Raw genomic sequence first — 56915 nt, 5'->3', positions numbered from 1 at the left:
CCGCTGAGGTGAGCCGACGCCCCGTCGGGCGGCGTTGTCAGACCCCTGGTCCAGGATGGACCCATGAGTGAACTGACCAGGATTCCCGCCCCCGACGGGGTCTTCCCCGCCGCGCAGTACACGCACGTCGTCACGGGCACCGGCCGGCTGGTCGCGGTCTCCGGTCAGCTTCCGCTGGACGGGACCGGCACGCTGGTCGGCGAGGGCGATCCGGCGGCGCAGGCCCGCCAGGTCTTCGAGAACCTCCACCGCTGTCTGCGCGCGGCGGGCGCCACCTTCGACGACGTCGTCAAACTCACCTTCTTCGTCACGGACATGGCGCACCTGCCCGCGATCCGCGCGGCCCGCGCCGCCCATCTCCCGGACGACCGTCTCCCCGCCATCTCGGCGGTGCAGGTCGCCGCGCTGGTCCGGCCCGAATTCCTGATGGAGATAGAGGCGTTGGCGCTGGTCGCCCCGGCCTGACGGACCGAGCGGGGAGCGCCCCGGCCCACCTCCTCACCTCTGCCGGGGGATGCGGGCCAGCGCCCGTACCGCCGCCTCCGCGAGGTTGGGGTGGGCGAGGGCGTCGTTCAGGACCGGTCGGGCCCGGGTGTCCCGCAGCGCGCCCAGCCCTTCGACGCAGGCCAGGGCCACCCGGCGGTACGGGTCATGGGGGTGCAGGCGGCGGCGCAGGGTGGTGATGAGGGCCGGGACGGACTCGGGGGCGGCCAGTTCGGTCAGCAGGCGGACCGGGTGCAGGGCGTAGGCGACGCGGAGTTCGTTGGTGGCGAGGGCGGCCGCCGCGCGGGCGGTACGCGGGTCGCCGAGGCGGGCGAGGGCGTAGGCGGCGGAGGCGCAGCGCGGCGGATCACGGTGGTTGAGGAGCAGGACCAGCGCCTCGAAGGCCCGCCGGTCCCCCGCGCACCCCAGCCGGAACGCCGCCAACTCCCGTGCCCACAGCGGCTGTCCGGCCTCGGTGAGCACATCCGCCAGTGCGTCGAGACCCTCGATCGCCACGAGACGCTCGAAGCGGGCGCCCCCTCCCGACTCGGCCCGTAAACGCTCCGTGAGCGATCGCGACTCTTCGTCCATGGCGTCGAGCCTAGAACGCCCGCGACCTCCACGGACCTACATCACCAAGACAGTCAAGGACGAGGGGTGGCGCGCTCGTTACCCGCCGGTTAAGCTCAGACGAGCGAGTTACCCACTCGCGTTTCCCTCACGACGGCCTGGTGACGCAGCCGTCGTGGACGCACCGCGCGACCCGGCCTGGGACAGGGCCGGTCGACTCCACCGTTCTCCCGTTCTCCGCCCGGCGCGCGCGCCGCGCGGCACGGCAACGAGCGCGCACGCCGGCAGCCCGGCACCACCCCGCACCTCTCTTCCGCACGCACCCGTGTACGCCCGCGGCCTCGGCCGTGCCCTCGGCGTCCGGGCGCGGTCCCCGTCGTCACCCTTTCCTGGAGTCCCGCGATGGCCTCTCCCCTGTCCCCGCTGTCCCCCTTGTCTCCCGCCCCTGATCGCACCCCGCACACCGTCGCCGTGGTCGGCCTCGGCACCATGGGCACCGGCATCGCCGAGGTCCTCGCCCGGGCCGGCCGTGAGGTCGTCGGCATCGACATCAGCGAGGCCGCCGCCGTCCGCGCCGTCGCCGCCCTGGAGGCCACCACCGCCCGCGCCGTGGCCCGGGGCCGGCTGACCGAGCCGGAGCGGGCGGACCTGCTGGCCCGCGTCCGCACCTCCACCGACCTGCGGGCGGCGGCCGACGCCGACCTCGTCATCGAGGTGGCCCCGGAGTCGTACGAGATCAAGCAGCGGATCTTCCGTGAACTCGACGCCGTCGTGCGCCCGGACACCATCCTCGCCACCGGCACCAACGCCCTCTCCGTCACCCGTCTCGCCGCCGAATCCGGGCGCCCCGAGCGGGTGTTGGGGCTGCACTTCTTCAACCCGGCGCCCGCCATGAAGCTCGTCGAGGTGGTCTCCTCGGTGCTGACCGCGCCGGCCGCCGTCACCGCCGTCACCCGCCTCGCGCTCGACCTGGGCAAGGAGCCCGTCGCGGTCGGCGACCGGCCCGGGTTCGTGGCGGACGGGCTGCTGTTCGGGTACCTCAACCAGGCCGCCGCGATGTACGAGGCGCGGTACGCCTCCCGGGAGGACATCGACGCGGCGATGCGGCTGGGCTGCGGGCTGCCGATGGGGCCGCTGGCGCTGCTCGACCTGATCGGCGTGGACACCGCGCGAACGGTCCTGGAGGCCATGTACGCCGAGTCCCGCGACCGGCTGCACGCGCCCGCGCCGATCCTGGGGCAGCTCAGCGAGGCGGGCCTGACGGGACGTAAGGCGGGGCGCGGCTTCTACACGTACGCGACGGCGGGCAGCGCCACCGTGGTGCCGGACGCGCTCACCCCGCTCACCGGCAGCGGCCCGGCCCCGGGACGTGCGGTCCGCTCGGTCGGCGTGGCCGGTTCGGGCACCATGGCGTCCGGGATCGCCGAGGTCTTCGCCAAGGCCGGGTACGACGTCGTGCTCGCCGCGCGGGGCGACGAGAAGGCGCGGGCCGCCAAGGCCAGGATCGGCGCGTCGCTGGCCCGCTCGGTCGACCGGGGCCGACTGAGCGCGGAGGCCGCGGCGCGGGTCCTGGACCGGATCACCCCGGCGGGTACGTACGACGCGTTCGCCGACGTCGATCTCGCGGTGGAGGCGGTGGCCGAGGACCTGGACGTCAAACGGCAGCTGTTCGGCACCCTGGACAAGGTGTGCAAGCCGGGTGCGGTGCTGGCGACCACCACCTCGTCGTTGCCCGTCGTCGCGTGCGCCCGCGCGACCTCGCGCCCGCAGGACGTGATCGGCATGCACTTCTTCAACCCGGCGCCCGCGATGAAACTCGTCGAGGTCGTCCGCACGGTCCTGACGTCGGACCAGACCCACGCGACCGTCCGCGACCTCTGCGCCGGCGTCAAGAAGCACCCGGTGGACTGCGGCGACCGGGCGGGCTTCATCGTGAACGCCCTGCTCTTCCCGTACCTCAACAACGCGATCAAGATGGTGCAGGAGCACTACGCGTCCCTCGACGACATCGACGCCGCGATGAAGCTGGGGGGCGGGTACCCGATGGGCCCGTTCGAACTCCTCGACGTCGTCGGCCTGGACGTCTCCCTGGCCATCGAAAAGGTCCTGCACCAAGCCTTCCGCGACCCCGGCCTGGCCCCGGCCCCCCTCCTGGAACACCTGGTGGCAGCAGGCTGCCTGGGCCAAAAATCCGGCCGAGGCTTCAGAGAACACCCCAAAAACTAACCACCCCGGCCCCCCTGACATCCCCCAGGGGGGCGCGAGCCCACGAGGACACGGCGGGCGCGTGTCGTTCACCCGGGGGACGCGAGCCCCTGAAGGCATGGGACGGGCGACGCCCTGCTTGTGCTTGTAAGGGGCGCGGGGCTGTATCGATATGCGGCTCCGCCGCGCGGGCGCGACCAGCCACAACAGCGCCGCACCCACCCACACACCCCACCCCACGCGGACACCCACACGAATGCAGTACGTTCACCTCATGCCCCAGCCCGCCAGGACCCCCCGCCCCACCCCCGACACCCCGGAAAGCACAGCCACACCCCCCGGCACGGGTGCCGGCCCCGGCGTCGGCGTCGGCGTCGGCGTCGGCCCCGGAACCGCCCCCAGCGCCGCAGGCACCCGCGCTGCCGCTCAACGCCTCAAGATGCGCCGAGAACTGGCCGCAGCGGCGATGGAGCTGTTCTCCACCAAGGGCTACGAGGCAACCACCGTCGACGAGATCGCCGCCGCGGCCGGAGTAGCCCGCCGCACGTTCTTCCGACACTTCCGCTCCAAGGAAGAGGCGATCTTCCCGGACCACGACGACACCCTGGTCCGCGCGGAGGCCGTCCTCAACGCGGCGCCACCGCACGAGCACCCGCTCGACACCGTGTGCCGGGGCATCAAGGAAGTCATGCGGATGTACGCGGCGCAGCCGGAGATCTCGGTCGCCCGCTACAAGCTGACGCGCGAGGTACCCACCCTGCGCGAGGCGGAGATCGCGTCGGTGGCCCGCTACGAACGCCTCTTCACCCGTTACCTGCTGGGCCACTTCGACGAGCACGCGCACGACGACGACGCCAACGACGACCCGCTGCTGGCCGAGGTCGCCGCGTCGGCCGTCGTCACCGCCCACAACCACGTGCTGCGGCGCTGGCTGCGGGCGGGCGGACAGGGCGATGTGGAGGCGCAGTTGGACCACGCCTTCGGGATCGTGCGGAAGACCTTCGGGACGGGCATCGGCGCCGGCCGCTCGGCGCCACCGAGGACGGCGACGTCCGCGGCGGTCTCCACGCAGGGCGAGGTCCTGGTGACGGTCGCCCGCACGGACGCCCCGCTGGACGAGGTCATGCGGACGATCGAAGAGGCGCTCAGGGACCGCTGAATCCCCCGTGCAATCCCTGCGCGCACGCGTTGACGGCCATCCTTCGGGGTGGCCGTTCTGCCATGTCAGGGCGGGTTTTCCGAGGGATGCCCGACCCTGTTCGATCGATCATCGCTCATTTGTTGCGTAAAGATTTCACATGAGAGCGATTGATGGCACTCAGTGCCTTGCAGGCTGACACGGCGTGTCATACGTTGAGGGTGTCCGGGCGGCCGGCGCACCAGAACCTCGCGTACGCCGACTGTCCCCGGCGGCCCTCGGCCGTCGCGCCCGGACGCCTGCGTCACAGGCGAACCTCCCGCGCCACCAAGCGCCGCCGCACCCCCGTACCGCCCCACCGACGGCACCGCCACACCCTCACCGCCGCACCGAAGGCGTACCCGCACCCCCTTCCCTCAGCTTCGCCGTAGTCCCCGCGTCCTCCTCAAGGGCGCCGTTTCGCCGGAGGCCATACCGTGACCGTGAAGGACATCCTGGACGCGATCCAGTCGCCGGACTCGACCCCGGACGACTTCGCCGCACTGCCGCTGCCCGAGTCGTACCGCGCGATCACCGTGCACAAGGACGAGACGGACATGTTCGCGGGCATCGAGACCCGCGAGAAGGACCCCCGCAAGTCGCTCCACCTGGACGAGGTGCCGGTGCCCCGACTGGGCCCGGGCGAGGCCCTGGTGGCCGTGATGGCCTCCTCCGTCAACTACAACTCCGTCTGGACGTCGATCTTCGAGCCGCTGTCGACGTTCGGATTCCTCGAACGGTACGGCAGGGTCAGCGAGTTGACCCGGCGTCACGACCTGCCGTACCACGTGATCGGCTCCGACCTCGCGGGCGTCGTGCTGCGCACCGGACCCGGCGTCAACGCCTGGCACCCCGGCGACGAGGTCGTCGCGCACTGTCTCTCCGTCGAACTGGAGTCGTCGGACGGGCACAACGACACGATGCTCGACCCGGAGCAGCGCATCTGGGGCTTCGAGACCAACTTCGGCGGCCTCGCGGAGATCGCGCTGGTCAAGTCGAACCAGCTGATGCCGAAGCCGCAGCACCTCAGCTGGGAGGAGGCCGCCTCCCCCGGGCTGGTCAACTCCACCGCCTACCGGCAGCTGGTGTCGCGCAACGGCGCCGGGATGAAGCAGGGCGACAACGTGCTGATCTGGGGCGCGAGCGGCGGACTCGGCTCGTACGCCACGCAGTTCGCGCTGGCGGGCGGCGCCACGCCGATCTGTGTGGTCAGCAGCCCCCGGAAGGCGGAGATCTGCCGGGCGATGGGCGCCGAGGCGGTGATCGACAGGACCGCCGAGGACTTCCGGTTCTGGCAGGACGAGCACCGTCAGGACCCGCGTGAGTGGAAGCGGTTCGGCACGTGCATCCGTGAGCTGACCGGCGGCGAGGACGTCGACATCGTCTTCGAGCACCCGGGCCGGGAGACCTTCGGCGCCTCCGTCTACGTCACCCGCAAGGGCGGCACGATCGTCACCTGCGCCTCCACCTCGGGCTACACCCACGAGTACGACAACCGGTACCTGTGGATGTCCCTGAAGCGGATCGTCGGCTCGCACTTCGCCAACTACCGCGAGGCGTGGGAGGCCAACCGGCTGATCGCCAAGGGCAAGATCCACCCGACGCTCTCCAAGGTCTACCCCCTCACCGACACCGGCCAGGCCGCCCACGACGTGCACCGCAACGTCCATCAGGGCAAGGTCGGCGTGCTGTGCCTGGCCCCCGAGGAGGGGCTCGGAGTGCGGGACGCGGAGCTGCGCGCGACGCACCTCGACGCCATCAACCGTTTCCGCGACATCTGAGGACACCGGGGGCATCGATGAGTGAGCGTCAGACAGCGCCCGCGCAGCGGGAAAAAGAGCCGAAGCAGAAGGACCGGCCGTGGCTCATGCGCACCTACGCCGGGCACTCCACCGCCGAGGCGTCCAACGCGCTGTACCGGCGCAACCTCGCCAAGGGGCAGACGGGTCTGTCGGTGGCGTTCGACCTGCCGACCCAGACCGGCTACGACGCGGACCACGTCCTGGCGCGCGGCGAGGTCGGCCGGGTCGGAGTGCCGGTGGCCCATCTCGGCGACATGCGGCGGCTGTTCGAGGACATCCCGCTGGAGCGGATGAACACCTCGATGACGATCAACGCCACCGCGATGTGGCTCCTCGCGCTCTACCAGGTCGTCGCGGAGGAGCAGGGCGCGGACCTCGCCGAGCTCCAGGGCACCACCCAGAACGACATCGTGAAGGAGTATCTGTCGCGGGGCACCCATGTGTTCCCGCCGGGGCCCTCGTTGCGGCTGACGACCGACATGATCTGTTACACCGTCCACCACCTGCCGAAGTGGAACCCGATCAACATCTGTAGCTACCACCTCCAGGAGGCGGGAGCCACGCCGGTCCAGGAGATCGCGTACGCGATGTCCACCGCGATCGCCGTGCTGGACGCGGTGTTCGCGTCCGGGCAGATCCCCGAGGACCGCAGGGGTGATGTGGTCGGGCGGATCTCGTTCTTCGTCAACGCCGGGGTGCGGTTCGTCGAGGAGATGTGCAAGATGCGGGCGTTCGGCCGCATCTGGGAGCAGGTCACCCGGGACCGCTACGGCATCGGCGACCCGCGCCGACGCCGGTTCCGCTACGGCGTCCAGGTCAACTCCCTCGGTCTGACGGAGGCGCAGCCGGAGAACAACGTCCAGCGGATCGTGCTGGAGATGCTGGCGGTGACCCTGTCGAAGGACGCCCGCGCGCGTGCCGTTCAACTCCCGGCGTGGAACGAGGCGTTGGGGCTGCCCCGGCCGTGGGACCAGCAGTGGTCGCTGCGTATCCAGCAGGTGCTGGCGCACGAGAGCGACCTGCTGGAGTACGAGGACATCTTCGCGGGCTCGCATGTGATCGAGGCGAAGGTGAGCGCGCTGGTCGAGGAGTCGCTCGCGGAGATGGCGCGGATCGAGGAGATGGGCGGCGCGATGGCCGCCGTCGAATCCGGCTATCTCAAGGCGCAGTTGGTGTCCTCGCACGCCGAGCGCCGGGCCCGTATCGAGTCGGGTCAGGAGAAGATCGTCGGCGTCAACGTCTTCGAGACGACCGAGCCGAACCCGCTGACCGCCGATCTCGACACCGCCGTCCAGACGGTCGACCCGGCGGTGGAGGCGACGGTCGTCGCGTCGCTCGGCACCTGGCGGGACACGCGCTACCAGCCGCCGTTCAACCATCCGCGTCCCTGCAAGGCGCTGGAGCGGCTCAAGGAGGCCGCGCAGGGCACCGGGAATCTGATGGCGGCCACCCTGGAGTGCGCCCGCGCCGGGGTCACGACCGGCGAGTGGGCGGGGGCGCTGCGCGAGGTGTTCGGCGAGTTCCGGGCGCCGACCGGGGTGTCGTCCGCGCCGGTGGCGGTCCCGGCCGAGGAGGGCTCGGCGCTGGCGGTGGTGCGCCGGCGGGTCGACCACACCGCGAAGGACCTGGGCGTCGGCAAGCTGCGGTTCCTGGTCGGCAAGCCGGGCCTGGACGGGCATTCCAACGGCGCCGAGCAGATCGCGGTACGCGCGCGTGACGCCGGGTTCGAGGTGGTCTACCAGGGCATCCGGCTGACGCCCGAGCAGATCGTGGACGCCGCCCTCGCCGAGGACGTGCACGCGGTCGGCCTGTCCATCCTGTCCGGCTCGCACGCCCGCCTGGTGCCGGACGTGCTGGAACGGCTGCGCGAGGCCGGCGCGCACGACATCCCGGTGATCGCCGGCGGGATCATCCCGAACGGCGACGCCGAGCGGCTGAGGGCCGCCGGGGTGGCCGCGGTGTTCACCCCGAAGGACTTCGACATCACCGCGATCATCGGCCGTATCGTCGACGAGATCCGCACAGCGAACCAGCTCGACCCCTTGGAGGTCCTCGCATGACCCTCGACCGTCTGCGCCCGCGCCGCTCGTGTCTCGCGGTGCCGGGAAGCAATCCGCGCTTCCTGGAGAAGGCCCAGGGCCTGCCGGCGGACCAGGTCTTCCTCGACCTGGAGGACGCGTGCGCGCCGCTCGCCAAGCCGCAGGCGCGCCACACCATCGTCACGTTCCTCAACGAAGGTGACTGGACGGGCAAGACGCGGGTCGTGCGCGTCAACGACTGGACGACCGAGTGGACGTACCGGGACGTCGTGACGGTGGTGGAAGGCGCGGGCCACAACCTTGACTGCGTCATGTTGCCGAAGGTGCAGAACGCCCAGCAGATCGTCGCCCTGGACCTGCTGTTGACGCAGATCGAGAAGACGATGGGGTTCGAGGTCGGCCGGATCGGCATTGAGGCGCAGATCGAGAATGCACAGGGCCTCAACAACGTCAATGAGATCGCTCAAGCCAGTCAACGTATCGAGACGATCATCTTCGGTCCTGCCGACTTCATGGCGTCGATCAACATGAAGACGCTCGTCGTGGGCGAACAGCCGCCCGGCTACCCGGCGGACGCCTACCACTACATCCTGATGAAGATCCTGATGGCCGCCCGCGCCCACAACCTCCAGGCGATCGACGGCCCCTACCTCCAGATCCGCAACGTGGACGGCTACCGCGAGGTCGCCGGACGGGCCGCCGCGCTCGGCTTCGACGGCAAGTGGGTGCTGCACCCGGGCCAGGTGGAGGCGTCGAACGAGATCTTCTCGCCGTCCCAGGAGGACTACGACCACGCCGAGTTGATCCTCGACGCGTACGACTACTACACGTCCGAGGCGGGCGGGAAGAAGGGGTCCGCGATGCTCGGCGACGAGATGATCGACGAGGCCAGCCGCAAGATGGCGCTGGTGATCTCGGGCAAGGGCCGGGCGGCCGGCCTGAAGCGCACCGGTTCCTTCGAGATCCCGGAGGCGTGAGCATGCGGTTCGGGCGCACCTACGAGGAGTTCGAGGTCGGGGCCGTCTACAAGCACTGGCCAGGCAAGACGGTCACGGAGTACGACGACCACCTGTTCTGCCTGCTCACCATGAACCACCACCCGCTCCATCTGGACGCCCACTACGCCGAGAACACCACCGACTTCGGCAAGAACGTCGTGGTGGGCAACTACGTCTACTCGCTGCTGCTCGGCATGTCGGTGCCGGACGTGTCGGGCAAGGCGATCGCCAACCTGGAGGTCGAGTCGCTCCGGCACGTGGCGCCGACCTTCCACGGCGACACGATCTACGGCGAGACGACGGTCCTCGACAAGACGCCGTCGCGGTCGAAGAGCGACCGCGGGATCGTCCACGTCGAGACCCGGGGCTACAAGCAGGACGGCACGGTGGTCTGCGTGTTCCGCCGCAAGGTGATGGTGCCGACCGAGACGTACATCAAGGAGCGCGGCGGCGAGCAGCCCGGCCGCCCGGAGCCGAAGCAGACGGAGAAGTAGCCATGGCGCGACTCGCCCAGACCGCCGGTCTCACCGATGTCCAGCGGGAGATCCTCGCCACCGTCCGGGACTTCGTGGAGAAGGAGATCATCCCGGTCGCCACCGACCTCGAACACCGCGACGAGTATCCGCAGCACATCGTCGACGGGCTGCGGGAGTTGGGCCTGTTCGGCCTGATGATCCCGGAGGAGTACGGGGGTCTGGGCGAGTCGCTGCTCACCTACGCGCTGTGTGTGGAGGAGATCGCGCGCGGCTGGATGTCCGTGTCCGGGATCGTCAACACCCACTTCATCGTGGCCTACATGCTCAAGCAGCACGGCACCCAGGAGCAGAAGGACCACTTCCTGCCGCGCATGGCGGCCGGTGACATCCGGGGCGCGTTCTCGATGTCGGAGCCGGGGCTCGGCTCGGACGTGTCGGCCATCACCTCGAAGGCGGTCAGGGACGGTGACGACTACGTCCTGAACGGTCAGAAGATGTGGCTGACGAACGGCGGAACGTCAAGTCTGGTCGCCGTTCTCGTCCGAAGTGATGAAGGACACCCCGAGGGCACGGCTCCGCACAAGTCGATGACGACGTTCCTCGTGGAGAAGGAGCCCGGTTTCGGCGAGGTCCGCCCCGGCCTCACGATCCCCGGGAAGATCGACAAGATGGGCTACAAGGGCGTCGACACCACCGAGTTGATCATGGACGACCTGCGGGTTCCGGGCGATCGGGTGCTCGGCGGCGTCACCGGGCGAGGTTTTTACCAAATGATGGACGGCGTTGAAGTGGGCCGCGTCAATGTCGCCGCGCGTGGCTGCGGGGTCGCTCACCGTGCCTTCGAACTGGGCGTCCGATACGCACAGCAACGGCACACTTTCGGCAAGGCCATCGCTCAGCACCAGGCCATCCAGTTCAAGCTGGCGGAGATGGCCACCAAGGTCGAGGCGGCCCATGCGATGATGGTGAACGCTGCACGCAAAAAGGACTCCGGGCAGCGAAACGACCTCGAAGCGGGGATGGCGAAGTACCTCGCCTCCGAATACTGCAAAGAGGTCGTCGAGGACGCCTTCCGGATTCACGGCGGCTACGGCTTCTCCAAGGAGTACGAGATCGAGCGCCTCTACCGCGAGGCGCCGATGCTGCTGATCGGTGAAGGTACCGCCGAGATCCAGAAAATGATCATCGGTCGCAGGCTGCTCGAAGAGTATCGATTCCAGGGCTGATTGCCCGGATACGGGGTGTTTTCTTGGAGAAGAGAATCACACCCCGTCAACGCCGTTCAGGCGCCGACTCGGCTTCCTGGCTTGCCCAGTTGTGGCTCACGCCCGGTACGATCCCGGGAAAGCCGCCGTCCCCCGTCACAGCGCGGCATCATCCGCTACGAAGGTCATCCATGCCCCACAGCCAAACCTCTGCACCTCGCGACAGCCTGGTCGGCGTACGCCTCGCGCGCGGAGCATCGCCGTGGCTTCTTCCGACCGTCGCCACCGCAGCCCTCAGCCTGGTCCGCGCCCGACGCAGTGGCGCTGCCAAGGCCGTGGCCGTGCCCGCCACCGCGCTCGCGGCGGGCATGCTGTGGTTCTTCCGCGACCCCGAGCGCGAGATCGCGCAGGGCCGGGTCATCTCGCCCGCCGACGGTGTGGTGCAGAGCATCATGCCGTGGAAGGACGGACGGACCCGCGTCGCGATCTTCATGAGCCCGCTCAATGTCCACGTCAATCGCGCACCTCTCGCCGGCACCGTGACCTCGGTCGAACACATCCCTGGCGGGTTCGTTCCGGCGTTCAACAAGGAGAGCGAGAACAACGAGCGCGTAGTCTGGCATTTCGACACCGAACTCGGCGACATCGAAATGATCCAGATCGCCGGCGCCGTCGCTCGACGCATCGTCCCCTACGTGCCGCAGGGCACCAAGGTCGAGCAGGGTGACCGCATCGGCCTGATCCGCTTCGGCTCGCGCGTCGACATCTACCTGCCCGAGGGCGTGGAGGTCGCGGTCGAGGTCGGTCAGAAGACGGTGGCTGGGGTGACTCGCATTGACCGTGATTGATCCGGAGACACAGGCGGGCTGGGTGCCCGAGGCCGATGAGGCCGACGACGAGGCGGAGATGCCCCTCTCTCTGCGCCTGTCGATAGCGGACACCCTGACCCTCGGTAACGCCACGTGCGGCTTCATGGCGGTGTACTTCACCACCACGGGCATCCTCATCCCGCACCTGGTCGGCAGCCAGGAGTCCGGCATGGCCCGCCACAGCGCGGCCACGGCGGTCATCCTGATGCTCTGCGCGGCGGTGTTCGACCTCTTCGACGGGCTGGTGGCGCGCAAGCTGCGCTCCTCCCCCATGGGCGCCGAGCTGGACAACCTCTCGGACCTGATCAGCTTCGGGCTGGCCCCCGCGTACTTCGTGCTCGTCTACGGCATGGTCGCCGACGACGCTCACCAGAGAATGGCGGCGCTCGGGGCAATCGTGGTGCTCCTGGCCGTCGTCCTGCGGCTGGCCCGCTTCTCGTGTGTGACGCCGCGTGACGGGGTGTTCCAGGGGATGCCGAGCCCGTTCGGCGCGCTGACGGTCGTCTCGATCGTGCTCCTGGAGCTGCCCTTCGTGGCGACGCTCCTGGCCATCCTGGGCACCGCCTGGCTGATGGTGAGCCGGGTCGAGTACCCGAAGCCGCGCGGCCGCCTCGCCGTGGCGATGCTGTCGTGGATCGTGCTGTCGATGGGCCTGCTCGCCGGATGGGCGTTCGACGCGCCCAGCGGTCAGCTGCTGCTCCAGACCGGCTGCGCGCTCCAGCTGGTGATGGGTGCGGTGATCCCGCTGTTCGCCACGGCCCGCCGGGTGAACAACTTCCGCGGCAACCGCCGCGAGGCACGCGCCGCCCAGCTCCCGTAGCGACCGCGCAACGACGGTGAAGGGCCCCGGGTCATCTCGACCCGGGGCCCTTTCGCGTGCGTACCTGGGCTGCCGTCGCCCTCAGACCAGGAAGTCCCGGGCGATCTGCTCGGCGACCCGCTCCAGGAGGGGCCCGGCGTCCGAGAGGCAGACGGCGAGGTCGGGTTCGACGTCGGTCAGCGGGTAGGCGCGGCGGATGCCGGCCCCGCCGAGCGCCGCCGGTTGCAGGGCGAGCCGTCCGCAGACCGCGACGACCTCCTTGCCGGCCGCCCGGGCCGCCGCCGCGACGCCCGCCGGGGCCTTGCCGTGCAGGGTCTGCTCGTCGAGGGACCCCTCCCCGGTGATCACCAGGTCGGCACGGTCCAGGGCAGGTCCAAAACCGAGGACGTCCAGCATGACGTCGATCCCGGGACGGAACCGGGCGCCGATCAGCAGGGCCCCGTACCCGATGCCGCCCGCCGCGCCCGCACCCGGCGCCGTGGCCTGCTCGGCGGCGCGAGCACCGACCGCGCTCTCCAGGACCTTGGCGTAATGGGCGAGGGCCTCGTCCAGGGCCTGCACGTCGTCCGGCGAGGCGCCCTTCTGCGGCCCGTACACGGCGGGCGCGCCCTTCGGTCCGGTGAGGGGGTTGTCGACGTCGCTGGCGAGCACCAGTTCGACGGAGCCGAGCCGTGGGTCGAGTCCCGACAGGTCGGCGGTGGCCAGGTCGGCGAGGGCACCGCCGCCGGGCGGCACCGGCTCCCCGTCGGCGTCGAGGAAGCGTGCGCCCAGCGCGGACAGCATCCCGGCGCCGCCGTCGGTGGTGGCGCTGCCGCCGACGCCGAACACGATCGTGCGGGCGCCCGCGTCCAGAGCGGCCCGCAGCAGCTCGCCCGAGCCGTAGGTGGACGCCGTGAGCGGGGCGAAGACGCCGGCGGGCAGCCGTTGCAGACCGCTCGCCTCGGCCATCTCGACGACGGCCGTGTCCTCGCGCAGCGCGAACGCGGCCGTCACCTCCTGCCCGAGCGGCCCCGCGACCCGCACCTCACGCCGTTCGAAACCGGCCGCGACCGCCGCGTCCACGGTGCCGTCGCCGCCGTCGGCCACCGGCAGGGAGGCCACCTCGACGTGCGGCGCGACCCGGTGCAGCCCGGCCGTCACCCGCTGGGCGACCTGCACGGCCGTCAGCGACCCCTTGAACTTGTCCGCGGCGACCAGCACCCGCTGCTCGCCCGCCCGGCCATCCGCCACCTTGTGTTCCCCTTGCTCTCCGGGCCCGACACGTGTCGGGCCGGTCGCGCCGCTGCGACCTTAACCGGACCCGGGCCGCACCGCCATGCCCCACCCCGATCTTGAGAACCCCCGAAGGACGAGCTGTGCGCCCGCCCCCCCCGTTATGTTTTTCGCGGTCCTGCAAGAGGGCCGCTGGCCTCCGGGCCCGGTATGACTGTGTCCCCCTGTCGAAGGCATGACCTGGGGGGTGGTGTCACCGGGCTCGTGAGGTGTCGTCGGAGACGCTGATGAGAGGTCCGGCCACCACCCGGTCCGGCGCAATGCCGGACAGCTCGCGGGCGGCAGGTCTGCATAACGTGGATGCGCGCGTACGACACCTCCGCCAAGGCCGGCACGCTCAACACCCCGGAAAGGGCGCGATGTTCGACACCGAAGACGTGGGCGTGTTCCTCGGCCTGGACGTCGGCAAGAGCGCCCATCACGGACACGGGCTGACTCCGGCCGGCAAGAAGGTCTTCGACAAGCAGCTGCCCAACAGCGAGCCGAAACTGCGGGCGGTGTTCGACAAGCTGGCCGCGAAGTTCGGCACCGTCCTGGTCATCGTGGACCAGCCCGCATCCATCGGAGCCCTCCCGCTCACGGTCGCCCGGGACGCGGGCTGCAAGGTCGCCTACCTGCCCGGACTCGCGATGCGGCGGATCGCCGACCTGTATCCGGGCGAGGCCAAGACCGACGCGAAGGACGCCGCGGTCATCGCGGACGCAGCCCGCACCATCCCGCACACCCTGCGCTCACTGGAGCTCACCGACGAGATCACCGCCGAACTCACGGTCCTCGTCGGCTTCGACCAGGACCTCGCCGCCGAGGCCACCCGCACCAGCAACCGGATACGCGGCCTGCTCACCCAGTTCCACCCGTCGCTGGAACGCGTCCTGGGCCCCCGCCTCGACCACCAGGCCGTCACCTGGCTGCTGGAACGCCACGGCTCCCCGCAGTCGTTGCGGAAAGCCGGCCGCCGCAGACTCGTCGAGCTCATCCGGCCCAAGGCCCCGCGCATGGCCCAGCGGCTGATCGACGACGTCTTCGACGCGCTCGACGAGCAGACCGTCGTGGTCCCCGGGACCGGCACCCTCGACATCGTCGTGCCCTCCCTGGCCGCCTCGCTCGCCGCCGTCCACACCCAGCGCCGGGCCCTGGAAGCCCAGATCAACGCCCTGCTGGAGGCCCACCCTCTTTCCCCGGTCCTGACGTCGATGCCCGGCGTCGGCGTCAGGACCGCCGCCGTCCTGCTGGTCACCGTCGGCGACGGCACCAGCTTCCCCACCGCCGCCCACCTCGCCTCCTACGCCGGCCTCGCCCCGACCACGAAGTCGTCCGGCACCTCGATCCACGGCGAACACGCCCCACGAGGCGGAAACCGCCAGCTCAAACGCGCCATGTTCCTCTCCGCCTTCGCCTGCATGAACGCCGACCCCGCCTCCCGCACCTACTACGACCGCCAGCGAACCCGCGGCAAAACCCACACCCAGGCCCTCCTCCGCCTCGCCCGCCAACGCATCAGCGTCCTGTTCGCCATGCTCCGCGACGGCACCTTCTACGAACCCCGCACCCCCGCGGACGTCGAACTCGCCGCATGACCCCAGCAAGCCCCAATCACCCCAAACCCGACAGGGGCGCCTTGACGAAGGACATAGAGGCACCCCCCCCGAACCGCCTTGCGGACCAGGCCCGTTGCCCAACGCCGAGCGGCGAGGTCGGCGGGGCTGGCTACCCTTCCCCCATGGCCACCACCCAAGACTTCGCCACGTACATCGCGGGGCTGCCCCGCATCCTCGCCGGCGCCGCCGTCCTGTTCCGCGACGAGCAGGGGCGGGTGCTGCTCGTCGAGCCGAACTACCGGGAGGGCTGGGCGTTGCCCGGCGGCACGGTCGAGTCGGACGACGGCGAGACCCCGAGGCAGGGCGCCCGCCGGGAGACGGCGGAGGAGATCGGCCTCGACCGTGAGCCGGGCCGGCTGCTCGCGGTGGACTGGGTGCAGGGTTCGGGCCATCCGCCGGGGGTGGCGTACCTGTACGACGGCGGCGTCCTGACCGACGCCGACCTCAAGGCGATCCGCCTCCAGGAGGAGGAACTCCTCTCCTGGCGCCTGGTCCCCCACGAAGACCTCCCCACCCACCTCTCCGGCTCCCTGGCCGGCCGCGTCCTGACCGCCCTGCACGTCCTCACCACCAACAAGGGCACAGCAGAACTAGAAAACGGCCACCAAGTCCCCTGACACCCCAAAGAGCCAACACCGGTCCCGGCAACGCCGCAAAAGGGGCGCGGGACTGTATCAATCTGCGGCTCCGCCGCGCGGGCGCGACCAGCCGACCCGGCAGAGCCAACACCGGTCCCAGCAACGCCGGAAAGGGGCGCGGGGAACTGCGCGACCAGCCACGATGGCGCCGCACCCGCCCACGGCGAACACCCCCCACCCCCGTAGGCGCCCCCGTCACCTGCCGCCAGGCCCTCGCGGGGAACTGCGCGACCAGCCACAACGGCGCCGCACCCGCCCACGGCGAACACCCCCCACCCCCGTGGGCGCCCCGTCACCTGCCGTCAGAACAACGCCGCCCCGCCCTCGAAATCAAGCAGTCGCCGCTTACGGGCAAGCCCACCCCCATACCCCGTGAGCCCACCCCCCGCCCCGACCACCCGATGACACGGCACGATGATGCTGACCGGATTCTTCCCGTTGGCAAGGCCGACCGCCCGGGACGCCCCGGGATTGCCGAGCGCATCGGCAAGCTGCCCGTAGGACCGCGTCTCGCCATAGGGAATCGCAAGCAGCTGCTCCCACACGGCCCGCTGGAACGGCGTTCCACGCAACCGGAGTTGAAGCGAGAACTCCTTCAACTCCCCGGCGAAATAGGCCGCCAGCTGCTCCAGGGCCTGCCCGAACCCCGAACCGTCGCGCGGCCCGAACGTCTCCAGGGGCGGCAGATGCCGCTGATCGGTCATATAGAGCCCGCACAGAACCCCGTCGTCGGCGACGAGCGTCAGCGGACCGTACGGACTGTCCATCAGGGTGTGCTGCCTAGACATCGAATGCCCCTACTCAGGAAGGAAGTTGATCGGGTGGCTGCCGGTCGCCCACAGGTACTGGACGGCATACGCCCGCCAGGGCCGCCACCCCGCCGCCCGCCCCGTGAGCGCCGCGGGCGTGGACGGCAGCCCCAACTCCCGCGCAGCTTGCCGGACTCCGAGGTCGGTGGGGAGGAATGCGTCGGGGTCACCGAGGGCCCGCATGGCGATGACGTCGACCGTCCAGGGCCCGAACCCGGGCAGCGCCAGGAGCCGGGCACGGGTCTCGGCCCAGTCGCTGTCGGGCCCCAAGTGGAGCGACCCGTCGGCGAGTTGGCTCACCAGGGTGGTGAAGGTGGTGCGACGGGTGCGGGGCATCGCGAGGGACTCGGGGTCGAGCCCGGCCAGCGCCCGCGCCGTCGGGAAGAGATGGGTGAGGCCGCCCTCGGGATCGTCGACGGGCTCACCGTGAGCGGTGACGAGACGGCCCGCGTGGGTGCGCGCGGCCGCCGTGGAGACCTGCTGCCCCAGGACCGCCCGCACGGCGAACTCCTCCTCGTCGACCGTGCGCGGCACCCGCCGCCCGGGCGCCTTGTCGACCAGGGGCGCGAGCACCGGATCGGCACGGAGCTGCTCGTCGATCGCGACCGGATCGGCGTCGAGGTCGAGCATCCGGCGGCAGCGGCTGGTGGCGACGGTCAGATCACGCAGGTCACTGAGGGTGAGGCGGCAGGCGATGTGGTCCGGGCGGGGCGTGAGCGCGACGATGCCGTGGCCGTAGGGCAGGCGGAGGGTGCGGCGGTAGGCACCGGCCCGCCACTCCTCCACGCCGGGGGTGGCGGTGGCGACGAGGTGGCCGAAGAGGTTGTCCGGGGTGAGCGGGGCGCGGAAGGGCAGGCGGAGGGTGAGCGTGCCCGGGGTGGTGGGGGCCGCCGGGTGACTCTTCGCCGTTCGGGTGGCGCGGGTGCGCAGGTCGCTGGGGGTGAGGGCGAAGACCTCGCGGACGGTGTCGTTGAAGGTGCGGATGGAGGCGAAGCCGGACGCGAAGGCGACGTCGGCCATCGGGAGCGGCGTCGTCTCGATCAACACCCGTGCGGTCTGGGCGCGTTGGGCGCGGGCCAGGGCGAGGGGACCGGCACCGAGTTCGGCGAGCAGCTGGCGTTCGGTCTGCCGGGTGCTGTAGCCGAGGCGGGCGGCGAGGCCGGGAACGCCCTCACGGTCCACGACGCCGTCGGCGATCAGCCGCATCGCCCTCGCGACCAGGTCGGCGCGCTGGTTCCACTCCGGGGAACCGGGGCTGGTGTCGGGCCGACAGCGTTTGCAGGCCCGGAACCCGGCGCTCTGGCAGGCCGCCGCGCTCGGGTAGAACGTCAGGTTCTCGGGCTTGGGCGGCACGACGGGGCAGCTGGGCCGGCAGTAGATGCGGGTGGTCAGGACCGCCGTGAAGAACCAGCCGTCGAAGCGGGCGTCCTTGGACCGGACGGCCCGTACGCAGCGCTCGGTGTCGGTGTGCATCCCGTTCTGCATGCGTCCAGCATCGACGATCCGACGGTCCCGGGCTGGCGAGAATCCGACATCGACCTCATGTGCCCTGCACCTGTCCGAATCCGACCGGACACACCCCCTCCGCCGAAACACCGACCACCCACCGGACGTCCCCGCGACGAGACGCCCACGACCAACCGGACAGGGCACCCGCCCGCACACGGCGCCCGGCCTGACATTCCGCCCGCCCGGCCGTGACACCCACCCAACACCCCGGCCGCCCCCGACCTGACCTCAAACCCCACCAGACCTCGCCCACCCCGAGCGAACGTCATGCCCCACCAGCCCTCGGCCACCCCGACCGAACCCGACGTTCAACCAGACCTCGGCCACGTCCACCCCGACACCGCGCCCCCGCCAGCCACACCCCCCGCCCGCACATGGCGGCGCCGGTCGCGCGGCCTGACCTCGGCTCCGCGACCGGCGCCCGCTTCGGACGGCCCTGCCGCCCGGCTCAGACGGCCCTGCGGCCGGCCGATTCCTGCTGGGAGGCGAGTGCCCAGATGACGAACACGTCGATGCCCATCATGACCACCGACCACACCGGCAGATAGGGCAGGAACAGGAACTGCGCGATCAGGCTCAGCGCGACCAGGAAGATGCCGAGGAACCGCGCCCAGGTCGCGCCCTTGAGGACGCCCAGTCCTGTGATGGCGACCAGCGCGCCGAGGACGAGGTGAATCCAGCCCCAGCCGTTGAGGTTCAGCTCGTAGACGTAGCCGCCGACGCGGCCGTAGACGGAGTCGGAGGAGAGCGCGGAGATGCCTTCGAGCACGGCGAGGACGCCGCTGCACAGCATCAGGACCCCGGCGAAGACGACACCGCCGTTGACCCAGCCGCTGCCACCGTGCCGGGGTGGCTCCGGGGCTCTCCGCGCGCCGCCCGACCACGACCCTTCACTGCCGTCGGTCGGTGTTCCGGGCGGTCGCGTCGCATGCTGCGTCATGGCAGTGATCCTTTCGGCTGCCCCCGCTGTCGACTGCCTCCGAGCCTTGGCCCGCCGGACCCGCACGGCCATTTCGGTTACGCCGATCGGGTGACATGACCCTCTTGACGCGACGCGAACTCCCATGCCAGCTTTTTATCGATACAAACAGCCTCCCGCACGCACGCATCCGAAGCCGAGGCAGCGCCGGTTCCCGGTCTGCCGGAGGGGGATTTCCGCATGCCCACCAGCGCCGTCGCCGCCACCGCCGTCATCAACCTCGACATCGAGGGGCCGACGATCAGCCGTCATCTGTACGGCCACTTCGCCGAGCATCTCGGGCGCTGTGTCTACGGCGGTTTCTGGGTCGGGGAGGACTCGCCCATCCCGAACGAGGGCGGCATCCGGCTCGACGTCGTCGAGGCGCTGCGGGCGCTGAACATCCCCAACCTCCGCTGGCCGGGCGGCTGTTTCGCCGACGAGTACCACTGGCGGGACGGCATCGGGCCGCGCGAGGAGCGGCCCCGGATGGTCAACACGCACTGGGGGAACGTCGAGGAGAACAACCACTTCGGCACGCACGAGTTCCTGGCGCTGTGCGAACTCCTCGGCGCGGAGCCGTACATCAGCGGCAACGTCGGCAGCGGCACCGTGCGCGAGATGAGCGAGTGGGTCGAGTATCTGACCCGGGACGGCGACAGCCCGATGGTGCGGCTGCGCAAGCAGAACGGCCGGGACGCGCCGTGGCGGGTGCCGTTCTGGGGCATCGGGAACGAGACCTGGGGCTGCGGCGGCAACATGCGCGCCGAGTACTCGGCCGACCTGGCCCGGCAGTACGCGACGTACTGCCGCGACCACGGCGACAACACGCTGTACCGGATCGCGTCGGGCGCCTCCGACGACGACTACAAGTGGACCGAGACGCTGATGCGGCAGATCAGTTGCTTCGGCTGCGAGGCCACCCCGAAAAACTTCTTCCAGGCCCTCTCCGTCCACTACTACACGCTGTCGGGCCCTTGGGAGGCGAAGGGCAGCGCCACCGACTTCGACACCGACGACTACTACCGGACGATGCTGGCGGCACGCGGCGTCGACCGGATTCTCGCCGGTCACTCCGCCGTCATGGACGTCTACGACCGGGGCCGCACGGTCGGCCTGGTGCTGGACGAGTGGGGCACCTGGTGGGACGTCGAGCCGGGGACGAACCCAGGGTTCCTGTTCCAACAGAACACCCTGCGCGACGCGTTGGTGGCCAGCACCCACTTCGACATCTTCCACCGGCACGCGGCGCGGCTGTACATGGCGAACATCGCGCAGACGGTGAACGTGCTCCAGGCGATGCTGCTCACCGACGGCGACGCGTTGGTGCGGACGCCGACCTATCACGTGTTCGAGATGAACAAGGGGCACCAGGACGCCACGTCGCTCGCCGTGCACCTGCGGGCGCCCGGGGCTCGACGGGCCGTCGGGGAGGCGGAGTTGGAGACGTTGTCGGCGTCGGCCAGCGTCAAGGACGGCACGCTCCTCGTCTCGCTGACCAACCTGGACGCGGAGCGGCCCGTCGAGGTGCGGCTCGACCTGCGGGGCGGAACGGTCGGCGCGCCGAGGGCCCGCCTGCTGACGTCCGGCCGGCTCCAGGACCACAACTCCCCCGCCTCGTCGGACACGGTCGCCCCGCAGCCGTTCGACGGCCTCATGTCCACGGACGGCGGGCTGGTGTTGACGCTGCCCGCGCACTCGTTCCTCACCGTCCAGGCGGAGTTGAGCGACGTCGAACGCTGACCACGCCCCCCTGTCCTTCGCACCCGTACGGGAGACCACCGCTCATGAACCGACCTGTCCGCCCGCTCCCCGACCGCCGCTCGCGTCCGCCGATGGGCTGGAACAGCTGGGACTGCTACGGCACCACCGTCACCGAGGAAGAGGTGCTCGCCAACGCGGCTTTCCTGCACGCCGCGTTGCTGCCGCACGGCTGGGACACGGTGGTCGTGGACATCCAGTGGTACGAGCCCACCGCCCGGGCGCACGGCTACAACGCGGACGCCCCGCTGGTACTTGACGGTCACGGACGTCAACTCCCCGCGCCCAACCGGTTTCCGTCGGCGGTCGACGGTTCTGGTTTTGGACCGTTGGCGGAGCGGGTGCATGGGTGGGGGCTGCGGTTCGGGGTGCACATCATGCGGGGCATCCCGCGCCGGGCGGTGGCCGCTCGACTGCCCGTGCTGGGAACGGAGTTCACCGCCGACGAGATCGCGGACACCGGGTCGGTCTGCCCGTGGAACTCCGACAACTACGGCCTGAACCACGACCATCCGGGCGCCCAGGCCTACTACGACTCGCAGGTGGCGCAGTTCGCGGCGTGGGGCGTCGACTTCGTGAAGGCCGACGACATGCTCTTCCCCTACCACGAACGGGAGATCGCCGCCTACGCGTTGGCGATCGAGCGCAGTGGACGCCCGATCGAGCTGAGCCTCTCCCCCGGCACCGATGTCTCCGTGGCGCACCTCGGGCATCTGCGGGAGAACGCCACCATGTGGCGGGTCTGCGACGACCTGTGGGACCGGTGGGAGGACGTCGAGGCGCAGTTCGCGCGGATGGCGCGGTGGGCGCCCTGGCAGGGCGAGGGCGGCTGGGCGGACGCGGACATGCTGCCGCTCGGGCACATCGGCATCCGCGCCGAGCGTGGCGCGGACCGGATGTGCGCGCTCACCCGCGACGAGCAGATCAGCCTGCTCACGCTGTGGCTGATCTCCCGTTCCCCGCTGATGATGGGCGGCGACCTGCCCACCAGCCCGCCGGAGACCATCGAGCTGCTCACCAACGACGAGGCGCTGGAGGTCCTTTGGCACAGCACCGGCAACCGTGAGGTGCTGCGCGAGGGCGACCTCGTCCTGTGGACCGCCGAGGACACCGACGGCCGCACCCGGTACGCGGCCGTGTTCTCGCTGGCCGACGAGGCACGCCGGGTCGACGTGCCGCTCGGCTCGATCTGCGCCCGCCCCTCGGACCACGTCCGCGAACTGTGGACCCACCGCGACCTCGCGCACGACGGCCGCGGAATCACCGTCGAGCTGCCCGCCCATGGCGCCGCCCTCTACCGTCTGGGGCAGGACCAGCGGCAGGAGTGAGCGTGGCGACCATCCAGGACGTGGCCAGGGAGGCGGGGGTGTCGGCGATGACGGTGTCCAACGTCATCAACGGCCACCCGAACGTACGACCGGCCACGAAGCAACGGGTCCTGGCGGCGATGGCCCGGCTCGACTACCGGGTCAACGTCGCCGCCCGCAACCTGCGCAAGGGCCGCACCGGCACGATCGGCCTCGCCGTTCCGGAGATCGACCGCCCGTACTACGGCCGGCTGGCGTCCGCCATCATCGGCGCGGCGGCCCGGCACGGCCTGCGGGTGAGCGTCGAACAGACCGGCGCGGTGAGGGAGAACGAGCTGGAGGCGCTGTCCCTCTCCCGCAACCGGCTCTACGACGGGCTCATCCTCGCGACCGTGGGCATGGGCCCGGCCGACGTCGAGTGGCTCAGGGTGGACCACCCGCTGGTCATCCTCGGTGAGCGCATCTTCGGCGGCCCCGTCGACCACGTCGCCATGCCCAACGTGGCCGCCGCCCATGCCGCGACCCGCCATCTCGTCGAACGGGGCTGCCGCCGGGTCGCGATCGTGTGCGGCCCCCCGACGGAGGAGGTCGACGCGTCCGGCCTGCGGCTGACCGGGTACCGGCGGGCCCTGGCGGAGGCCGGTCACCCCGGTGACCCGGCGTTGGTCCGGCACGTGGAGCACCTCACCCTGGAGGGGGGCGCGCGCTGCGCGCGGGAGTGGGCGGCGGGCGGGCTCGACGTCGACGGCGTGTTCTGCGTGACCGACACGGTCGCGACGGGCGTCCTGCGCGGCCTGGCCGACGCGGGGGTGCGGGTGCCGGACGAGGTCAAGGTGATCGGCTTCGACAATGTGGAACAGAGCGCGTACACCGTTCCGTCCCTCTCCAGCGTCGACCCCGACCACGACCGGATGGCCGACCAGGCGGTGACCCTGCTGACGGCCCGCATCGAGCACCCTGAACTGGCCACGCCGCAAAGGGAGTTCGTGAGCACGTTCAGGTTGGTGGAACGGGAGTCGACGGCGTCGGGGTAGACAGGCGTGCCGGTCGGGCCCTGGGAAGGGTCACCCCCGGTGCGCGGCGAATGCCGTGTACGCCCGTTCGTCGAAGAGGACGAACGTGACCTCGGTGACCGTCGTCTCCGTAGCCCGCACGGTGTCGACGGCGATGCGGGCGGCGTCGTCCATCGGCCAGCCGTAGCTTCCGGCGGACACGGCGGGGAACGCGACGGTGCGGGCGCCGAGTCGGTCCGCGACGCGCAGGGACTCCCGGTAGCAGGAGGCGAGGAGCGCCGACCGGTCCTCCGTGCGCGAGTACACCGGGCCGACGGTGTGGATGACCCAACGGGCGTCCAGCGCACCGGCGGTGGTCGCCACCGCCTGTCCGGTGGCGAGGCCCTTGCCGTAGGGGGAGGCGCGCAGGGCGCGGCAGGCGGCGAGGATCTCGGGGCCGCCCCGGCGGTGGATGGCGCCGTCGACCCCGCCGCCGCCGAGGAGGGAGGAGTTGGCCGCGTTGACGATCGCGTCGACACGCATGCCGGTGATGTCGCCCTGGACGAGGGTGAGGGTCGTCATGCCGCGCGCAGCCTCTTCCACACGGCCTTCGCCGCGTTGTGGCCGGACATGCCGTGCACGCCGGGTCCCGGCGGGGTGGCCGACGAGCAGAGGAAGACGGCCGGGTGCGGGGTGTTGTAGGGGAACAGGGAGGGCCGGGGCCGCATCAGGGTCTGGAGGCCGGTGAAGGCGCCGGAGCCGATGTCGCCGCCGACGTAGTTGGCGTTGCGGGCGGCGAGTTCGGGGGGTCCGGCGGTCGCGCGGGCGAGGACACGGTCGCGGAACCCGGGGGCGAAGCGCTCCAGTTGGCGTTCCATGATGTCGGTGAGGTCGCCGGTCCAGCCGCTGGGGACGTGCGCGTACGCCCAGAACACCTGCTTGCCCTCGGGGGCCCGGCTCGGGTCGACGATGCTCGGCTGCACCGTGATCATGAAGGGCCGTTCGGGTGCGCGCCCGGCCCGGGAGACGTCGTGCAGGGCGGTGCCGATCTCCTCGCTGTCCGCGCCGATCTGCACGGTGGTGGCGCGGCGGGGGGCCTCGGCGGTCCAGGGCACGGGGCCGTCGAGCGCGTAGTCGATCTTGAAGACGCCGGGGCCGTAGCGGTAGTGCGCGTAGGCGCGGCCGAGTCCGGCGATGCGGGCGAGGGCGGTGGGTGAGGTGTCGAAGACGTAGGCGCGGGCGGGCGGCAGGTCGTCGAGGCGCTTGACCTCGTACTCCGTGTGGATCGCGCCGCCCAGGTCGGTGAGGTACCCGGCGAGCGCGTCGGAGATGGACTGGGAACCGCCGCGTGCCACCGGCCAGCCCCGGGCGTGTGCGGCGAGCGCGAAGACCAGGCCGATGGCGCCGGTGGCGAACCCGGAGAGCGGGGCCATGACATGGCCGACGAGCCCGGCGAACAGGGTCCGCGCCCGCTCGTCCCGGAACCGGCGGCTCAGCAGCGTCGACGGCGGCAGTCCGGTCAGTCCGAAGCGGGCCAGCGTGACCGGGTCGCGCGGGAGCGCGGTGAGCGGCAGGGACATGAAGTCGTTGACGAGGGTGTCCCACCGGGGCAGGAACGGCGCGACCAGTCTGCGGTAGGCGCCCGCGTCCCGGGGCCCGAAGGAGGCGGCCGTCTCGGCGACCGAGCGGGCCAGCACGGCGGCGGTGCCGTCGGTGAAGGGGTGCGCCATGGGCAGGTCGGCGTGCAGCCACTCCAAGCCGTACCGCTCCAGGGGAAGGGCGCGGAACGCCGGGGAGTTGATCCCGAGGGGGTGGGCGGCGGAGCAGGGGTCGTGGCGGAATCCCGGCAGGGTCAGTTCCTCGGTGCGGGCGCCGCCGCCCACCGTGTCCTGGGCCTCGAAGACGGCCACGGAGAAGCCGCGCCGGGCCAGCTCCACGGCAGCCGTCAGGCCGTTCGGCCCCGCTCCCACCACGACCGCATCGAGCATCGACGGCACCTTCGGACCCCTTACGTCAGCCGATGGCCAGTGGGATCAGGATAGGCCGGACCACTGACAACGACCGGGGCGGGTGGATCACCGGGGCGCCGGTGCGCCTGTCAGGCGCCGCCCGCGAGCAGCTCCCGCACCCGGTGCGCGGTCGCCGCGTCGCGGGCCGCGGTGAACGGCACGGTGTTGCCGCCCGTGATCCGGAACGGTTCGCCGCTCAGGGTGAGCTGGGTGCCGCCCGCCTCCTCGACCAGGAGGAGGCCGGCCGCGTGGTCCCAGGCGGCCTCCCAGGTGAACGCCGTGGCGTCCAACTCGCCCCGGGCGACGGCGAGATACTCAAGACCGGCCGAGCCGCAGGGGCGCGGTGCGACGCCGTCGACGGAGAGCGGGAGCAGGGTGCGCTTCTCCTCCTCGGTCGTGTAGTCGGGGTGGGAGGTGGCGACGCGCAGGGCGTGGCCGGGTGCGGGGGCTCCCGCGTGCAGGCGGGTGCCGTCGAGGAAGGCGCCCTGGCCCTTGAGGGCGGTGGCGAGCTGGTCGCGGGCGGGCGCGTAGGTCCAGGAGGCGAGCAGGACGCCGTGCCGGGCGAGCGCGACGAGGGTGCAGAAGCCGGTGTCGCCGTGCACGAACTGGCGGGTGCCGTCGACCGGGTCGACGATCCAGACGGGGGTGTCGCCCTGTATCGCCTGGTAGGTGGCCGGGTCGGCGTGGACCGCTTCCTCGCCGACGACGACGGAGCCGGGCAGCAGCGCGCCGAGGGCCTCGGTGAGGTACCGCTCGGCGAGCCGGTCGGCGTCCGTCACCAGGTCGTGCGGGCCGCTCTTCTGGTCGACCTCGTGCGCGGCGAGGCTGCGGAAGCGGGGCATGATCTCGGTCGCGGCGGCCTCGCGGACCGCCTTCTCCACGTCGGCCGAGTGCTGTGCGAGAAACTCTTCGATGGTTTCCGTGTGTCCGATCATGCCTCCATGAGACCACGCCCCACTGACAATCCCCTCCGGCCCGGTGCATCGCTGGTGGAATCCGGATGAACACCGGGAACCAGGGTCGGCGCCCCACCCCGCGCACCCGTGACCGGCGCCCCGGTGTCGCTTCCCCCGCTCAGCGTCCGACCGCGTACCCCTGCATGCCGCGCGGGTTGGCCGCCGCCGACAGGATGCCGGTGCGGGGGTCCCGTGCGACCGCGCACAGCCGCCCCTCCGACCAGGGGTCTCCGACGGTGACGTCGTGTCCCCGGCGGCGGAGTTCCGCGATGACGTCCGCGCCGAGCCTCGACTCGACGGTGACGCTGCCCGGGCGCATCCCGCGCGGGTAGAACGAGCTGGGGAAACTGTCGTTGTGCCAGTTCGGGGCGTCGATGGCGCCCTGGAGGTCGAGGCCGCCGCGGGCCTGTCCGAGCAGGGTGACGGCGAGCAGGAAGTGCAGCTGCCACTGGTCCTGCTGGTCGCCGCCGGGCGTGCCGAACGCCAGCACGGGCACCCCGTCGCGCAGGGCGAGGGAGGGCGTGAGGGTGGTGCGGGGGCGGCGGCCGGGGGTGAGGGAGTTGGGCAGGCCCTCCTCCAGCCAGGCCATCTGGAGCCGGCTGCCGAGCGGGAAGCCGAGTTCGGGCACGACGGGGTTGGACTGGAGCCAGCCGCCGCTGGGAGTGGCCGCGACCATGTTGCCCCAGCGGTCGACGATGTCGAGGTGGCAGGTGTCGCCCCGGGTGGCCCCGTCGGCCCCGACCTCGGGCTCGGCAACGGCGCCGGCCGTGGCGACGGTCGGCTCCCCGGCGCCCAACGGGTCGAAACCGGGTCCGCCGACGGAGATCGCGTCCGCCTGCTCGGGGAGGCGCGGGGTGCGTCCGCCGGGGCTGCCGGGGCGCAGTGCGCGGGAGGCCGTCTCGTCGACGAGGGTGCGCCGGGCCGCGTTGTAGGGCGCCGACAGCAGGTCGTCGAGGGGGACGTCGGCGGCGTCGCCGTACCAGGCCTCGCGGTCGGCCATGGCGAGCTTGCAGCCCTCGATGAGGAGGTGGACGTAGTCGGCCGAGCCATGGGCGGGCAACTCGGCCGGGAGCAGGGCGAGTTGCTGGAGGAGGGCGGGGCCCTGGCTCCACGGGCCCGCCTTGCACAGGGTCCAGCCGTGCCAGTCGTAGGTGACGGGCGCCTCGTAGGTGGCGGACCAGCCGGCGAGGTCGGCGGCGGTGAGGGTGCCGGTGTGGTGGGTGCCGGTGGTGTCGAGGGTGGGGCGGGCGGACTGGCGCAGCAGGGCCTCGGCGATGAAGCCGGTGCGCCAGACCGCGCGGGCGGCCTCGATCTGCGCCGTCCGGTCGCCCGCGTCGGCGACCTCGGCGAGCAGTCGGCGCCAGGTGTCGGCGAGGGCGGGGTTGCGCAGGAGTGCGCCGGGGCGCGGGGCGTGTCCGTCGACGAGGTAGACGTCGGCCGACGAGGTCCACTCCGTCTCGAAGAGGGTGCGCACGCTCTCCACGGTGGCGCCGACGTTCTCCACGGGCGCGTGGCCGTCCTCGGCGTACCCGATGGCGTATTCAAGGACGTCGGCGAGGGGTTTGGTGCCGTGGTCGCGCAGCAGCACCATCCAGGCGTCGAACGCGCCGGGGACGGCCGCCGCGAGCGGCCCGGTGCCGGGGACCAGGTCGAGGCCGAGGCCCCGGTAGTGGGCGACGGTGGCACCGGCGGGCGCGACGCCCTGACCGCACAGCACCCGCACCTCGCCACCGGCGGGCGCGAGCAGGATCGGTACCTCGCCCGCGGGGCCGTTGAGATGGGGCTCGACGACGTGCAGCACGAACGCACCGGCCACGGCGGCGTCGTACGCGTTCCCCCCGTCCTCCAGCACGGCCATCGCCGACTGCGAGGCGAGCCAGTGGGTGGAGGACACCATGCCGAAGGTGCCCTGGAGGGTGGGGCGGGTGGTGAACATAGGGGCTCTCATCTCGCCTTCTCACACGCCGACCGGTCTGATGACGGCAGGCTATCGATCACCTCGCGCGCGTACCTCCCCGCCTCGGAGACGAAGTGGGCTTGACAGTCAGGGGAGATGACCACGCGCGCGTGGCCGTACGCGCCCGAACTGGCGCGGAACGGACCGTTCCCGGCCGCCGATCCCGCCGGACGCCGCCCCGGCCACGCCCGTACGAGGGCCGTGGAAACACGGCGCCCCCACCCCCACGTGACCGTCCGCGCACGGAGCGAGTTCGCACTTCCTTGGCACAGGGAGTCGTGTGAAACTGTCGTCCCGTCCGCCGTGCGGGCCCCCTCCGCACACCGCCCCCCACCGAAAAGTGTGCCGTGCGTGATTTTCCTCTGCCGATCGCTCTGACGGCACGGCTGTCACCGGTCGTCGTCCTGGCCGCGGCGGGCTGGGCGCTGTCGTCCGGGCCGCTCGCCGCCGCTCCGGCCACCGAGCACAAGGAAGCCGCCCGGACCGGCACCGAGTCGGCCACCGCGCCCTCCTCGGCGCCGACGCCCTCGAAGTCGTTCTCCGCCGCGCCCAGCCCGTGCACCAGCCTCGCCAAGGCGACGATCACGTCGCTCGTGCCGGGCACCAAGACGGCCGGGAAGGAGATCAGGTCGACGGACGAGACCGTGCGTCGCACCTGTTCCTGGAACGCGCTCAAGGGCTACGACTACCGCTGGCTCGACGTGTCCTACGAGTTGATGGAATCGGACGACGCGGCACAGAAGTCCTACACCTCGCGGGTCGCGGACAAGAGCGGCGGTGGGAACGTTCCCGGTCTCGGGGACGCGGGCTACTCGGTGGTGAACCTCACCACCGACGACAAGCAGCAGACCCGCGAGGGCGTCGTGATGGCCCGGGTGTCCAACGCGCTGGTGGTCATCACCTACAACGGCAGCGACTTCGAGTCGAAGAAGGCGCCGAGCACGGACGTCATCAACAAGGGCGCCATCAAGGCCGCCAAGGAGGCGGTGGCCGCCCTGCGGAGCGGCGGGAAGAGCGACGGCTGAGCCCTCCCCGCCCAACTCCCGTCAGTCGGCGGTGACTTCGGCCTCCTCCTGTCGGCCGCGCGGCAGCATCAGCGCCAGGTAGACGACCATCGAGGCGCCGAGCCCGACCGCCCAGCCGTAGGACGCGAGCGGTGCGAGCGCCGGGATGGGCCGCCCGTCGAGCAACGGCTCGAAGCTGGCGCCGCCGACGGCGAGCACCCCGCCGGTGACGAAGGCCACCACGGCCCGCCAGTTCCAGCCGCCGTCGTACCAGTAGCGGCCGCCCGTGCGGTACAGGTCGACGAGGTCGAGCTTGCCCCGGCGCAGAATCCAGTAGTCGGCGATGAGGATGCCGGCGACCGTGCCGAGCAGCCCGCCGACCAGGCCGAGCCAGGTGAAGATGTAGCCCTGCGGGTCGGCGTAGAGCTTCCAGGGGCAGATCAGCACGGCGATCACGCAGGTGGCGAACGCGCCGGTGCGGAAACTGATCTTCCGGGGCGCGATGTTGGAGAAGTCGAAGGCCGGGGAGACCAGGTTGGCGGCGATGTTCACCGACAGGGTGGCGACCAGCACGGTCACGAGGGCGAAGAGCAGGCCGACCACGTTGTCCGTCTTGGCGGCCAACTGGACCGGGTCCCAGACCGGTTCGCCGTACACGGCCTGCGAGCCGGAGGTGACCAGCACGGACAGGAACGCGAACAGCGTCATCGTGGTGGGCAGTCCGAGCGCCTGCCCCCAGGTCTGCGCCTTCTGGCTGCGGCCGTAGCGGGTGAAGTCGGGGATGTTCAGCGACAGCGTCGACCAGAAGCCGATCATGCCCATCAGGGACGGCCAGAACAGCTTCCAGAAGTCGCCGCCCCAACCGAGCTTGGAGGGCTGGGAGAAGAGCGGGCCGAAGCCGCCGGCCTTGGTGCTCATCCACCACAGCATCACGAACGCGCCGACCAGCACGAAGGGCGCCGCCCAGTTCTCGAACCGGCGGATCGTCTCCATGCCCCGGTAGATGATCGCGATCTGCAACGCCCAGAACAGCGCGAACGACAGCCACATCGTCCAGGCCTGCCCGCCGATCTTCCCGGCGTCGCTCCACCCGGAGCCGATCAGTTTCCCGGCGAGGAAGTAGATGGCCTCGCCGCCGATCCAGGTCTGGATGCCGAACCAGCCGCACGCCACCAACGCCCGTACGACAGCGGGGAGGTTGGCGCCCCGCACACCGAAGGAGGCGCGGGCGAAGACCGGGAAGGGGATGCCGTACTTCGGTCCCGCGTGCCCGGTGAGCAGCATCGGCACGAGCACGATCAGGTTGGCCAGGCCGATGGTGAGCACCGCCTGCTTCCAGTCCATGCCGACGGCGATCAGACCGGAGGCGAGGGTCCAGGAAGCGGTGTTGTGGGCCATGCCGACCCACAGCGCGGAGAAGTTGTACGTGGTCCAGGTCCGCTTCTCGACGGGGACCGGCAGCAGGTCCTCGTTGGCGTAGGGGCCGGTGGGCAGCGGGGTCCCCGGCGCGATCTCCACGCGGCCGTCGGTGAGAGTGGCTCGGGCGGTCGGCGGTATGGCCGAGGGGGCGGTGTCGGTCATGGGCAGGCCAATCGGATGAGGTGGGACGGGAGTGGCCGTGCGGGTGAGTGAGGGGGGTGCGCGTGGGGAGCGCCCCTCCCCCCTTCCCGGGCCGGCGGGAAGGGGGGAGGTCGACTGGGGGGGGCGGGGGTCAGCCGTTGAGGGCCGGGATCACCTTCGTGCCGTAGGCGTCGATGACCGTCTCCTGGGCGTCGTGCATGTCGTAGACGGCGAACTGGTCGACGCCCAGGGCCCGGAGGGCTTCGAGCTTCTCGATGTGCTTCTCGACGGGCCCGATCAGGCAGAACCGGTCGACGATCTCGTCCGGCACGAACTGGGTGTCGGGGTTTCCGCTGCGGCCGTGGTGGGAGTAGTCGTACCCTTCCCGGGCCTTGATGTAGGCGGTGAGTTCGTCGGGGACCTGCGCCGAGTGCTCGCCGTACTTGGAGACGAGGTCGGCGACGTGGTTGCCGACCATCCCGCCGAACCAACGGCACTGGTCGCGGGCGTGGGCGAGCGCCTCGGGCGAGTCGTCCTCGGTGACGTAGGCGGGGGCGGCGACGCAGATCTTGACCTCGGACGGGTCGCGTCCGGCGGCGACGGCGGCGTCCTTGACGGCCTTCACCATGTACTCGGTGAGGTAGAGGTCGGCGAGCTGGAGGATGAACCCGTCGGCCTCCTCGCCGGTCATCTTCAGGGCCTTGGGGCCGTACGCGGCCATCCAGACCGGGAGTTCGGCGCCGGGCCTGACCCACGGGAACTTGACGACGGTGCCGCCGAGGTCGGCCTCGTCGCCCCGGCCGAGGGCGCGGATGACCTTCATGGCGCCGCTGATCCGAGCCAGGGTGTTGGGGGTGCGGCCCGCGACGCGCATCGCGGAGTCGCCGCGTCCGATGCCGCAGACCGTGCGGTTGCCGAACATGTCGTTGAGGGTGGCGAAGGTGGAGGCGGTGACCTCCCAGGTGCGGGTGCCCGGGTTGGTGACCATCGGGCCGACCGTCAACTTCGTTGTGCTGGAGAGGATCTGACTGTAGATCACGAACGGTTCCTGCCACAGCACGGCGGAGTCGAAGGTCCAGCCGTGGGTGAAGCCGTTCTGTTCGGCCCGCTGCATCAGGCTGATGACCTTGGAGGCCGGCGGGTCCGTCTGAAGGACGAGTCCGAAGTCCATGGGCGCGACTCCTAGTTGAGGTACTGACAGGTGGAGCGCGGGGTGTAGACGCCGTGTCCGGCGCGTCCGGTGTACTCCCGCTCGGTGATGACGAGTTCGCCGCGCGAGAGGACGGTCTCGACGCGGCCGGTGAGGCGCTTGCCCTCGTACGCCGAGTAGTCGACGTTCATGTGGTGCGTCGCGGCGGAGACGGTCTGCTCGGCGTGCGGGTCGTAGATGACGACGTCGGCGTCGGCGCCCGGGGCGATGGTGCCCTTCTTCGGGTAGAGGCCGAACATCCGCGCCGGGGAGGCGCAGGCGATCTCGATCCAGCGGCGGCGGCTGATGTGCCCGTCGACGACGCCCTGGTGGAGCAGGTCCATGCGGTTCTCGACGCCCGGCATGCCGTTGGGGATCTTCGAGAAGTCGCCGCGGCCCCGCTCCTTCTGGCCCACGAAGCAGAAGGGGCAGTGGTCGGTGGAGACGACCTGGAGGTCGTTGGTGCGCAGCCCCTGCCAGAGCTTGGCCTGGTGCTCGCGGGGCCGCAGCGGCGTGCTGCACACGTACTTGGCGCCCTCGAAGTCGGGCTCGGCGAGGTTGTCCGTGGACAGGAAGAGGTACTGCGGGCAGGTCTCGCCGAAGACCGGGAGCCCCTCGTCGCGGGCCCGGGCCAGTTCGGCGACCGCCTCCGCCGCCGAGACGTGCACGACGTACAGGGGCGCCCCGGCGACCTGCGCGAGCTTGATGGCGCGGTGGGTGGCCTCGGCTTCCAGGAGGGCCTTGCGGACCTCGCCGTGGTAGCGCGGGTCGGTCTCGCCGCGGGCCAGGGCCTGTTCGACGAGGACGTCGATGGCGATGCCGTTCTCGGCGTGCATCATGATCAATCCGCCGTTGTCGGCGGCGCGTTGCATGGCGCGCAGGATCTGGCCGTCGTCGCTGTAGAAGACGCCCGGGTAGGCCATGAACTGCTTGAAGGAGGTGACGCCCTCCGCCACCAGCAGGTCCATCTCCTTGAGGGTGTCCTCGGTGACGTCGGAGACGATCATGTGGAAGCCGTAGTCGACGGCGCAGTTGCCCTCGGCCTTGGCGTGCCAGGCGTCGAGGCCCTCGCGCAGGGCGCCGCCGACGCTCTGGATGGCGAAGTCGACGATGGTCGTCGTACCGCCCCAGGCGGCGGCCCGGGTGCCGGTCTCGAAGGTGTCGGCGGCGAAGGTGCCGCCGAACGGCATCTCCATGTGGGTGTGCGCGTCCACGCCGCCCGGGATGACGTACTTCCCGGTGGCGTCGATGGTCCGCTCGGCCGTCCAGGCCTCGGCGGCCGGGGTGCCGGACGCGGCCAGGGCGGCGATCCGGCCGTCCTCGATCAGGACGTCGGCGTGCAGTTCGTCGGACGCGGTGATCACGAGGCCACCACGGATGACGGTACGACTCATACTCCCTCTTTCTTGGACGGACGGTGCCGACGGCTTCTCGGCGGGCCTGACTGCGGCCCCGCGGGCCCGGTCCCCGTGCACCGGGCCCGCGAAGGGCGGACGGCGCGGGTCAGGGAGCGGTCAGCGGGGAGTACGCGTCGGGACGGCGGTCCCGGTAGAACTGCCAGCGGTCGCGGACCTCGCGCAGCTTGGCCAGGTCGAGGTCGCGGACGACGAGTTCGGTCTCCTTGTCGCTGGCCACCTCGCCGGTGAACTGGCCCTCCGGGTCGACGAAGTAGCTCGTGCCGTAGAAGTCGTTGTCGCCGAGCTCCTCGACGCCGACCCGGTTGATCGCGCCGACGAAGTACTCGTTGGCGACGGCCGCCGCGGGCTGCTCCAACTGCCAGAGGTAGGCGGAGAGTCCGCGCGAGGTGGCCGACGGGTTGAAGACGATCTCGGCGCCCTCCAGGCCCAACGCCCGCCAGCCTTCCGGGAAGTGGCGGTCGTAGCAGATGTAGACGCCGATCTTGCCCACGGCGGTGTCGAAGACGGGCCAGCCTCCGTTGCCCGGCTTGAAGTAGAACTTCTCCCAGAATCCCTCGACCTGGGGGATGTGGTGCTTGCGGTACTTGCCGAGGTACGAGCCGTCGGCGTCGATCACCGCGGCCGTGTTGTAGAGGACGCCGGGCTGCTCCTCCTCGTACATGGGCAGCACCAGGACGAGCCCCAACTCCTTGGCCAGCGCCTGGAATCGCTTGACGATCGGGCCGTCGGGGATCTGCTCGGCGTACTCGTAGAACGCCTTGTCCTGGACCTGGCAGAAGTAGGGCCCGTAGAACAGCTCCTGGAAGCACAGGACTTGAGCACCCTGCGCGGCCGCGTCGCGTGCCGCCTGCTCGTGTACCTGGATCATCGATTCCTTGTCGCCGGTCCAGGCGGTCTGGAAGATGGCGGCGCGGATCACTCGGCTCATCGGAACCTCCGGTCACTCGGTGTGCGAGAAGGCTAGGAAGTCCGAAAGCCTGCTTTGAGTTGCACCGTGTCACGTCTGCGGGCGTGTGGCGTGTCACCGTGTCACGTCCTTGTCGACGCATGTTTCACCGCCGTTTTCCCAGGTCGTGTCATGTTTCACCCCTGTTGCGCGTCGTGCGCGAGGAGGGCGATGTGCACCGAGGCGGCCTGTTCGAAGTCGTCGAGGTCGACGCCGAGGCGGCCCTGTATGGCTTCCAGGCGACGGTAGAGGGCGGGCCGGGAGACGTGGTGGAGCTGGGCGGTGCGGGATTTGTTGCGGCCGGTGGCGAGGTAGGTCCGCAGCACCGACAGCAGATCCTCGTCCGCCGCGCACAGCAGCCCGTCCAACTCCCTTTCCGCGAACGCCTGTACATGCGGGTCGTCCCGCAACAGCCGTACCAGACCGCGCAGATGAACGTCTCTGAGGCGGACGACGGCGGGCAGGTCGAGGGCGGCCGAGTGGTCGGCGACGGCGTCGGCGACGTGCTGGGCCTCGCGCAGTCCGGCCGGCACGTCGTCCCAGACGGTGCGCGGGTCGGCGGCGGCCACCACCGCCCGCAGGGCTCCCGACTCGGAGCGCAGCCGGGCCGCGAAGTGCCCGGTGAGGGCCGGGGCGTCCTGGTCGCGGGCGAGGCTGAGGAGGACGGCGGTGGCGCCGTCGGCGAGTTCGGCGACCAGTCCGGACAGGCCCAGCATCCGCAGCACGCGGTCGAGTTGGCCGGGGTCGCTGTCGCGGACGACCAGCGGCACGAACGTCCGCCGGTTGACGGGCAGTCCGGCGGCCCGCGCCCGGGGCAGCAACTGCCTGGCCGGAACGACGCCGCTGACGAGGTCGGTGAGCAGGCTCTGCGCGGACTGCTCCTCCCAGGTGTGCGCGGAGCTGCCGCCCAGCATGCGGTGCAGGACGAGGGCCTCGGCGGCGCGGTCGGCGAGGAGGCGTCCGGTGGCGGTGTCGCCCCGGTGGCCGCAGAGCACGATCTGGCCCCAGCGTTCGCCGCGTCCGGCGAGTTCGGCGCGAATCCAGCCGTCGCCCTCGTTGCCGCCGGCCTGCCGGGCGATGCGTTCCCAGTCGCGCAGCACATCGTCCACGGCGGAGCGTTCACCGGCGGTGGCCAGGACCCGGTGGGCGAGGTTGGTGACGACGACCGGGCAGGCGCTGTGCGCGGCGATCTCGTCGAGGAGGCGTTGCAGCGGGGCGCCCGCGGTGATGAGTCCGGTGAGTGCGGTACGGACCGCCTCGGAGAGGCTGACGGCGGCGAACTTCCGCCGGACCAGGCGGGATTGGACCACCTCGGTCAACTCCGCGAAGGGGAAGGGCCGGTGCAGCACAACCATGGGCAGCGCGCACCGCTCGGCGGCCCGGCGCATCACGTCCGGCGGGCTCGGGAAGGCCCGGCCGAGCCCCAGGACGACGGCGGCGGCCTCGGCGCGGTGCAGCGAACGGATGTACTCGGCCTGCTTCTCCTCGTCACCGGCGAGCAACACCCCGGTGGTCAGCACCATTTCGCCGCCGGTGAGCATCACGCCCACGTCGGGTGCCTCGGCGACATGCACCCAGCGCACCGCCCGGTCGAGCTGGGCCACCCCGGCCACCACCTCCGGTTCCCCGGCCAACACCCTTTCCAGTTGGAGGACTTGCCGGACCGACAGCGCCGGTTCCAGCCGCTCCAGGGCCGCGAAGGTGGTGTTCATCAGAGACGTTCCCTTGCTCAGTGCACTACTGCGTGAGGCTCCTCAGAGCGTGGTCGAGGATCTCGGCGCCCGCTTCGGCCTCCGCGACCGTGAGGGACAGCGGCGGGGCGATCCGCAGGGCGCTGGTGTCGTGGCCGCCGCCCTTGCCGAGGAGCAGTCCGCCCGCGCGGGCCGCCTCCAGCACCGCCGACGCCGCGTCCGGGTCGGCCAGGTCGGTGCCCGGCCGGGTCAGCTCGACGCCGATCATCAGGCCCCGTCCGCGCACCTCACGCACGTGCGGCACCCGGGCGTGCCGTCCCTCGCCGTGCGTGATCTCCAGGGGGTCCCGGTAGTAGAGGGCGAGCCAGTCGGGGAGCGCGGCCCGGTGGCGGCCGAGGAGGTCCTCGGTCATGGGTTCACCAGCCCCTCGTAGGCGTCGGGGCGCCGGTCGCGGTAGAACGCCCACTGCCGGCGGACCTCGTCGATCAGGTCGAAGTCCAGGTCCCGCACGAGGAGTTGCTCGGCGCTGTCGCTCGCGACCTCGCCGACGAACTGTCCGCGCGGGTCGACGAAGTAGGAGGTGCCGTAGAAGTCGTTGTCCCCGTACTCCTCCTGTCCCACCCGGTTGATGGCGGCGATGAAGTACTCGTTGGCGACGGCCGCCGCGGGCTGCTCCAACTGCCACAGATAGGCCGAGAGTCCGCGTGAGGTGGCCGACGGGTTGAACACCAACTGGGCACCGTTGAGGCCGAGTTGCCGCCAGCCTTCGGGGAAGTGGCGGTCGTAGCAGATGTAGACGCCGACCCGGCCGACGGCGGTGTCGAAGACGGGCCAGCCCGCGTTGCCCGGCTTGAAGTAGTACTTCTCCCAGAACCCCTTGACCTGCGGGATGTGGTGCTTGCGGTACTTGCCGAGGTAGCTGCCGTCGGCGTCGATCACGGCGGCGGTGTTGTAGTAGAACCCGGACTGCTCGACTTCAAAGACCGGGACGACGATCACCATGCCGGTCTCGCGGGCCAGCTCCCGCATCCGGGTCACGGTCGGGCCGTCGGGCACCGGCTCGGCCCACCCGTAGTGCTCGGGTTCCTGGACCTGACAGAAGTAGGGGGCGTTGAAGACCTCCTGGAACCCGATGACCTTCGCGCCGAGGCGGGCCGCCTCACGGGCGTGCTCCTCGTGCTTCGCGATCATGGACTCGGTGTCTCCGGTCCAGGTGGCCTGGACGAGAGCCGCGCGGACGACGTTGGCCATGAGCTGCTCCTTCGACGGGACGTCGGCGCCTCTACGCCCGTAGACGTCAGGCCGTGGAGGGACGAACGTAAGCCTCCCCGTCGCCCTTGCCAAGACCATCGTCGTTAACCCGCTGAGACGATCACATTTCACACTCTGGTGGGCGAGGCAGGGAGGTCAGCCGCCCAGACCGGCGACCCGCAGGGCGTGCGCGAGGTCCCGGTGCCGCTCCGGGGACACGCTCCGCGCGGCTTCCAGGAGGAGCGGCACCAGGGTGCCCGGGTCGGGTTCGGCGCTGTGGACGACCTCCTCGGGGGCGCGGACCCGGACGTAGGCGTCGAGCAGGGCACCCGCCTCGCGGCGGCGGCCCGCCCCGAGCAGGTCGAGGACGGCGCCGCCGATCTCGTCGGCGGGGCGGGCGACGCCCTGGCGCAGGATCTGCTCGCCGTCCGGGCCGCGTCCGGCGACGGTCAGCGCGTCGGCCGCGGCGACCAGCCGGTCGGCGGGCAGCGAGGCGGCCTCCCAGAGCAGGGTGGCCCAGTCGGCGCCGAGTCCGGCCCGCTGGAGTTCGCCGGCGAGCAGCGGAAAGCGGGCGGCGGGCCAGTGGGCGCAGTCGACGAGCAGGACATGGGCCTCGCCGCTGCGGCCGTCGGCGCGCAGCCGCACCAGTACCGCGACGACTGCGGCGACCTCCTCGGCCAGTCCGGTGTCCGCGGGCGGCTCCGGCCACGCCGGTGCCTGCGGCTCCTCGGGCCCGGCCGCGGCCCCGGCGAACCGGGCACCCCTAGGGGAACGTCCCCCACTCCCCCCGGGTGCGGGGACATCGGTCCCGGCAGCGGGCGGAACGACGACGGGGTCGTCCCCCTCGGAGGCCATCCCGGCGAACCGAGCACTGCCCCGCCGACGCTTACGGGGCTTGACGGAGGGGTCGGGGGTTTCGGGGGCGTGGGCCGCGGACCCGGGGTCGGTGTACGGGTCGTCAGGGGCGCCGCGCTGCCCTGGGGCGCCCTCAGCACCGGCATGGACACCCCGGCCGACGGCCCTGGCTCCGGGGGCGTAAGGGTCGGCCCGCCACCCCGGGCGGGGCTCGCCACCGGCACGGAGACCCTGACCCGGCCCCGTAGTCCCGGAGGCGTACGGGTTGGCGTCAGGGTCGGCCCGCCATGCCGTGCCCACCTCGCCAGCGGCGGGGGCGCCCCGGACCGGCCCCGTAGTCCCGGAGGCGTACGGGTTGGCGTCAGGGTCGGCCCGCCATGCCGTGCCCACCTCGCCAGCGGCGGGGGCGCCGCGCCCAGGGCCCGTAGCTCCGGGGGCGTAAGGGTCGCCGTCCGGGTCGGCCTGCCACCCCGGGCCCGGCTCGCCACCGGCACGGGCACCCCGGACCGGCCCCGTGGTCCCGGAGGCGTACGGGTCGGTCGGGGCGCCTTGCCGCCCGGCCTTCTGACCGTCGTTCCCGGCGCCTCCGTCAGCCCCGTACCCCCTGCGATCCACGCCGTTCGAGGCCCCGTAGCCCCCGTGGCTCCCCTGGCCCCCGCCGTTCGACGCCCCGGAGCCGTATGCGCCCGCGTACGCGCCCCCCGGCGCGCTGCTCTCCGAGCCCGATCCCTCCGGGCCGCGCTGCTGAGGGAATCCGCCGCCGTCCTCCCGGCGGATCGGGGTCGCGTCCCCACCCCGTTGCCTGCGGTCCGACTCCGCGATGCGGGACCGGAGTTCGGTGCAGCGGGCGGTGGCGCGTTCGTGGTCGTCGTGGGCCCAGGCGAGGTCGAGACGGAGGGCGTCGGCCTCCTCGCGGGTGACGGCGCAGGCGAGCGACCGGCCCAGTTCCGCCTGCCGTTCGACGGCGTAGCGCTGTTCACGGAGCATCACATCGAGGCGGTCGCTGAGGGCGTCCCGGCCGCCGGGCCGGGCGTCGTAGGCGTCAAGTGCCGCCAGGTGCAGGGTGCGTGCGTGTTCCTGTTCGCGGGCGGCCGCCTCGGGGCCGTAGGCCGCAGCGAGGTCCTGGAGGAGCGCCTCGACGACGTCCCACGGCGGCATCTCCCGCCCGTCGAGGCAGGCCCGCATGCCGTCCGGGTCGCGCTGCCAGAAGACCGCGCACCAGCCGCCGCCCTGGTCGACGCGGGCCAGCAGACCGGCCAGGTAGTGAGTGAACTCCCGCACGTGTCCCGGCAGTTGATCCACACTCATCGCCCAACCCCCACCAGACCGCAGTACTCCAGTTCTCAGCCAACACGAGCGGTGTTACAGGACCGCTACGGCGAGCTTTCCGTGGGAGGCACGCTACGCCGCTCGCGCCGCACATGGCGCCGGTCGGCCGGACTCGCTCCGTTCACACGGCGGCGGCCTCGCACAATCCGGCCAATTCGTCCATCGAGAGGCCGAGCGCCCGGGCGAGGGCGGCGACCGTGAAGAAGGCCGGGGTCGGCGCCCGGCCGGTCTCGATCTTGCGGAGGGTCTCGGCGGAGAGGCCCGCCTCGGCGGCGACGTCGGTCATGCTCCGGCCGCCGCGGGATTCACGCAGCAGCCGGCCGAGCCGTTCGCCGCGCTCACGTTCTTCGGGGGTGAGAGGGGTGCGCACCATGACACCATTCTAATACCGGTATAGTAATTGGCATGGTGGAACTGAAAACAGACCCGATGATCGATGCCATGGACGCCGCGGGACAGGTGGTCGCGCGTGCCCTGACCGCCGTGCGGAACGCCGCTGACGTGGGCGTCTCCCTGCTGGAGCTGGACGAGGTGGCGCGGGCGGTGCTGCGCGAGGCGGGGGCGGGGTCGCCGTTCCTCGGCTACCGGCCGACCTTCGCGACGACGCGGTTCCCGGCGGTGATCTGCGCCTCGGTGAACGACGCGATCGTGCACGGCATCCCGGACGGGTACCGGCTGCGCGACGGCGACCTCGTCTCGATCGACTGCGGGGCCGAACTGGACGGCTGGGCGGGCGACTCGGCGATCAGCTTCGTCGTCGGCGCGCCGCGCCCGGCCGACCTCACGCTGATCGAGACCGCCGAACGGGCGCTCGCCGCCGGGATCGAGGCGGCCGTCGTCGGCAACCGCGTCGGGGACATCGCGCACGCCATCGGCTCGGTGTGCCGCTCCGGCGGCTACGGCATCATGGAGGACTTCGGCGGACACGGCATCGGACGCCGGATGCACGAGGACCCGCCGGTCCCCAACGAGGGCCGCCCGGGCCGGGGTTACCCGCTGCGCCGGGGCATGGTGATCGCCATCGAGCCGATGCTGATCGCGAGCGGCAAGGACGGCTACCACGAGGCGCCCGACGGCTGGACCCTGCGCACCAACGACGGTTCCCGCGCCGCGCACGTCGAGCACACGGTGGCGATCACGGAGTCGGGCCCCCGCGTCCTGACCGAACGGCGGTGAGCCCAGGGCCGGTTCGACGAGCGGCCCGGCACGAAGGCCGCGGACCGCTCGCCGTACGCGTGGCGCTTACGGCGCCGGGTTCACGACCATCGCCGAGCCGCCGCCCCGGCGTTCGGTCTCGGCGGCCGCCAACCACTTGCCGTTCGGCAGGCGTTGGACGCCGGTGGCCGCGCCGATCTCCGGGTTCAGCGTGAACGAGTGTCCGATGGCTTCCAGTTTCTTCTTCAACTCGCTGTTGTAGAGCCCGGGTTCGAGTTCCGTGGTGGCCGCGTTGCGCTGGCTGGCACGCGGTGCGGCGATCGCGTCGACGAGCGGCAGATGCCGGTCGAGGAACTCGGTGAGGGTCTGGAGGACCGTCGTGATGATGGTGGCGCCGCCGGGCGAACCGAGCGCGACGACCGGCTCACCGTGCTTGTCCAGCACGATGGTCGGCGAGATCGACGAGCGCGGACGCTTGCCGGGGCCGGGCAGGTTGGGGTCGTGCACGGCCGGGTTGGCGGGGCTGAAGGAGAAGTCCGTCAGCTCGTTGTTGAGCAGGAATCCGCGGCCCGGCACGGTGATGCCGCTGCCGCCGGTCTGCTCGATGGTGAGCGTGTAGGAGACGACGTTGCCCCACTTGTCGGCGACCGTGAGGTGCGTGGTGTTCTCGCCCTCGTAGGTCGTCGGCGCGGCCGTCCCGCCGGTCCCGCAGGCGGCCGGGTGGCGCGGGTCGCCGGGTGCGAGCGGGCTGGTGAGGACGGCGTCGTCCTTGATCAGGCAGGCCCGCGAGTCGGCGTACTTCTGCGACAGGAGCTGCTTGGTCGGTACGTCCTCGAAGGCGGGGTCACCGACCCAGCGGCCCCGGTCGGCGAACGCGATCCGGCTGGCCTCGATGTAGTGGTGCAGGTACTGGACCTCGCTGGCCTTCGAAAGGTCCGTCTTCTCCAGGATGTTGAGGGCCTCACCGACGGTGGTGCCGCCGGAGGAGGAGGGTGCTATGGAGTAGACGTCGAGGCCCCGGTACGACGTCTCCGTCGGCGCCTGGAGTTTGGCGCGGTAGGCGGCGAGGTCCTTGGCGGAGAGCTTGCCCGCGCGCGCGTTCCAGCCCGAACTGGGGTCGACCGGCGGGTGGTTGACGGTGGCGACGATGTCCTTGCCGAGGTCGCCCCGGTAGATCGCGCCGACGCCCTTCTTCGCCAACTCCGCGTAGGTGCGGGCGAGATCGGGGTTCTTGAAGGTGGTGCCGACGACCGGGAGCTGTCCGCCGGGCAGGAACAGCTTCGCGGTGGCCGGGAAGGCACGGAAGCGGGCCTCGTTGGACGCGGTCTGCGAGCGGAAGGTGTCGTCGACGGTGAAGCCGTTCCGGGCGAGGCGCTCGGCGGGCTTCAGCACGCTGCCGAGCCGCTCGCTGCCCCACTGGTCGAGCGCCGTCTGCCAGGTGGCGGGCGTGCCGGGGGTGCCGACGCTGAGGCCGCTGGTGACGGCGTCGGCGAAGGCGAGGGGCTTGCCGTTCTCCATGAACAGGTCGGAGTCGGCCGTCAGCGGCGCGGTCTCCCGGCCGTCGATGGTGTGCACCTTGCGGGACTTGGCGTCGTAGTAGACGAAGTAGCCGCCTCCGCCGACCCCGGCGGAGTAGGGCTCGGTGACCCCGAGGGCGGCGGCCGTGGCGACGGCGGCGTCCACCGCGTTGCCGCCCTTCTTCAGGACCTCGATGCCGGCGGCGGAGGCGTCCGCGTCGACGCTTGAGACCGCGCCGCCGTAACCGACGGCGACCGGGACTTTCGCGGGCGTACCGCTCGTGGACGCGGGTGGCGCCGCGGCGCTCACCGACACCACGGCGGCCGAGACCGCCAGCACCGACAGCTTCCGCGCGACAGGGCGACGACGCATCCGCACCTCCAGTCAGATTGTCCGGGCAGCTTATTGCATGATCACGGCCGCGTCATGGGGGGCGCCCGAGCGGCAGGCGGCCACCGCCCGCAGAACCGGAGGTCAGGAGCGCGCACCCGACGGCGTCCGGAGCACCCGCACCCCCACTCCGGGCCCCCACGCCCCCGCGTGAGCGGTGCACGAGAGCCCGCGTGAGAGAAGCGCACGAGAGCCCGCGCGCAGGGCCCCACGCCCCCACCCGGCCCAGGGCACTCCGGGCCCGGCGCCAGGGCCGCGCTCGGCTCACGCCGCGAAGCGGAACCCCGTTTCCCGGGCGAGCGCTAGCATGCGCCCCCATGACTGACGACGTGCTCAACATCGTCCTGGGCGTCATAGCCGCCGGTCTCAGTGCCGCGCTCGGCTGGCTGGCCCGCACCTCGCTGTGGAAACGCCGACTGCGGCGCAAGCAGGCCTTCTTCGGACTGCCCGACAACTCAGAGTCGTTGCTCGTGGTGAACCGGGACGCGGGCGGCCCCGAACTGACCGTGACCCGCCACGACGTGTTCGCGCTGCTCGAACTGTCCGCGCTCATCAAGGACTGCCGCGCCCATGCCCAGGTCCTCGCGCACGACGCGATGCGTCAGGGGTTCGGTGAGCGCACCGAGTTCTGCGTGGGCGGCCCGGCCTCCAACCGGCGGATGCTGGCCCACCTCGCCTCGCTGCTGCCGGGCGTGCGGGTGAACATCGACTCCGAACCCGGCCCGGACCGGGGGGCGTTCCAGATCGGCAGCGAGCGTTACCGGATGGAAGGGGGCCGGGCCGAGTACGTGATCCTCGCGCGGCTCACCGCGGGACAGGGCCGCGAGGCACGCCCGGTGTTCCTCTTCTGCGGCCAGCGCGCGATCACCAACCAGGCGGCCACCCGCTATCTCGCCCGGCATCACGAGCGGTTGTGGCGCAAGCACGGCAACACGTCGTTCGTGCTGCTGCTGAAGGTCGTCAACTCCCAGGCGTACGGCCCGGACGTGGTGGAACTGGTGGCGGACGTGACCCGGGCGGCGCAGGCACCGCTGCCGACCCCGGCCCCGACGGCGCCCGCTCCACGCCCCTGATCGCTGCGGCGAGCACAACCCGTCCGGCGCGCGGCTGACCTTCTCCCCACTCGCGGAGAACCCGTGGTGCGGGTCGATTCCGCTCGGTGAGCAGTGATCTCCGGCCGGCGCCGGGCGGGTATGGCTCTGTGAACTGCTGCCCCCTACGGTCTAGGGGCCGTGGGGGTTTCCCCACCCGGCAGCAGCGTCCCCGGTTCGGCCGCGGCGACATCCACGGCGTCGGTCTTGGGACTGTGCCGCTCCCGCCGGGACACCCAGCCGGCGAACCAGGAGAGCAGCATGCACATCCCGATGTAGATCGGCGAGATCACCATCACCACAGGGATGAACGGCAAATCGTAGTCCAGGTTCGACGCGATGAGCTTCCCGGCATGGAGGAACTCCTCATAGGTGATCAGATAGCCGAGCGAGGTGTCCTTCAGGGCGACCACCAACTGGCTGATGATGGCGGGCAGCATGGCCCGTACCGCCTGCGGCGCCAGCACATGCGTCATGACCTGCGTCTTACGCATGCCGAGCGCGAACGCGGCCTCCCCCTGGCCGCGTTCGACGCTGTGGACGCCCGAGCGGAACACCTCGGCGAGGACGGAGCCGTTGTAGAGGGTCAGTCCGGTCACCAGCGCGGGCAGCGGCTGCGCCTTCAGCGCCACGAAGACAAAGAAGATCATCACCAGCACCGGCATGGCGCGGAAGAACTCGACGACCGCGGTGGCCGGCCAACGCACCCAGCGATGGTCCGAGAGCCGTCCGAGGGCGAGCACTCCGCCGAGCGCCACCGACAGGGCACCGGCGATCGCGAAGGCCTTGAGCGTGTTGCCGAGCCCGCGCAGCAGGAGTTCCTGAATTCCCTTGTACTCGAAGGGCATCCACTTCGTGTAAGTGAACTGGCCTGTCCGGAACAGGAGATGGACGATCCACCCGAGCAGGGCGAGGATCACCAGGGTGGACAACACCCCGTAGATCAGGTGCCGTTGACGGGTCCGGGGGCCGGGGACGTCATAGAGGGCGGTGGCTCGGGTCATCGGGCGATCCCCCACTTCCGCTCCATCAGATGGAAGAGGGCGCTGATGGCGAGCGTGATGATCAGGTAGCCGACGGCGATCCAGACGAACGTCCAGATGATGTTGTAGCCCAGCTCGCTCAACGTCTTGTAGGTGCCGAGGAGTTCGGTGACGCTGAAGGCGCCCGCGATCGCCGAGTTCTTGGCGAGGGCGATGAGTGTGGAGCCGATGGGCGGGATGACCGAGCGGAACGCCTGGGGCAGCACGACCGTGCCGAGGGTCTGTCCGAAGGACATGCCCAGACTGCGGGCCGCCTCGCCCTGTCCCCTGGGCACGGTGTTGATGCCCGCGCGCAGCGCCTCGCAGATGAACGCCGAGGTGTAGCAGCCCAGCGCGATCACCGCGAACACCTGGAAGGGCAGCACCAGTCCGAACCTCGGCAGGCCGAGCAGCACCGCGAAGAACAGCAGGGTGAGCGGGGTGTTGCGCAGCACGGTCACCCACACGGTGCCGAACACCCGCAGCGACCCGACCGGCGCGACCCGGAAGGACGCCATCAGGAAACCGAGGACGAGCGCCAACACCGAGGCGTAGACGGTGAGTTCGACGGTGCCGAGGAAACCGTGGGCGAACGTCGGGAAGTTGTCTGTCAGTACGTTCATGAACCGGCCTGGTAGCGGTCGATGGCGGGCGGTTTCGGTGCGGGCACGCCGGACAGTCCGAGCGTCGCGTCGTAGGCCTTCTTCCAGTCGCCGTCCTTCTCGCGGGCCTCCAGGGCGTTGTCGAGTGCGAAGCGCAGGGCGTTGTCGGAGCGGGGGACGCCGATGCCGTACGGCTCCTGGGAGAACGGCTTGCCGACGACCTTGAGTTCGTCGGGGACCTTCGCCGCGTAGCCGATGAGGATGGCGTCGTCGGTGGTGACGGCGTCGACCTGGAAGGTCAGCAGGTTGTCGACGCAGACCGAGTAGGTGTCGTAGGAGACCAGGTCGGCCTTGGGGTAGTCGTCCTTGATCCGCTGGTAGGGCGTCGAACCGGCCGCCGAGCAGACGCGTTTGCCGGCGAGGTCCTGCGGTCCGTGGATGTCGTGTTCGTCGGAGCGCACCAGGAGCGACTGTCCCGCCAGGTAGTAGGGGCCGGCGAACCCGACCAGCTTCTTGCGGTTGGCGTTGATGGTGTAGGTGCCGACGTAGTAGTCGATCTGGCCGTTCTGGAGGGAGGTTTCACGGTTCGCGGAGGCAATGGTCTTGAAGCGGACGGTCTTCGGCGGGAAGCCGAGGGAGGCCGACATCATCTTGGCGATCTCGATGTCGAAGCCGGAGTAGACACCGGTCGCCGGGTCCTTCTCGCCCAGGTACGGCTGGTCCTCCTTGGCGCCGACGACGAGATGACCGCGCTTCTTGGCGCGCACCCAGGTCGGCGACGACGTCAACTCGTAGCCCCGTGCGACCTGGTAGTCGGGCAGCCGGTCGGCCGCCGGGCCCTTGACGGGCGGGCTGCCGTTCTTGCCGCAGGCGGCGGCGAGCAGCGCGACGGACACGGCAAGCGCCGTGCACACACGTGTGGTGCGGAACATGGATCGCCCTCCCGCGCTCAGTGCTTGAGGATCTTGGAGAGGAAATCCCTGGCGCGCTCGCTGCGCGGGGCGGTGAAGAACTCCTCGGGAGCGCGGTCCTCGACGATGCGGCCGTCGGCCATGAAGGCGACACGGTTGGCGGCGGACCGGGCGAACCCCATCTCGTGGGTGACGACGACCATCGTCATGCCGTCCCGGGCGAGTTGCCGCATGACCTCAAGCACCTCGTTGATCATCTCGGGGTCGAGCGCGGAGGTCGGCTCGTCGAACAGCAGGGCCTTGGGTTCCATGGCGAGGGCGCGGGCGATGGCCACGCGCTGCTGCTGGCCGCCGGAGAGCTGCGCGGGATATTTGGCGGCCTGGTCGGCGAGCCCGACCCGGTCGAGGAGCTCACGGGAGCGCCGGTCGGCGTCGTCGCGTCTGCGGCGGCGGACCTTGGTCTGGGCGAGCGAGACGTTCTGCAACACCGTCTTGTGGGCGAACAGGTTGAACGACTGGAAGACCATGCCGACCTCGGCGCGGAGCTTCGCGAGTGCTCGGCCCTCCTCGGGCAGCGGCCTGCCGTCGAGCAGGATCGAGCCGGACTGGATGGTCTCCAATCGGTTGATCGTGCGGCACAGCGTGGACTTCCCCGACCCCGAGGGGCCGATGACCACGACCACCTCCCCCTTCGCCACGGTGAGGTCGATGTCCCGCAGGACGTGCAGCTCCCCGTAGTACTTGTTGACGTCACGCAGCTCGATCAACGGATCGACGGCCATACGCAGCCCTACTCACTCTCAGCTGTGTCGTGGTTGCCGCAAACTATCCAGGCGACAGTGAACTGAGGACACGACACGCACTTTTCGGGCATTAGCCGTATTTACGTCGAGGGGCGATTGCCGGACCCGTGAGCGGGCGTCAGGGTTTGTTCCGGGTTCAGGACTCGGCGACTTCGGCGTAGAGCTGGGAGAGTTCGGGAACGCCGCTCGCCGCCCACTCCTGACCCGCCGCGACGACGTCGAACTCACGGCCGGACGCCAGGTGGACGACGGGCTGGCCGTCCTGGCGGATCGCCCACCCCGCGTCCGCGACGGTGCGCACGAGGACCGTGCCGAGATAGAGACCGGCGTCGTTGCCGAGCCACGGCAGGATCTCCGCGTCGTCCCGCCAGCCCGGGACGAGTTGGTCGAGCGCCTCCAACGAGGCCACGGAGTCGTCGAGTTGGACGCCCGCGCGGTAGGCCTGGTCCCGCAGGAGTTCGCACTCGGAAAGCAGTTCGGCGATGCCCTCCGGGTCGCGCGGCTCAGAACTGTCACGACGCCTGCCCAGAAAAGGGATGTTCATAGGTTCAGCGTCGCATCGACGACAGGCCCCGCACCACAGGGCACGCGGACGGCACCGCCGGGCGTACCAAGGCGCGTCCGGGTGCGCGGAGTTGGCCTGAGTGTCTCCTGCGCGCCCCCGTCACCGGTCGTTACTGTCGGCACGTCAGTTCCCCGGTGGGAAGGAAGTGCGGTCATGCGCCCGAGATCCTTGGTCCGGGGAGTCGTCCCCGTCGTGCTCGCGGCGCTGCTCGGCGCCGTGCCCGTGGGAGCCGCGCGGGCGGCGGGCGGCGCGGCTCACGCGGGGCGCGGGCCACAGCCGTTGGAACGTCTCTTCGACAACAGGGCCGTCAGCGACGACGGCCGGCCGGAGCGCGCGGACCTCGACGGCTCGGGTGGCTCGCTGTCCGCGCGGGATCTGACGGCCGCGGGGTGGGTGCCGGGCCGCGTGCTCACCGTGCAGGGCGCCCGCCTGACCTGGCCGCGCAGCCGTCCTGGGCAGCCCGACAACGTCCGGGCCGCCGGTCAGACCGTCCGGGTGGGCGGACGCGGCGACGCCCTCGCCTTCCTCGTCACGGGCACCGGCGGCGCACCGACGAGCGGCGCGGGCACGGTCGCGTACGGCGACGGCTCCCGCTCGACATACCGGCTGGCCGCGCCCGACTGGCGTACCGGCCCGGCCGCCACGAAGGCCGTGACCCTCCCCCACGTCAACACACCCACCGGCCAACTCACCGCGCCCGCACGGCTGTACATCGTCACCGTGCCGCTCAGGCCGGGCCGCGCGGTCACGTCCGTACGGCTGCCGCGGGCGGCCGGCCTGCATGTGTTCGCGCTGTCGGTGCGGGCGTCCGGGCAGGGCTGGAGCGGGAGTTGGGCGACGGCGACGTCCGTCCTGGCGGCGGTGGGGCCGTGGACGGACCGGACGCTGCGGCTGGTCGTGCACACCTCGGTGGGCGGGCCGCGGGTGCGGCTGCGGTTCGACAACACGTTCGCAGCGACGCCGGTACGGATCGGGAGCGCGACCGTGGCCGTGCAGCAGGCGGGGGCGGGCGCGCGGGGTGCGCCGGTCGCGCTCGCGTTCCGGGGCGCGGCGGGCGTCGAGATCCCGCCGGGCGCGCAGGCGTTCAGCGATCCGCTGGCGTTCCCTGTCCCGGCCGACACCAATCTGCTGGTGAGTTTCCATCTGCCGGGGACCGTGCCGACGGCACCTGTGCACCGGATGACGTTGCAGCGCTCCTACCTCAGCGGCCCCGGCGACCACACGGCGGACGGTACGGCGACGGCGTACCCGACGGTCCTGACCAGTTGGCCGCTGCTGACCGGGGTGGACGTGAGCGGTGGGCCGGGGTCCGTGGTGGCGCTCGGCGACTCGATCACCGACGGGGACAAGTCGACGACGGACGCCAACCGCCGTTGGCCGAACGTGCTGGCCTCCCGGCTGCTGGGACAGCGCGCGGTGCCGCGTTACGGGGTCCTCGACCAGGGGATCTCGGGCAACCAGGTGGTCGCCGAGCGCTACTCCGGTGACGGGGTGTCCACCGACGCGTCCGGCGTGAGCGCCCTGCACCGCTTCGACCGGGAGGTCCTCGCGCAGACCTCGGTGCGGACGGCGATCGTCTTCGAGGGCATCAACGACGTCCGCTGGCAGGCCCCCGCGGACCAGGTCGTCGCCGGGCTGCGGGAACTGGCCCGGCGCGGGCACGCCCGGGGGCTGCGGATGCTGGCGGCCACGCTCCTGCCCTGCGCGGGCGAGGCGCTCTGCACGGCCGCCGTCGACGCGCAGCGGGTCGCCGTCAACACCTGGCTGCGGGGCAACGACGTGTTCGACGGCGTCCTCGACTTCGACGCGGTCGTGCGCGACCCGGCCGACCCCGCGCGCATCCTGCCCGCCTACGACAGCGGCGACCATCTGCACCCGGGGGACGCGGGGCTCGCGGCGCTCGCGGACTCGGTGGACCTGCGGCTGCTGTAGGGGCGGGGCCGCCTCGGAGGCGGGGTGCGCGGGGCGGGGCTCACACGTCCAGGTCGACGACCACCGGGGCGTGGTCCGAGGCGCCCTTGCCCTTGCGCTCCTCCCGGTCCACGTAGGAGTCCGTCACGGCCTTCGCGAAGGGTTCGTTGCCGTACACCAGGTCGATGCGCATGCCCCGGTTCTTGGGGAAGGCGAGCTGGCGGTAGTCCCAGTAGGTGTACGGGTGGGCGTACTTGAGGGGGCGCGGGACGATGTCCGACAGTCCCGCCTCGCGCAGGTCGGCGAGGGCGGCGCGCTCGGCGGGGGTGACGTGGGTGAGGCCCTCGAACGCGGCCACGTCGAAGACGTCGTCGTCGGTCGGCGCGACGTTGTAGTCACCGAGCACCGCGAACGGGCGGCTGCCCGCGGCATCCCCGGCGACGGCCGCCTTGAGGGCCTCGAACCACTGGAGCTTGTACGCGTAGTGCGGGTGGTCCACCTCACGGCCGTTGGGCACGTAGACCGACCAGACGCGGACCGGGCCGCAGGTCGCCGACACCGCGCGGGGCTCCTCGGCGCCGTCGTACGCGGGGCCGCCGGGCAGGCCCTTGACGACGTCGGTGAGGCCGACGCGGGAAAGCACCGCCACGCCGTTCCACCGGCCGGTCGCGTTGACCGCGGCCTCGTAACCGGCCTCGCGCAGCTGGTCGAACGGGAACTGCGCCTCGGCCAGCTTGGCCTCCTGGAGGCAGAGCACGTCCGTGCCGCTGCTCTCCAGCCAGGCCAGCAGCCTCGGCAGGCGGGCGGTGATCGAGTTGACGTTCCAGGTCGCGATGCGCATGTCTCACAACCTACCGGGCCCCACTGACAGCCCGGTCCCCGCTCACACGTCGGCGGACGTCCCGGGGGCGAGCCGCAGGTGTTCGGCACCGCCGAGGGCGCCGATCTGACGGTCGTAGAGGGGGCGGGCCAGGTCGGTGAGGAGGGCGTCGTGGATGTCGTAGGCGCGCTGCGGGGCGACCTCGCGGACATAGTCGATGACCTCGGAGATCTTGCTCCAGGGGGCCATTACCGGCAGCAACAGCGTCTCCACCGGCCGGTCCGGGACGGTGAGGGCGTCGCCGGGGTGGAAGACCTTCCCGTCGTCGATCAGGTAGCCGACGTTGGTGATGCGCGGGATGTCCGGGTGGATGACGGCGTGCAGCTCGCCGTGGACCTGGACGTCGAAGCCCGCGGCGGTGAACGTGTCGCCGTGGCCGACGGTGTGGACGCGCCCGGGGAAGGCCGCCGAGAGCTGGTCGGCGACCGACTTCAGGGTCCAGATCTCGACCTGCGGGTCGGCGTCCAGCGCGGCCCGCAGATGACCCTCGTCGAAGTGGTCGGCGTGCTCGTGGGTGACGAGGATCGCGTCGGCGCCCACCGCCGCGTCCGCCTCGCCGAAACCACCCGGGTCGAGGACGAGCGTCCGCCCGCCCTTCTCAAGACGCACGCACGCGTGGGACAACTTTGTCAGCTTCATGCCCCCATCCTCCCTCGCAAGGATCAACGACGCTCACTCCTCCGGGGTGGTCTCCTCCCGGATGACCTGCTGCGCCACCTTGAATGCGCTGTTGGCGGCCGGGACCCCGCAGTAGACGGCCGCCTGGAGCAGCACTTCCTTGATCTCGACGGGGGTGAGGCCGTTGCGCAGCGCCGCGCGGGTGTGGAAGGCCAGCTCGTCGAGGTGACCGCCCGCGACCAGCGCGGTGAGGGTGACACAGCTGCGGGAGCGCCGGTCGAGGCCCGGCCGGTCCCAGATCTCGCCCCACGCGTACCGGGTGATGAACTCCTGGAAGTCCCCGGAGAACTCGTCCGCCTGCGCCAGCGCCCGGTCCACGTGCGCGTCCCCGAGCACCTCGCGGCGCACCTTGATCCCGGCGTCGTACGGATCGGGCCGGCCCGCCGCGACGGCCTGCGGCGGGACGACGGCCGGGGCGATCTCGGCGATGGGCGCGGCCGACGGAGCGGGCTGCGCGGGCGCCGTCAACACGGGCTTGACGGGCCCGGCCGGAATCGCGATCTGGCCGGTGGTCGAGTCGAACGCGGGCTGCCAGGCGGTGGAGAAGTGCCGGATCAGCAGGTCGGTGACGGCGGCGGGCTGCTCCACCGGAACGAGGTGCGAGGCACCGGGAACGACGGCGAGCCGGGCGTCAGGGATGCCCGCGACCAGGGTGCGGGCCTCGGCGGGCCCGGTGACCTGGTCGTCGGAGCCGACGAGCACCAGGGTGGGCACGCCGACCCGGCCCAGTTCGCCGCGGACGTCGAAGGCGGCGAGCGCCTCGCAGGAGGCGATGTAGCAGCCGGGGTCGGTGGTGCGGACCATCTGCACCGCCCACTCGGTGATCGCGGGCTGCGCCGCCGCGAACCCGCCGGTGAACCAGCGGTCCGGCGAGGAGCGGGCGATCGGGTCGAGGCCGTTGCTGCGCACGATCACGCCCCGCTGGCGGAACTCGTCCGCCGAACCGAACCGGGGCGAGGCGGCGATCAGCGCGAGCGAGGCGAGGCGCTCCGGGTGGCGCAGGGCCAGCTCGATGCCGACGGCGCCGCCGAGCGCGCAGCCCGCGTAGCCGAAGCGGTGCACGCCCAGCTTGTCGAAGGTCGCCAGCAGCCGGTTGACCAGCTCGGACACCGAACCGGCCGGGTAGGCGGGCGCGCCGCCATGCCCGGGCAGATCGAAGCGGAAGACCCGCCACTGCTTCGTCAACTCAGGCATCTGACGGTCCCACATGTGCCATGTGGTGCCGAGCGAGGGACCGAGGATGAGGACCGGGGCGTCTTCCGGACCATCGCACCGGTACTGGAGGGCGGGGCTCTTCGTCTCACTCACCGCTCCACGCTAACCGCCGAATCCCGCCCTCCGTCCCCTGGGGCCCCACTCCCCACACCCCACTCCCGTACATCCGCAGGGAATCCCCACAGACTCTTCACCATCGGAAGGGTTGCAGGGGCCTCCGATGGGTGAAAGCGGGCGTCACAGGTCGGTCGTCGTGGTGGCGGCGGTCAGGGCGCCCACCGGGTCCAGGTCGGGGGCGCCTCGCGGCCACCAGTCGTCGTCGCCGGGTTCGGACTCGTACGCGTACCAGAGGCCGTCGCGGCCCAGCCGGAGCTGGACGTGGCCGCACGGGTGGGTGAGGTGGTTGCGCCAGGGGCGGAACGCCGGGAGGTCGGCGGCGAGGAGCAGCGGGCGGGCCCGGTCGAAGCGGCCGGCCGGCGGGTCCCACGGCTCCTCCAGGACGGCCAGGCCCTCGATGCCGCCCTGCCGCCACGCGGCGACCGCGCGCGCCAGTTGGGCCGGGGTACGGTCGGTGGCGTGGGCGAGCGAGGCGTACAGCGCGCGCGTGGCCGCGGTGAGGCCGGAGCCGGGGCGGGCGGCGGCGAGCCGGACCGCGTCCTGCCACAGCGTCAACTCCCCCACCGGGTCACGTCCGGTGCCGAGCAGCGCGTACGCGCGTGCCGCCGCGTCCGTCGCCAACTGATCCAGCGCGAAGGGGTCGGGTCCGCCCGGTGCCGCCGGGTAGGCGGGCGGCTGCCCGGGGTGCGGGGGCAGGGGCAACGGGCGTGGCAGCGGCGGGAGTTGACCTGCGGCCAGCGCTTCGCTCGCGCGGACGCCGGGCAAGGGCGCCGGGTCCTGCTCCCGTGCGGCACGGGCGGCCCTCGCCGCGCTGAGCCGGGACAGCGCGTCGAGCAACTGGCGTTCGCCCCGGCCCCGCAGCAGGAGCAGCACGAAGGGATCGGCGTCGAGCAGCCGGGCCGCCTGGTAGCAGAGCGCGGCGGCGTGCTTGCAGGGGTGCCCGGCGTCGGGGCAACTGCACTGCGGGTCCAGCTCCCCCGCGCCGGGCAGCAGCGCCACCCCGCAGTCGGCCAGGGACTGCGGCAACTCCTTGTCGAGCAGCGCCGCGATGTGCCCGGTCCGGTCGACGGCGGCCTCCAGGAACCGCGTCCACTCCTCGTCGTCGAGGGTCCGCAGCCGCACCTGCACCCGGTACGGGCGCGGACGGCTCCCCTGCACGTACCCGAGCACGAGGCCCGGCGTCACGGTGATCGCGTCCACATACCCTTGATCGGCGTAACTCCGGCCCCGCGCCAGCCGCTTGACGTCCAACGCGCCGTCCTCCAGCGCGGAGACCCAGGCATTGCCCCACCAGGTCTCCGCGAACGAAGCACCGGCGAGGGTGGAGTCCGCTCCCGGTCGCGGCGGGAACGCCGGGAAGGTACGCCGGAGTTCACCGTCCCGCGTGGGTGCGGCCATGGAGGCGGGCGCGGCGGGGGCCGAGGTGGGCGCGGGGCTCGCCTCCGGCGGTGCCTCTTGGTGACCGGGCTGCCACTCGAACTCCGGCTCCGGGTCCGTCTCGGGCTCCGGGTCCGGTTCGTCGACCGGCATCCGGAAGGCTCCGTCCAACAGCTCCTCCAGCGCCCGCACTTGGCGAGGGGCGGGTGCCGGGGGCTCGCCGTTCCGGGTGGGTGTCTGGTCGTCGCGTTGTCCGGTGGGTGCGAGGGCGGGACGGGGTGACCGGCGCCCGGACGTTGACGCCGTGCGCTCGGCTTCCTCCTGCGCCTTCCGCGTCTCCTCCCTGGCGACCCGCAACGCCTCCCGCGCGAGGTCGGCAGGACGCGTACTCGCGGCGGGCACGGTGCGGTCGGAGGGGGTGGAGCCGTCGCCGGGGCTGATCACATCGACGTCGGACACCGGGGCGGCGGGGGCAGCGTCCGCCAGATCCGCACTCCGGGACTCCACGGGCGTGCGCGCGGGCGCGTCCGGCGTGGCGGTCACGAGCGTCAGGTGCGACGCGCGGGGTGCGTCGGACGTCGACTTTGACGGCGTTGAAACGTCGGTTGCGTAGCCGTTGCCCGTGCCGGCCGCCGCGTTCTCGCTCCGGTCGCCCTCCGTCCCCACGCCCGTGCCCCGCCGCGCGGCCACCGCTCGCCGCAACGCCGCACGCGCGGCATCCCCGGGCCGAGCCTCGACAGGCGCCGCTTCAGGGACGGCGGGCTCGTCGACACCGGGTTCATGAGGGGCGGGCTCGTGGGCGCCGGTGGCATGAGGGGCGGGCTCGTGGGCGCCGGGTTCCCGGACAGCGGGTTCTGGAACGCCAGCTTCTCGGGCGTCGGGTTCCCAGGAAGCAGCCTCGCGGGTGCCGGGCTCGCGCCCGCCGGGTGCGCGCGCACCAGGCTCATCAACGGTGGACTCGTGGGCGGATTCAGCGGTCGCCGCTCGTCCAGCCCCGTTCCCCTCCGGGGCCTCCGCCACTCCTGGGGCCGCCGCATCCTGGAGTGCACCGCTCGGCGCCGTCGTTCCGCCGGAGCGCCAGTCCGCTCGCCAATCCGCTCGGCCTTCCCGCTCTCCGCGTGCCCCGGTGGCACCACGGGTGCGTTCCTCGTCCGCCTCGCGGGCCTGCTTCTCCCGGGCCTCGCGGGCCTCCCGCAGGGCGCGGCGGGCCTCGTCCGCGCCGGGGCTCATGGCTGCCTCCGGAGGGAGACCAGGTCGGTCAGATCTCGGTCGGACAGCTCGGTGAGGGCCGATTCGCCGGAGCCGAGGATGGCGTCGGCGAGGGCACGCTTGGACTCCAGCATCTCCGCGATGCGGTCCTCGACCGTGCCCTCGGTGATGAGGCGGTGGACCTGGACCGGCTGGGTCTGGCCGATGCGGTAGGCGCGGTCGGTGGCCTGCTCCTCGACCGCCGGGTTCCACCAGCGGTCGAAGTGGATGACGTGCCCCGCGCGGGTGAGGTTCAGACCGGTACCGGCTGCCTTCAGGGAGAGGACCAGGACCGGGGTGGCGCCGTCCTGGAACCGGTCCACCATGTGCTCCCGCTCCGGGATCGGCGTGCCGCCGTGCAGGAGGTCGACCGGCACCGCGCGGGCGCTGAGGTGGGCGGCGATCATGCGGGCCATGCCGACGTACTGGGTGAAGACCAGCGCGGAACCGTCCTCGGCGAGCACCGTGTCCAACAGCTCGTCGAGCAGGGCGAGTTTGCCGGAGCGGCCGAGCAGGCGGTCGCCGCGGGCGTCCTCCTTCAGATACAGGGCGGGGTGGTCGCAGATCTGCTTCAGTGCGCCGAGGAGCTTGAGGACCAGGCCTCGGCGGGCGATGCCCTGGGAGGTCTCGATGGCGAGCAGGGACTCGCGGACCACCGCCTCGTACAGGGCGGCCTGTTCACGGCTGAGCGGCACCGGGTGGTCCGTCTCCGTCTTGGGCGGCAGTTCGGGAACGATGCCGGGGTCGGACTTCTTGCGGCGCAGCAGGAACGGGCGGACCAGTCGGGCGAGCCTGGCCACCGCCTCGTCGTCCTCGCCGTTCTCCACCGCGCGCGCGTGCCGGGCGCGGAACGACTTGAGGGGGCCGAGGAGTCCGGGGGTGGTCCAGTCGAGGAGGGCCCACAGCTCGGAGAGGTTGTTCTCGACCGGGGTGCCGGTGAGGGCGACGCGCGCCGGGGACCCGATCGTGCGCAGCGCCTTCGCCGTCGCCGAGTAGGGGTTCTTGACGTGCTGCGCCTCGTCGGCGACGACCATGCCCCACTGTCGTTCCGCGAGGGTCGGCGCGGCCGTGCGCATGGTGCCGTACGTGGTGAGGACGAAGCCGCCGCTGAGGTCGTCCAGGGTGCGGTCGGGGCCGTGGAAGCGGCGGACGGGGACGCCGGGTGCGAAACGGTTGATCTCACGCTGCCAGTTGCCCATGAGGGAGGCGGGGCAGACGACCAACGTCGGTTCGTCGCGCGCGCGTCGGAGGTGCAGGGCGATGAGGGTGATCGTCTTGCCGAGGCCCATGTCGTCGGCGAGGCAGCCGCCGAGGCCGAGGGAGGTCATGAGGTCGAGCCAGGCCAGGCCGCGCAGTTGGTAGTCCCGCAGGGTGGCGGCGAGCCCGGCCGGCGGTTCGGCGGGACGCACCCCGGCCGTGAGGCGGTCCCGCAGGGTGGCGAGGGCTCCGGTGGGCACCGCTTCGACGGTCTCGCCGTCGACCTCCGCGCTGCCGGTGAGGGCCATGGAGAGCGCGTCGACCGGGTCGAGTAGGCCCAGTTCACGCTTGCGTGCCTTGCGGACCAGGGCCGGGTCGACGAGCACCCACTGGTCACGCAGCCGGACGACGGGCCGGTGGGCCTCGGCGAGCGCGTCCATCTCGGCGTCGCTGAGCGGGTCGCCGCCGAGCGCCAACTGCCAGCGGAACTGAAGCAGTTCCTCCCTCTCGAAGAAGCCGGTGCCGTCGGTCGCGGAGCCCGGGGCGGGCCGCACCACAGCCGCCGCGGACAGGTCCTGTGCC

At 71.6% G+C, this 56915-nt stretch carries 48 protein-coding genes and 1 pseudogene (2 of these 49 only partly in view); 20 read left to right on the top strand and 29 right to left on the bottom strand.

Translation table 11 applies throughout. The annotated features are described in order from the left end of the window. On the top strand, positions 1-7 hold the 3' end of the coding sequence (locus tag ACIQOU_RS06645) for an alpha/beta hydrolase (RefSeq protein ID WP_401534422.1). It extends 1568 nt beyond the left edge of the window; the window shows 7 of its 1575 coding nt (coding positions 1569-1575); the start codon falls outside the window, past its left edge; it ends in the stop codon at positions 5-7. A 56-nt stretch (positions 8-63) separates the two neighbouring features. Then, positions 64-465 carry a RidA family protein gene (locus ACIQOU_RS06640; protein WP_401534420.1) on the top strand — a complete coding sequence of 134 codons (402 nt, stop codon included), beginning with the start codon at positions 64-66 and terminating at the stop codon, positions 463-465. Positions 466-498: 33 nt separating this feature from the next. On the opposite strand, the gene ACIQOU_RS06635 is transcribed toward ACIQOU_RS06640, so the two are convergent. Further along, positions 499-1074: an adenylosuccinate lyase gene (locus ACIQOU_RS06635; RefSeq protein ID WP_401534417.1), complete on the bottom strand. Its 576-nt coding sequence runs from the start codon at positions 1072-1074 to the stop codon at positions 499-501. 381 nt (positions 1075-1455) lie between these two features. On the opposite strand from ACIQOU_RS06635, the gene ACIQOU_RS06630 reads away from it, so the two are divergent. The 9 genes from ACIQOU_RS06630 to pssA all read left to right on the top strand — a co-directional run bounded on the left by ACIQOU_RS06630 (position 1456) and on the right by pssA (position 12644). Continuing rightward, entirely contained in the window at positions 1456-3279 is a 1824-nt protein-coding gene (locus tag ACIQOU_RS06630) for a 3-hydroxyacyl-CoA dehydrogenase family protein (protein WP_401534416.1), read from the top strand. A 235-nt stretch (positions 3280-3514) separates the two neighbouring features. Then, positions 3515-4417 (top strand): TetR family transcriptional regulator, encoded by a 903-nt coding sequence (locus tag ACIQOU_RS06625; protein ID WP_401534415.1) that lies wholly within the window; start codon positions 3515-3517, stop codon positions 4415-4417. A 461-nt stretch (positions 4418-4878) separates the two neighbouring features. After that, complete coding sequence (gene ccrA, locus ACIQOU_RS06620) at positions 4879-6216, top strand: crotonyl-CoA carboxylase/reductase (protein WP_401534696.1); 1338 nt, start codon at positions 4879-4881, stop codon at positions 6214-6216. A 17-nt stretch (positions 6217-6233) separates the two neighbouring features. Further along, on the top strand, positions 6234-8297 hold the full coding sequence (locus tag ACIQOU_RS06615) for a protein meaA (RefSeq protein ID WP_401534414.1): 2064 nt from the start codon (positions 6234-6236) through the stop codon (positions 8295-8297). Next, a complete protein-coding gene (locus ACIQOU_RS06610; RefSeq protein WP_401534412.1) occupies positions 8294-9253 on the top strand; it encodes an HpcH/HpaI aldolase/citrate lyase family protein in 960 nt (319 codons plus the stop codon). The genes ACIQOU_RS06615 and ACIQOU_RS06610 overlap by 4 nt, the downstream gene beginning before the upstream one ends. Positions 9254-9255: 2 nt before the next feature. Next, the gene (locus ACIQOU_RS06605) at positions 9256-9768 is read left to right on the top strand and encodes a MaoC family dehydratase (protein WP_401534694.1); all 513 of its coding nucleotides are present in this window, start codon (positions 9256-9258) and stop codon (positions 9766-9768) included. A gap of 2 nt (positions 9769-9770) precedes the next feature. Continuing rightward, on the top strand, positions 9771-10976 hold the full coding sequence (locus ACIQOU_RS06600) for an acyl-CoA dehydrogenase family protein (RefSeq protein ID WP_401534410.1): 1206 nt from the start codon (positions 9771-9773) through the stop codon (positions 10974-10976). Positions 10977-11146: 170 nt separating this feature from the next. Then, positions 11147-11803 carry a phosphatidylserine decarboxylase gene (locus ACIQOU_RS06595; RefSeq protein ID WP_401534409.1) on the top strand — a complete coding sequence of 219 codons (657 nt, stop codon included), beginning with the start codon at positions 11147-11149 and terminating at the stop codon, positions 11801-11803. A 22-nt stretch (positions 11804-11825) separates the two neighbouring features. Further along, a complete protein-coding gene (gene pssA / locus ACIQOU_RS06590) occupies positions 11826-12644 on the top strand; it encodes a CDP-diacylglycerol--serine O-phosphatidyltransferase (RefSeq protein ID WP_401534692.1) in 819 nt (272 codons plus the stop codon). Between the two features lie 81 nt (positions 12645-12725). Here the strand turns inward: pssA and ACIQOU_RS06585 are convergent, their stop codons facing one another. Then, positions 12726-13844, bottom strand: coding sequence for a glycerate kinase (locus ACIQOU_RS06585; RefSeq protein ID WP_401534689.1), 1119 nt, complete (start codon positions 13842-13844; stop codon positions 12726-12728). A 431-nt stretch (positions 13845-14275) separates the two neighbouring features. Between ACIQOU_RS06585 and ACIQOU_RS06580 the strand changes: the two genes are divergently transcribed. Next, the gene (locus ACIQOU_RS06580) at positions 14276-15493 is read left to right on the top strand and encodes an IS110 family transposase (RefSeq protein ID WP_401534408.1); all 1218 of its coding nucleotides are present in this window, start codon (positions 14276-14278) and stop codon (positions 15491-15493) included. Positions 15494-15636: 143 nt separating this feature from the next. Next, positions 15637-16131: an NUDIX domain-containing protein gene (locus tag ACIQOU_RS06575; RefSeq protein ID WP_401534407.1), complete on the top strand. Its 495-nt coding sequence runs from the start codon at positions 15637-15639 to the stop codon at positions 16129-16131. 323 nt (positions 16132-16454) lie between these two features. On the opposite strand, the gene ACIQOU_RS06570 is transcribed toward ACIQOU_RS06575, so the two are convergent. From ACIQOU_RS06570 to ACIQOU_RS06560, 3 genes are all read right to left on the bottom strand, one after another. Next, positions 16455-16919: a methylated-DNA--[protein]-cysteine S-methyltransferase gene (locus ACIQOU_RS06570; RefSeq protein ID WP_401534406.1), complete on the bottom strand. Its 465-nt coding sequence runs from the start codon at positions 16917-16919 to the stop codon at positions 16455-16457. Positions 16920-16949: 30 nt separating this feature from the next. Further along, a complete protein-coding gene (locus ACIQOU_RS06565) occupies positions 16950-18434 on the bottom strand; it encodes an AlkA N-terminal domain-containing protein (protein WP_401534687.1) in 1485 nt (494 codons plus the stop codon). A 484-nt stretch (positions 18435-18918) separates the two neighbouring features. Then, entirely contained in the window at positions 18919-19410 is a 492-nt protein-coding gene (locus tag ACIQOU_RS06560) for a hypothetical protein (RefSeq protein WP_401534405.1), read from the bottom strand. A gap of 219 nt (positions 19411-19629) precedes the next feature. On the opposite strand from ACIQOU_RS06560, the gene ACIQOU_RS06555 reads away from it, so the two are divergent. Genes ACIQOU_RS06555 through ACIQOU_RS06545 form a run of 3 tightly spaced genes read left to right on the top strand, consistent with a single transcriptional unit; the run spans position 19630 to position 23530 of the window. Then, positions 19630-21171, top strand: coding sequence for an alpha-N-arabinofuranosidase (locus ACIQOU_RS06555; protein WP_401534404.1), 1542 nt, complete (start codon positions 19630-19632; stop codon positions 21169-21171). A 44-nt stretch (positions 21172-21215) separates the two neighbouring features. After that, positions 21216-22517, top strand: a complete 1302-nt coding sequence (locus ACIQOU_RS06550) for a glycoside hydrolase family 27 protein (protein ID WP_401534403.1) — start codon at positions 21216-21218, stop codon at positions 22515-22517. 2 nt (positions 22518-22519) lie between these two features. Continuing rightward, on the top strand, positions 22520-23530 hold the full coding sequence (locus ACIQOU_RS06545; protein ID WP_401534402.1) for a LacI family DNA-binding transcriptional regulator: 1011 nt from the start codon (positions 22520-22522) through the stop codon (positions 23528-23530). Between the two features lie 30 nt (positions 23531-23560). Here the strand turns inward: ACIQOU_RS06545 and ACIQOU_RS06540 are convergent, their stop codons facing one another. The 4 genes from ACIQOU_RS06540 to ACIQOU_RS06525 form a co-directional block, all read right to left on the bottom strand. Further along, positions 23561-24070, bottom strand: coding sequence for an O-acetyl-ADP-ribose deacetylase (locus ACIQOU_RS06540; protein WP_401534400.1), 510 nt, complete (start codon positions 24068-24070; stop codon positions 23561-23563). After that, positions 24067-25476 carry a phytoene desaturase family protein gene (locus ACIQOU_RS06535; RefSeq protein ID WP_401534398.1) on the bottom strand — a complete coding sequence of 470 codons (1410 nt, stop codon included), beginning with the start codon at positions 25474-25476 and terminating at the stop codon, positions 24067-24069. The genes ACIQOU_RS06540 and ACIQOU_RS06535 overlap by 4 nt, the downstream gene beginning before the upstream one ends. A gap of 110 nt (positions 25477-25586) precedes the next feature. After that, on the bottom strand, positions 25587-26432 hold the full coding sequence (locus tag ACIQOU_RS06530; RefSeq protein WP_401534397.1) for an inositol monophosphatase family protein: 846 nt from the start codon (positions 26430-26432) through the stop codon (positions 25587-25589). A 139-nt stretch (positions 26433-26571) separates the two neighbouring features. Continuing rightward, on the bottom strand, positions 26572-28389 hold the full coding sequence (locus tag ACIQOU_RS06525; RefSeq protein ID WP_401534395.1) for a gamma-glutamyltransferase family protein: 1818 nt from the start codon (positions 28387-28389) through the stop codon (positions 26572-26574). Between the two features lie 368 nt (positions 28390-28757). Between ACIQOU_RS06525 and ACIQOU_RS06520 the strand changes: the two genes are divergently transcribed. Next, positions 28758-29435 carry a hypothetical protein gene (locus ACIQOU_RS06520; RefSeq protein WP_401534394.1) on the top strand — a complete coding sequence of 226 codons (678 nt, stop codon included), beginning with the start codon at positions 28758-28760 and terminating at the stop codon, positions 29433-29435. Between the two features lie 21 nt (positions 29436-29456). On the opposite strand, the gene ACIQOU_RS06515 is transcribed toward ACIQOU_RS06520, so the two are convergent. The 9 genes and pseudogenes from ACIQOU_RS06515 to ACIQOU_RS06475 all read right to left on the bottom strand — a co-directional run bounded on the left by ACIQOU_RS06515 (position 29457) and on the right by ACIQOU_RS06475 (position 40026). Next, complete coding sequence (locus ACIQOU_RS06515) at positions 29457-30995, bottom strand: NCS1 family nucleobase:cation symporter-1 (protein WP_401534393.1); 1539 nt, start codon at positions 30993-30995, stop codon at positions 29457-29459. Positions 30996-31125: 130 nt separating this feature from the next. Continuing rightward, a complete protein-coding gene (locus ACIQOU_RS06510) occupies positions 31126-32145 on the bottom strand; it encodes a TIGR03842 family LLM class F420-dependent oxidoreductase (RefSeq protein ID WP_401534392.1) in 1020 nt (339 codons plus the stop codon). A gap of 11 nt (positions 32146-32156) precedes the next feature. Next, positions 32157-33557 (bottom strand): dihydropyrimidinase, encoded by a 1401-nt coding sequence (gene hydA / locus ACIQOU_RS06505; protein ID WP_401534391.1) that lies wholly within the window; start codon positions 33555-33557, stop codon positions 32157-32159. A gap of 109 nt (positions 33558-33666) precedes the next feature. Beyond that, positions 33667-34509, bottom strand: a complete 843-nt coding sequence (locus ACIQOU_RS06500; RefSeq protein WP_401534390.1) for a nitrilase-related carbon-nitrogen hydrolase — start codon at positions 34507-34509, stop codon at positions 33667-33669. 155 nt (positions 34510-34664) lie between these two features. Further along, complete coding sequence (locus ACIQOU_RS06495) at positions 34665-36239, bottom strand: PucR family transcriptional regulator (protein ID WP_401534389.1); 1575 nt, start codon at positions 36237-36239, stop codon at positions 34665-34667. Between the two features lie 25 nt (positions 36240-36264). Next, positions 36265-36528, bottom strand: a pseudogene (locus ACIQOU_RS06490) (aminotransferase class III-fold pyridoxal phosphate-dependent enzyme); the annotation flags it as partial. Positions 36529-36626: 98 nt separating this feature from the next. Next, positions 36627-37469: a nitrilase-related carbon-nitrogen hydrolase gene (locus tag ACIQOU_RS06485; RefSeq protein ID WP_401534388.1), complete on the bottom strand. Its 843-nt coding sequence runs from the start codon at positions 37467-37469 to the stop codon at positions 36627-36629. A 156-nt stretch (positions 37470-37625) separates the two neighbouring features. Further along, on the bottom strand, positions 37626-39632 hold the full coding sequence (locus ACIQOU_RS06480) for a hypothetical protein (protein WP_401534387.1): 2007 nt from the start codon (positions 39630-39632) through the stop codon (positions 37626-37628). Between the two features lie 142 nt (positions 39633-39774). Continuing rightward, the gene (locus ACIQOU_RS06475; RefSeq protein WP_401534386.1) at positions 39775-40026 is read right to left on the bottom strand and encodes a helix-turn-helix domain-containing protein; all 252 of its coding nucleotides are present in this window, start codon (positions 40024-40026) and stop codon (positions 39775-39777) included. 32 nt (positions 40027-40058) lie between these two features. Here ACIQOU_RS06475 and map point away from each other — a divergent pair, with 32 nt between their 5' ends. Further along, entirely contained in the window at positions 40059-40829 is a 771-nt protein-coding gene (gene map, locus ACIQOU_RS06470; protein ID WP_401534385.1) for a type I methionyl aminopeptidase, read from the top strand. Between the two features lie 66 nt (positions 40830-40895). Here the strand turns inward: map and ggt are convergent, their stop codons facing one another. Then, positions 40896-42698: a gamma-glutamyltransferase gene (gene ggt / locus ACIQOU_RS06465; RefSeq protein WP_401534384.1), complete on the bottom strand. Its 1803-nt coding sequence runs from the start codon at positions 42696-42698 to the stop codon at positions 40896-40898. Between the two features lie 335 nt (positions 42699-43033). On the opposite strand from ggt, the gene ACIQOU_RS06460 reads away from it, so the two are divergent. Continuing rightward, positions 43034-43789 carry a hypothetical protein gene (locus ACIQOU_RS06460; RefSeq protein ID WP_401534383.1) on the top strand — a complete coding sequence of 252 codons (756 nt, stop codon included), beginning with the start codon at positions 43034-43036 and terminating at the stop codon, positions 43787-43789. 143 nt (positions 43790-43932) lie between these two features. Here ACIQOU_RS06460 and ACIQOU_RS06455 read toward each other — a convergent pair whose 3' ends face one another. From ACIQOU_RS06455 to ACIQOU_RS06435, 5 genes are all read right to left on the bottom strand, one after another. Further along, positions 43933-44811: an amino acid ABC transporter permease gene (locus ACIQOU_RS06455; RefSeq protein WP_401534382.1), complete on the bottom strand. Its 879-nt coding sequence runs from the start codon at positions 44809-44811 to the stop codon at positions 43933-43935. Next, a complete protein-coding gene (locus tag ACIQOU_RS06450; RefSeq protein ID WP_401534380.1) occupies positions 44808-45452 on the bottom strand; it encodes an amino acid ABC transporter permease in 645 nt (214 codons plus the stop codon). The genes ACIQOU_RS06455 and ACIQOU_RS06450 overlap by 4 nt, the downstream gene beginning before the upstream one ends. Continuing rightward, positions 45449-46363 carry a glutamate ABC transporter substrate-binding protein gene (locus ACIQOU_RS06445; RefSeq protein WP_401534379.1) on the bottom strand — a complete coding sequence of 305 codons (915 nt, stop codon included), beginning with the start codon at positions 46361-46363 and terminating at the stop codon, positions 45449-45451. Before ACIQOU_RS06445 ends, ACIQOU_RS06450 begins: the two co-directional genes overlap by 4 nt. A 17-nt stretch (positions 46364-46380) precedes the next feature. Then, positions 46381-47124: an amino acid ABC transporter ATP-binding protein gene (locus ACIQOU_RS06440; RefSeq protein ID WP_401534378.1), complete on the bottom strand. Its 744-nt coding sequence runs from the start codon at positions 47122-47124 to the stop codon at positions 46381-46383. Positions 47125-47281: 157 nt separating this feature from the next. After that, positions 47282-47689 carry a DUF6278 family protein gene (locus tag ACIQOU_RS06435; protein ID WP_401534376.1) on the bottom strand — a complete coding sequence of 136 codons (408 nt, stop codon included), beginning with the start codon at positions 47687-47689 and terminating at the stop codon, positions 47282-47284. Between the two features lie 174 nt (positions 47690-47863). Between ACIQOU_RS06435 and ACIQOU_RS06430 the strand changes: the two genes are divergently transcribed. Continuing rightward, the gene (locus ACIQOU_RS06430) at positions 47864-49642 is read left to right on the top strand and encodes a GDSL-type esterase/lipase family protein (RefSeq protein WP_401534374.1); all 1779 of its coding nucleotides are present in this window, start codon (positions 47864-47866) and stop codon (positions 49640-49642) included. 40 nt (positions 49643-49682) lie between these two features. Here the strand turns inward: ACIQOU_RS06430 and ACIQOU_RS06425 are convergent, their stop codons facing one another. From ACIQOU_RS06425 to ACIQOU_RS06405, 5 genes are all read right to left on the bottom strand, one after another. After that, positions 49683-50462, bottom strand: coding sequence for an exodeoxyribonuclease III (locus ACIQOU_RS06425; protein ID WP_401534373.1), 780 nt, complete (start codon positions 50460-50462; stop codon positions 49683-49685). 42 nt (positions 50463-50504) lie between these two features. Then, the gene (locus ACIQOU_RS06420; RefSeq protein ID WP_401534372.1) at positions 50505-51140 is read right to left on the bottom strand and encodes an MBL fold metallo-hydrolase; all 636 of its coding nucleotides are present in this window, start codon (positions 51138-51140) and stop codon (positions 50505-50507) included. 33 nt (positions 51141-51173) lie between these two features. Continuing rightward, entirely contained in the window at positions 51174-52487 is a 1314-nt protein-coding gene (gene pcaC, locus ACIQOU_RS06415; RefSeq protein ID WP_401534371.1) for a 4-carboxymuconolactone decarboxylase, read from the bottom strand. A 144-nt stretch (positions 52488-52631) separates the two neighbouring features. Then, complete coding sequence (locus tag ACIQOU_RS06410; RefSeq protein ID WP_401534370.1) at positions 52632-54431, bottom strand: SWIM zinc finger family protein; 1800 nt, start codon at positions 54429-54431, stop codon at positions 52632-52634. Between the two features lie 683 nt (positions 54432-55114). Then, positions 55115-56915, bottom strand: the 3' portion of a protein-coding gene (locus ACIQOU_RS06405; protein WP_401534368.1) for an SNF2-related protein. The gene runs 1013 nt beyond the window's last position; only the last 1801 of its 2814 coding nucleotides appear in the window; its start codon lies off the right edge, out of view — the gene reads right to left on this strand; it ends in the stop codon at positions 55115-55117.

This window comes from Streptomyces sp. NPDC091279 (genome assembly GCF_044757465.1).
Lineage (GTDB): Bacteria > Actinomycetota > Actinomycetes > Streptomycetales > Streptomycetaceae > Streptomyces.
Note: the sequence above shows the minus strand (reverse complement) of the source record. Positions and strands in the feature narration are given on the sequence as shown.

What these genes read in the sequence shown, in the direction of transcription:
- ACIQOU_RS06640 (WP_401534420.1), top strand. Translation starts at nt 64, where the DNA reads ATGAGTGAACTGACCAGGATTCCCGCCCCCGACGGGGTCTTCCCCGCC.
- ACIQOU_RS06635 (WP_401534417.1), bottom strand. Translation starts at nt 1,074, where the DNA reads ATGGACGAAGAGTCGCGATCGCTCACGGAGCGTTTACGGGCCGAGTCG.
- ACIQOU_RS06630 (WP_401534416.1), top strand. Translation starts at nt 1,456, where the DNA reads ATGGCCTCTCCCCTGTCCCCGCTGTCCCCCTTGTCTCCCGCCCCTGAT.
- ACIQOU_RS06625 (WP_401534415.1), top strand. Translation starts at nt 3,515, where the DNA reads ATGCAGTACGTTCACCTCATGCCCCAGCCCGCCAGGACCCCCCGCCCC.
- ACIQOU_RS06615 (WP_401534414.1), top strand. Translation starts at nt 6,234, where the DNA reads ATGAGTGAGCGTCAGACAGCGCCCGCGCAGCGGGAAAAAGAGCCGAAG.
- ACIQOU_RS06610 (WP_401534412.1), top strand. Translation starts at nt 8,294, where the DNA reads ATGACCCTCGACCGTCTGCGCCCGCGCCGCTCGTGTCTCGCGGTGCCG.
- ACIQOU_RS06605 (WP_401534694.1), top strand. Translation starts at nt 9,256, where the DNA reads ATGCGGTTCGGGCGCACCTACGAGGAGTTCGAGGTCGGGGCCGTCTAC.
- ACIQOU_RS06600 (WP_401534410.1), top strand. Translation starts at nt 9,771, where the DNA reads ATGGCGCGACTCGCCCAGACCGCCGGTCTCACCGATGTCCAGCGGGAG.
- ACIQOU_RS06595 (WP_401534409.1), top strand. Translation starts at nt 11,147, where the DNA reads ATGCCCCACAGCCAAACCTCTGCACCTCGCGACAGCCTGGTCGGCGTA.
- ACIQOU_RS06580 (WP_401534408.1), top strand. Translation starts at nt 14,276, where the DNA reads ATGTTCGACACCGAAGACGTGGGCGTGTTCCTCGGCCTGGACGTCGGC.
- ACIQOU_RS06575 (WP_401534407.1), top strand. Translation starts at nt 15,637, where the DNA reads ATGGCCACCACCCAAGACTTCGCCACGTACATCGCGGGGCTGCCCCGC.
- ACIQOU_RS06570 (WP_401534406.1), bottom strand. Translation starts at nt 16,919, where the DNA reads ATGGACAGTCCGTACGGTCCGCTGACGCTCGTCGCCGACGACGGGGTT.
- ACIQOU_RS06565 (WP_401534687.1), bottom strand. Translation starts at nt 18,434, where the DNA reads ATGCACACCGACACCGAGCGCTGCGTACGGGCCGTCCGGTCCAAGGAC.
- ACIQOU_RS06560 (WP_401534405.1), bottom strand. Translation starts at nt 19,410, where the DNA reads ATGACGCAGCATGCGACGCGACCGCCCGGAACACCGACCGACGGCAGT.
- ACIQOU_RS06555 (WP_401534404.1), top strand. Translation starts at nt 19,630, where the DNA reads ATGCCCACCAGCGCCGTCGCCGCCACCGCCGTCATCAACCTCGACATC.
- ACIQOU_RS06550 (WP_401534403.1), top strand. Translation starts at nt 21,216, where the DNA reads ATGAACCGACCTGTCCGCCCGCTCCCCGACCGCCGCTCGCGTCCGCCG.
- ACIQOU_RS06540 (WP_401534400.1), bottom strand. Translation starts at nt 24,070, where the DNA reads ATGACGACCCTCACCCTCGTCCAGGGCGACATCACCGGCATGCGTGTC.
- ACIQOU_RS06535 (WP_401534398.1), bottom strand. Translation starts at nt 25,476, where the DNA reads ATGCTCGATGCGGTCGTGGTGGGAGCGGGGCCGAACGGCCTGACGGCT.
- ACIQOU_RS06530 (WP_401534397.1), bottom strand. Translation starts at nt 26,432, where the DNA reads ATGATCGGACACACGGAAACCATCGAAGAGTTTCTCGCACAGCACTCG.
- ACIQOU_RS06525 (WP_401534395.1), bottom strand. Translation starts at nt 28,389, where the DNA reads ATGTTCACCACCCGCCCCACCCTCCAGGGCACCTTCGGCATGGTGTCC.
- ACIQOU_RS06515 (WP_401534393.1), bottom strand. Translation starts at nt 30,995, where the DNA reads ATGACCGACACCGCCCCCTCGGCCATACCGCCGACCGCCCGAGCCACT.
- ACIQOU_RS06510 (WP_401534392.1), bottom strand. Translation starts at nt 32,145, where the DNA reads ATGGACTTCGGACTCGTCCTTCAGACGGACCCGCCGGCCTCCAAGGTC.
- hydA (WP_401534391.1), bottom strand. Translation starts at nt 33,557, where the DNA reads ATGAGTCGTACCGTCATCCGTGGTGGCCTCGTGATCACCGCGTCCGAC.
- ACIQOU_RS06500 (WP_401534390.1), bottom strand. Translation starts at nt 34,509, where the DNA reads ATGAGCCGAGTGATCCGCGCCGCCATCTTCCAGACCGCCTGGACCGGC.
- ACIQOU_RS06495 (WP_401534389.1), bottom strand. Translation starts at nt 36,239, where the DNA reads ATGAACACCACCTTCGCGGCCCTGGAGCGGCTGGAACCGGCGCTGTCG.
- ACIQOU_RS06485 (WP_401534388.1), bottom strand. Translation starts at nt 37,469, where the DNA reads ATGGCCAACGTCGTCCGCGCGGCTCTCGTCCAGGCCACCTGGACCGGA.
- ACIQOU_RS06480 (WP_401534387.1), bottom strand. Translation starts at nt 39,632, where the DNA reads ATGAGTGTGGATCAACTGCCGGGACACGTGCGGGAGTTCACTCACTAC.
- ACIQOU_RS06475 (WP_401534386.1), bottom strand. Translation starts at nt 40,026, where the DNA reads ATGGTGCGCACCCCTCTCACCCCCGAAGAACGTGAGCGCGGCGAACGG.
- map (WP_401534385.1), top strand. Translation starts at nt 40,059, where the DNA reads ATGGTGGAACTGAAAACAGACCCGATGATCGATGCCATGGACGCCGCG.
- ggt (WP_401534384.1), bottom strand. Translation starts at nt 42,698, where the DNA reads ATGCGTCGTCGCCCTGTCGCGCGGAAGCTGTCGGTGCTGGCGGTCTCG.
- ACIQOU_RS06460 (WP_401534383.1), top strand. Translation starts at nt 43,034, where the DNA reads ATGACTGACGACGTGCTCAACATCGTCCTGGGCGTCATAGCCGCCGGT.
- ACIQOU_RS06455 (WP_401534382.1), bottom strand. Translation starts at nt 44,811, where the DNA reads ATGACCCGAGCCACCGCCCTCTATGACGTCCCCGGCCCCCGGACCCGT.
- ACIQOU_RS06450 (WP_401534380.1), bottom strand. Translation starts at nt 45,452, where the DNA reads ATGAACGTACTGACAGACAACTTCCCGACGTTCGCCCACGGTTTCCTC.
- ACIQOU_RS06445 (WP_401534379.1), bottom strand. Translation starts at nt 46,363, where the DNA reads ATGTTCCGCACCACACGTGTGTGCACGGCGCTTGCCGTGTCCGTCGCG.
- ACIQOU_RS06440 (WP_401534378.1), bottom strand. Translation starts at nt 47,124, where the DNA reads ATGGCCGTCGATCCGTTGATCGAGCTGCGTGACGTCAACAAGTACTAC.
- ACIQOU_RS06435 (WP_401534376.1), bottom strand. Translation starts at nt 47,689, where the DNA reads ATGAACATCCCTTTTCTGGGCAGGCGTCGTGACAGTTCTGAGCCGCGC.
- ACIQOU_RS06430 (WP_401534374.1), top strand. Translation starts at nt 47,864, where the DNA reads ATGCGCCCGAGATCCTTGGTCCGGGGAGTCGTCCCCGTCGTGCTCGCG.
- ACIQOU_RS06425 (WP_401534373.1), bottom strand. Translation starts at nt 50,462, where the DNA reads ATGCGCATCGCGACCTGGAACGTCAACTCGATCACCGCCCGCCTGCCG.
- ACIQOU_RS06420 (WP_401534372.1), bottom strand. Translation starts at nt 51,140, where the DNA reads ATGAAGCTGACAAAGTTGTCCCACGCGTGCGTGCGTCTTGAGAAGGGC.